Below are 47949 nucleotides of genomic sequence, written 5' to 3'. Positions count from 1 at the left end.
GAGCCCACGCCAGAGCCCACGCCAGAGCCCACGCCAGAGCCCACGCCAGAGCCCACGCCAGAGCCCACGCCAGAGCCCACGCCAGAGCCCACGCCTACCCCGACCACCGAGCCGACGCCCACGCCGGAACCGACGCCCACCCCGGGTCCCGAGTCGCCGGACTGCTCCGCGGTGGAGCCGGCTCCGGCGGACGGGACAGCCGCGAGCGAGCCGGCCCCGGCTGAGGGGACGACGCCGACCGCGACGGTCCCGACCTGCGCCGCCCCGTGCCCGGCCCAGCCGCCGGAGCCCGCGGTCGTGCCCCCGGCGACCGACTCCGCGGCTCCAGCAGCCGCCACCTGCCCCCCGGTCGAGCCGGCACCCGCCCCCTGACGGGCGGCCCCCGAGGGCGACGCCCCCAGGCTCCGTGCGCGCCCGTGGCGCACCCGGTGCGCGGCGCGCCGCGGTCCGGACGAGGATGAGGCGTGCCCATCGACGTCACCCGGACCTACGCCGCCGACCCCGACCGCGTGCTCGCCGTCCTCACCGACGAGGCCTTCCTCCGGGAGGTGGCCCGCGAGCTGGACGCTCAGGTACAGGAGGTGGCGACCGGCACGGACGGGCCGGTCACGACCACGCGGGTGCGCCTGTCGGCGCCGACGACCGGCATCCCGCCCGTCTTCGCCCGGTTCGTCGGCGCCACGGTGCCGGTCGCGCAGGTCACCACCTGGACGCCGGACGGCGACGGCGGCCACCGCGGCGACCTCGACCTGCGCGCGGAGATCATGGGCCGCGCCGCGCTGGTGACCTGCGAGCGGCGGCTCACGCCGGCCGACGGCGGCACGCGGGCCACGGTGACCGGCGACGCGCGCGTCGACGCGCCGCTGATCGGCCGGCAGGCCGAGGGCGCCGTGCGCGACCTGGTCACCCAGGTGGTGCTGCGCCTCGAGCACGAGGTGCTGCTGCGCCGCCTCGCCTCGGCCTGACCGGGCGCGACCCCCGGATCAGGGCGCGACCGGACCCCAGCGGGCGACGTCGCCGCCGCCCTCGTCGGTGAGCAGGTACCCGGCCGCGCCCTGCGGGTCGCTCGCGCGGTGCTCCTCGACGGTGCGCACCGCCTCGTCCTCGGCGGTCCTGGCGTCGGCGGCGTCCCACTCGCGGAGCACGGAGCCGTCCGCGGTGGTCAGGCGGTATCGGGTCACGACCGGACGCTAGGGCGCCGGGGTGAGTCCGGCCAGCGCGCGGACCAGCACGTCACGGGTGTCGGCGGGGTCGACGACGTCGTCGACCTCGAACGCCGACGCGACGTTGAGCGCCCTGCCCTGCGCGTAGGACCCCGCGACCAGCTCGGCGAAGCGGGCCGCCCGCGCCTCCGGGTCCAGCGCCTCGAGCTCCCGCCTGTGCCCCAGCCGGACGGCACCCTCCATGCTCATGGGCCCGAACTCGCCGGTGGGCCAGGAGAGCGTGAGCACCGGCGCGCGCAGGTCACCGCCGAGCATGGCCATCGCGCCGAGCCCGTAGGCCTTGCGCAGCACCACCGCCAGCAGCGGCACCGGCAGCTGCGCACCGGCGACGTAGAGCCCGCCGAAGCGGCGCACGGTGCCGGTGCGCTCCGAGTCCGGGCCGACCATGAACCCCGGGGTGTCCACCAGCGAGACCACCGGCAGCCGGGCCGACGAGCACAGCCGCAGGAACGCCGCGGCCTTGTCCGCCGCCTCGCCGTCGATCGCCCCGCCGAGGTGCCGCGGGTCGTTGGCCACGAACCCGACCGGCCGCCCGTCGAGCCGGGCGAGCGCGGTGACGATCCCGCGCCCGAACCCCGGCCGCAGCTCCAGCACGCTGCCGGCGTCGGCCAGCGTGGTGACCACCGGCCGCACGTCGTAGCTGCGCACCCGGTCGGCCGGCAGCGCCGTCCGCAGGGCCCGCTGGTCGGCGGGCTCCCCCGGCCGCACCCGCCCGGTCAGCAGCCCGACCGCCTGCCGGGCGGCGGCGACGGCCGCGGCGTCGTCGGGCACCACGACGTCGACCACGCCGGTGGCCGCGTGCACCGCCGTCGGCCCGACGTCCTCCGGTGCGACGACGCCCAGCCCGCCGGCCTCGATCATCGCCGGCCCGCCCATGCCGATGCTGCTGTCCTCGGTGGCGACCACGACGTCGCAGCAGCCCACCAGGGCGGCGTTGCCGGCGAAGCAGTACCCGGAGACGACCGCGACCGTGGGCACCCGCCCGGCCAGCCGCGCCATCGTGGTGAAGGTGGGGACGTCGAGCCACGAGAAGCCGGCGACGTCGGTGTCGCCGGGCCGCCCCCCGCCGCCCTCCGCGACGAGCACCACCGGCAGCCCCCGCTCGGCCGCCAGCTCGAGCAGCCGGTCGGTCTTGCGGTGGTTGGTGTGGCCCTGGGTCCCGGCCAGCACGGTGTAGTCGTAGGCGAGGACCGCGCAGGCGACGCCGTCGACCTCGCCGATGCCGGTGACCATGCCGTCGGCCGGCGTCCGCGCGACCAGCTCCGCCAGCGACCGCCGCGCGCGCTGCGCGGCGATGCCCAGCTGGCCGTACTCGACGAAGGTGCCCTCGTCGACCAGCGCGGCCACCGTCTCCCGCGCGGTCAGCCGCCCGGCCGCGTGCCGGCGGGCGACCACCTCGGGCCGGGCCCCGTCGAGGGTGGCGGCGCGCCGCTCGCGCAGCTCGGCCAGCTCCGGGCGGACGGCGTCGGGGTCGGTCCCGTCGGGTCCGGTGGCCTCGTCGCCGACCTCCCCGGGGACGACGCCGCCGAGCACCGTCCCCGCGGTCACCACGTCACCGGCCCGCACCCGCAGCCCGGTGACCACACCGCCGGCGGGGGCCGGGACGACGTGCTCCATCTTCATCGCCTCGAGCACCACGAGCGTCGCGCCGGCGGCCACGGCGTCGCCCTCGGCGACGGCGACCTCGACCACCGCCCCCAACAGCGGCGCGGTCACCGGCAGCACGCCGTCCACGGCCTCCGGCGCGACGGCCGGGCGGTCGGGCACGAGGTCGGCGAGGCGGGCGTCGACCAGGTCGGTGGTGGCCCGCCCGGCGGCCGGCTCGGGCAGCGCGAGCAGCGCGGTGAGCAGGTCGCGGTTGGTGGCGACGCCGGCGACGTCGAGCTCGGCCAGCGCCCGCGCCGTCCCGGCCAGCGCCCGCGGCAGGTCGCGGTCGTGCACGACCACCTTGGCCAGCAGCGGGTCGTAGCGCGGGCTGACCTCGCCGCCGGGCTCGGCGGCGGTGTCCACGCGCACGCCGCGGCCGGTGGGCGGGACGAAGCGCCCCAGCACCCCGGCGGCCGGCTGCACGGTGCCGTCGGGCAGCAGCGTCTCGGCGTTGACCCGCGCCTGGACGGCGACCCCGCGCGCGGGCGGCGGGTGACCAGCTCCAGCTCGGCCAGCGTCGCGCCCCCGGCCAGCCGGAGCGCCACCTCGACGAGGTCCAGGCCGGTGACCTCCTCGGTGACCGTGTGCTCGACCTGCAGCCGCGGGTTGACCTCGAGGAAGGCCACCTCCCCGCCGCGGACGAGGAACTCCACGGTCGCCAGCCCGCGGTAGGACGCCGAGCCGCACAGCGCGGTGGCGTGCGCGGCGAGCCGGGCGCGCAGCGCGTCGTCCAGCGCGGGCGCGGGGGCGATCTCCACCAGCTTCTGCCGGCGCCGCTGCAGCGAGCAGTCGCGGTCGCCGAGCGCGACCACCGCCGCGCCGTCGCCGGCCACCTGGACCTCGACGTGCCGCGCCCCCGTCAGCAGCCGCTCGAGGTAGACGGCGTCGTTCCCGAAGGCCGTCCGCGCCTCCGACCGGCAGCGCTCGAGGACCGCGGGCAGGTCGGCGACGTCGTGGACGGGGCGCACGCCCCGCCCGCCGCCGCCGGCCAGTGCCTTGACCATCGCCGGACCGCCGCCGAGGAAGGCCGCCGCGTCCTCCGGGCCCGGGTCGGCACCGGTGGCGGCGAGCACCGGGACGCCCCGCTCCACCGCTCGGGCGCGCGCGGCCGTCTTGTCGCCGAACAGCGCCAGGACCGCGGGGTCGGGCCCGACGAACGTGATCCCGGCGTCGGCGCAGGCCCGGGCGAGGTCGGGGCTCTCGGCGAGGAACCCCCACCCGGGGTGCAGCGCGTCGGCGCCGGCCTGCCGGGCCGCGCCCACCACCGCCGCGACGTCGAGGTAGGCCGCCGGACCGGTGCCGGGCAGCCGGACCCAGGAGTCGGCCCGCCGCACGTGCAGCGCGCCGGCGTCGTCGTCGGGGGCGACGGTGGCCAGGCCGAGGGCCGCGGCGGTGCGCAGCACGCGGACGGCGACGTCACCGCGGTTGGCGACCAGCAGCCGGGGAGGGCTCACGGTCGCCGGAGTCTAGGGAGCGGGCCGGGTCGGGCCGGGGCAGGCTGTCGGGCATGACGACGCCGCAGCAGCCCGACCCGGGGACCCCGCAGCCGCGCGACATCGCCCTGGAGATGGAGACCGAGGAGACGGCCGCCGACCTCGAGGCGAAGAGCGACCCGGAGGAGCCCGCGAACCCGGCCTGACGCCGGCCGGTCCCGACCGGGGCCGGCCGGCGCCGATGCCCGGACCGATGCGGATCCGTCACCGCCGGCAGGGCCCGACTTGGGGGCGACGCCCAGGGTCCGGGCGTACTGTCCCGCCCATGACCGCCGAAGCGGGTACCGGACGGCTGGTCGCTGGGCGCTACGTCGTGGACGGCGTCCTGGGCCGCGGTGGCATGGGCGTGGTCTGGAGCGCCACCGACCAGGTCCTCGGCCGCAGCGTGGCGCTCAAGGAGGTCGACTTCCCGACCCACCTGAGCACCGAGGAGCGCGACGCGCTGCGCCGCCGCACCCTGCGCGAGGCCCGGGTCGCGGCCCGGCTGGAGCACCCGTGCGCCACCACGGTGTACGACGTGGTCGAGGAGGACGGCCGGCCCTGGCTGGTCATGGAGCGTGTCGACGCGCGCAGCCTGCAGGAGGTCGTGCACCGGCACGGGCCGCTGCCCTGGGCGACCGTCGCGCGCATCGGCCTCGACGTGCTCGGTGCCCTCGAGGCCGCCCACACCGCCGGCATCGTGCACCGCGACGTCAAGCCGGCCAACGTGCTCGTCGGGCGGGACTGCACCGCGCACCTCACCGACTTCGGCATCGCGGTGACCACCGACGACCCGTCGATCACCACCACCGGGGCGATCATCGGCTCGCCGTCCTACATGGCCCCCGAGCGGGCCCGCGGCGAGGACGCCGGCCGGGCCGCCGACCTGTGGTCGCTGGGCGCCACGCTCTACACCGCCGTCGAGGGCCGGCTGGCCTTCGAGCGGGGCGAGCCGATGGCCACCCTGTACGCGGTCGTCACCGAGGAGCCCGCGCCGATGGAGCGCGCCGGGCCGCTGGAGCCGGTGCTGCGGGGGCTGCTCACCAAGGACCCCGCCGCCCGGATGGACGTGCCCGCCGCCCGCGCCGCGCTGGAGCGGGCCCTGTCCGGCAGTCCCCTGGGGACGACGTGGACCCCGCCGGACACCGACGACGGCCCCGCCCGGGAGGACGGCGCGACGCTCGGCGGCGGCGTGGAGCGCTTCGACGCCGACGACCTGCGGGCGCTGGCCTCGCTGCTGGGCACCGTGGCGCGCGACGCCCGCGACCAGGCCCGGCACCTCGCCGAGCGGCACCGCGAGCGCAAGGAGCGCCGCGCCGCCCGCACCGCCGCTCCCCCGCCCCGGCCGGCACCGCCACCCCCGACCCCGCCGGCGCCGCGGGCGCAGGCCCCGGCCCGCGCCCGCGGCCGGCGCCTGCGGTTCAAGCGCCGCTGGGTCGTCGTCCCCGTCGTGCTCGTGGTGCTCGCCGTGCTGGGCGCGCTGGCGGGGGTGGCCGCGCTGCTGGCCGCCGCCCTCGGCGTCCTCTGACCTCCCGGGCGCAGCCGGTCCCGAAGGGTCAGCGGCGGGCGGTCAGCCGCGCGGGGTCGAGCCGCTCGTCGGCGACGTAGTACAGCGTCGCACCCTCGGGGACCGGGGTGTCCCAGCGCGGGCTCACGACGAGGCCGTCGCCGGTGCGCAGGGCGAGCAGGGTGGCGCCGAACTCGCGGCCGAACTCGGTCTGCCAGTCGCCGTAGCTGCGCCGCGCCGGGCCGGCCGGCACCTGCAGCGAGTAGGTGTTGCCGTGCCCGCCGGCGGTCATCAGCTCGTTGTAGACCTGGGTCAGCCCCGGGTCGGCCGCCTCCTCCGACAGCAGGAACGGCATGTGCCACTGCACCACCTGCACGCCGGGGTTGACGTAGCGCAGGCTCTCGCGGCGGCCGAGGTCGCGCACCGCGGCGACCAGGTGCACCCGCGGGTTGGCGTGGTCGACGGCGACCGCGATGGCCAGCGTCTCGTTGTCGTCGCGGCCGTCGACGACGACCGTGCGCGCGCGGTCGACGCCGGCGCGCGCCATCACCTCGGCGTGCGTGAGGTCGCCGCGGACGAACGACACCTGCTGCTGCTCGGGCATCGGGTTGACCGGCACGTCGTCGTGGGCGCACAGCGCGATCCGGGTGCCCGGCTCCACGCACAGCTCGGCGACGATCCGCTCGGTCCGCCCGGGCGTGTAGCCCAGGACGACGACGTGGTCCCGGAGGTCCAGGGCCACCACTCCTCTCAGCCGCCTGCCCCGCACCGTCTGCAGGGCGGTGGCCAGCTCGGTGAACAGCAGCGTCAGCGTGACGATGCCGCCGACGATCACGTAGGCGCCGACGACGTGGCCGGCGGCGGACACCGGGAAGAAGTCGCCGTAGCCGACCGTGGCGGCGGTGACGACGAAGTACCACCAGTAGTTGCCCGGGGCGACGATCTCGCTGCCGGCCGGCTCCGCCAGCGCCATCAGCCCCCAGCTGGTCAGGAAGACCAGCACGGCCACGGCCAGCGGCAGCCGCCAGCCGCTCAGCCGGACGCGGACGGTGCGCAGCAGCCGGAGCAGGAAGAACGGCAACGCGGGACCCCTCGACGCACCGGGCGGACACCGCAACCTACCGCCGCCGGCCCGCCCCGGGCGTCCCCCGCGAGCGGGACGGGTAACGCTGCGGCATGCGCAGCAGCGACCTCCTCCAGTACGCCTACGCCCAGGTCGGCGAGCACCTCCGCGACGCCGTCGACGGCCTGTCCCCCGAGCAGCTGGCGCAGCGGGCCGGCCCCGACGCCAACCCCGTCGGCTGGCTGGTCTGGCACGCGCTGCGGGTGCAGGACGACCACCTCGCCGAGGTCGCCGGCAGCGGGCAGGTGTGGACCGCGCAGGGCTTCGCCGGGCGGTTCGCCCTGCTGGTCGACGACGCCGCGACCGGCTACGGGATGAGCAGCGCGGAGGTGGCCGCCGTCCGGGTGCCGTCGGCCGGACTGCTGGTCGAGTACCTCGACGCGGTGCTCGCCCGCAGCCGGGAGTTCCTCGGCGGCCTGTCCGACGACGACCTCGACCGCGTCGTCGACGAGCGGTGGGACCCGCCGGTCACCCTCGGCGTCCGGCTGGTCAGCGTCCTCGACGACGACCTGCAGCACGCCGGCCAGGCGGCCTACGCCCGGGGGCTGCTCGGCGGCTGAGGCAGGTGCGCCGGCAGCAGCCGCGCGGCGAGCTCGGTGAGCACCGGCGCGGGCTCGGCCAGGCAGCGGGCGACGTCGGGCTCGACGTCGACCAGCGCGCCGGCACCGGCGAACCCGGCCGCCCGCAGCTCGGCGTCGGTCAGCTGCACCCGCCCGGCCAGCCCCACGCACGGGACGCCGGCCGCGCGGGCCCGGGCGAGGACGACGGCGGGCGCCTTGCCGCGCAGCGTCTGGGCGTCGAGGCTGCCCTCACCCGTGACCACCAGGTCGGCCCCGGCCAGCGCCGCGTCCAGCCCGACGAGGTCGGCGACCAGCTCCGCGCCGGAGGACACCGAGGAGGTGAGGACGGCGGCGATCCCGGCCGTGGTGCCGCCGGCCGCGCCCATGGCCGCGATCCCCTCCAGCTCGACGCCGAGGTCGCGCCGGACGACGGCGGCGAAGCGGGCCAGCGCGGCGTCGAGCTCGGCGACCTGCTCGGGCGTGGCGCCCTTCTGCGGCCCGTACACCGCGGCGGCGCCGGCCGGGCCGGTCAGCGGGTTGTCGACGTCGGTGGCCACCTGCACCTCGACGTCGCGCAGGCGGGGGTCGGCCGAGCCGGCGTCGACGCGGTCGAGGCGGGCCAGGCCCGCGCCGCCGGGCGGGACGTCGGCGCCGTCGGCGTCGAGCAGCCGGACACCGAGGGCCTGGAGCAGGCCGGCGCCGCCGTCGGTGGTGGCGCTGCCGCCGAGGCCGACGACGACGCGGGTGGCGCCCTCGTCGAGGGCGGCCAGCAGCAGCTCCCCGACGCCGCGGGTGGTGGCCGTGGTCGGGGCGAGCTCGTCGAGCAGCCCCAGCCCGGCGGCCGCGGCCATCTCGACCACCGCCGTCGTCCCGTCGACGGCGAACTCCGCCTCGACCGGGCGGCCGTCGGGGCCGGTCACCGTCACCGTCCGCGCGCTGTAGCCGGCGCGCAGGGCGGCGGCCACGGTGCCCTCCCCGCCGTCGGCCATCGGGCGCAGCAGCACCTCGGCGTCGGGGCGCTCGCGGAGCAGGCCGCGGGCGACCGCCTCAGCGGCGTCCGCGGCAGCCAGGGAGCCCTTGAAGGAGTCGGGGGCGATCACGATCCGCACGACCGGCAGCATGCCGCACCCGCGCGTAGCGTCGGATCGTGACCGAGCCGTCGTCGCCCGACTTCTACGCCCTGGAGGACCTGCTCACCCCCGAGGAGGTCGCCGTCCGCGACCGGGTGCGCAAGTGGTGCGACACCGAGGTGCTGCCGCGGATCAACGACTACTGGGAGCGGGCGGAGTTCCCCTTCGAGCTGGTGCCCGGCTTCGCGGAGCTGGGCATCGCCGGCGGCACCGTGCAGGGCTACGGCTCCCCCGGCATGAGCGCCGTCGCCGCCGGTCTGGTCGCCGCCGAGCTCGCCCGCGCCGACGGCAGCGTCGGCACCTTCAACGGCGTGCACAGCTTCCTGGCGATGCAGTCGATCGCCATGCTGGGCTCGGAGGAGCAGAAGGAGCGCTACCTCCCGGCGATGGCCCGGATGGAGAAGATCGGCGCGTTCGGCCTGACCGAGCCGCGGCACGGCTCGGACGCCGTCGCCCTGGAGACCCGCGCCCGCCGCGACGGCGACGTCTTCGTCCTCGACGGCCAGAAGAAGTGGATCGGCAACGGCACGATCGCCGACCACGTGATCATCTGGGCGCGCGACGAGGAGGGTGCCGTCGGCGGGTACGTCGTCGACAAGGGCACCCCCGGGTTCACCGCGACGGTGATGACCGGCAAGACGGCGCTGCGGGCGGTGTGGCAGGCCGAGATCACCCTCGAGGGCGCCCGCGTCCCGGCCGAGAACAAGCTGGCGAACTGCCGGTCGTTCAAGGACGTCTCGACCGTGCTCGACCGCACCCGCTACACCGTGGCCTGGCGGGCGCTCGGGGTGGCCACGTCGGCCTACGAGCTGGCCCTGGCGCACTGCCTGCAGCGCGAGCAGTTCGGCCAGCCGATCGCCGGCTACCAGCTGGTGCAGGAGAAGCTCGCGACGATGCTCGCCGAGATCACGACCATGCAGCTGATGTGCTGGCGGCTCTCCAGCCTGGCCGACGCCGGCCGGATGACGGCGGCGATGGCGTCGCTGGCCAAGCGGCACTGCTGCGCGACCGCCCGGCGGATCGTGGCCGACGCCCGCGACCTCTTCGGCGGTGACGGCATCCTGCTCGAGCACCACATCGCCCGGCACCACGCCGACATCGAGGCGATCTACACCTTCGAGGGCACCGACCACGTGCAGGCGCTCATCATCGGCCGGGAGATCACCGGCCACTCGGCGATCAGCGGCCGGCGCCGCTGACCCGCCGTGCTCCCCCGCCGGTGCCGGTCAGCCGGCGCGGCGCAGTGACGGCGTCTGCCCGAGCCCGCTGAGCCGCCGGCAGTCGGGGCAGGCGGTGCGGCCGGTCCCCACGCGCTCCCACTGCTGGGAACCCCACACCTGCACGATGGCCCCGCAGACGGCCAGCTCCACCTCCCCGTCGAGCTCGCTGGTCGGACGATGGGCCTCGACGGCGTGCCAGGGGCGGCTCTCTCCGGCCGGGCGGTCCTGGGACCACCGGTCGGGCCGGGCGAACCCGACCGCGTACGCATCCACGACCCAGGTGTGCCCCGGGTCACAGCCGGTCAAAACACCTGATCAGGTGGCCCGGGCGCCGCTCCCCGCGGGCGTTCCCCGTGCCCCCGGGGTCCGGCAGCACCACCGGTGGACGAGGAACACCCCCGGAGGTGACCACCTCCAGGCACCGTCACCGCCCTCCCGGCGTTACCGTCGGGAGGCAGCACGTCGGGAGGAGCAGGGACGGTGGAACCAGTCAGCCTGGTGGTCGGTGCGGTCCTGCTGGCCGCCGGCTTCGTGGCCGGGCGGATCGGCCGCCGGCGCCCCCCCGCCGGGCCGCCGCCCCTCCCGACGCCGGTGTGCGGCTGCGGCCACACGCTCAGCCAGCACGACACCGCGACCAACACGTGCTACGCCGAGCTGCGCCGCGACTCCTACGACAAGCGCGGCCGCTGGGCCGGCCACACCTGGGTGCCCTGCACCTGCCGGCAGTACGTCGGCCCGCGGCCGATCGACGAGGTCTTCGTCCCCCGCGTCCTCCCGCCGGCGGAGTGAGGCGTCGTCAGACGAGGTCGGTGAGCGCGCGGACGAGCGCGCCCACCCGCCCGGCGCCCAGCTCGGCCGCCAGCGCGGACTCGTGCGCAACCACCAGCGCCTCGAGCCGGTCCAGCCGCAGCCGCCCGCCCGGGGACAGGTGCACCAGCACCCGCCGGCCGTCGCCGGGGTCGGGCAGCCGGTAGGCCAGGGCGGCGTCGACCAGGCCGTCGACCAGGCGGGTCGCGGTCGGCGGGGGCAGGCACAGCACCGCGCCGAGCTCGCTCATCGAGCGGCCGGGACCGGAGGCCAGCGCGCGCATCACCCGGTAGGTGTCGAGGGTCGCGCCGTCCTCGGCCAGCGCCGCGGTCACGCCCCGCGCCACCCGCCGGGAGACCAGGGTGAGCAGCTCCACCAGCGAGGGGGGACACGTCGTGCCGTCCACCCCCGCGGCCTGCTGCTCGACCGACATGAGCGCACCATACTCAGTCCGTGCCGCGCTGGACCGTCCCGATGGACGCGTGGGAGGCCGCCGTCACCGGCCGCGCCCCGGGCGTCGTCCGGGTGGGGCTGGCGGTGCCGCTGTCGGGCCCGCTGGCGATGACCGCGCCCTCGGCACTGGGGCTGGCCACCCTGGCCGCCGGCGAGCTCACCGAGGCCGGCGGGGTCCGCGGCCGTGCGGTCGAGCTGGTCACCGTGGACGCCGGGCGCCGTCCCGCCGAGGTGGGTGCCGACGTCGCCGCGCTGCAGGCCGCGGGCGCGCTGGACGTCGTCGTCGGCTTCTCCACCAGCGACGTCTCCCACGCCGTCGCCCGCGTCCTCGCCGGCCGCACCCCCTACGTCTTCACCCCGCCGCACGAGGGCGGCCGCGTCACCCGCGGGGCGCTGCGCATCGGCTCCTCGCCGCTGGCCCAGCACGCCGCCGCGCTCGCCTGGCTGGTCCGGCACCGGCGCGCGCGGCGCTGGGTGCTGCTGGGCACCGACTACGTGTGGCCGCAGGCGGTGCACCGCGCCGCCCGCGCCGTGCTGCGCGACCTCGGTGCCGACGTCGTCGGCGAGCTGCTGGTCCCCTTCGGCCCGGCCGACCCCGGCCCCGCGCTGGACCTGGTGCGCCGGAGCGGTGCCGACGCCGTCCTGCTCAGCCTGGTCGGCCGCGACCTGGTGACCTTCAACCGCGCGTTCGGCCGTGCGGGCCTCGGCCGCCGCGTCGTGCGCCTGTCCGGGGCGCTGGAGGAGAACGGCCTCTACGCGATCGGCGGGGACGACACCGGCGAGCTCTACGCCTGCATGCCCTCCTTCGCCGCCGCCGCCGCCGCCGCGGCCGACGCCACCGACGAGGGCCAGCTCGCTCTGCAGGAGCGGCTGGCCGCGCACGCCGGGCCGGACGCGCCGGTCGTGTGCGCCTACGCCCGGGGCGTCCACGACGGCATCCGCGCCGCGGCCGGCCTGCTCGACGACCGGACGGCGACCCGGCCCCGGCCGCCGCGGGTCCGGCTGGCCCGCGCCGACGGGCTGGTCTTCCGGGAGGTCGGTCCCCCGGCCTGACCCCGGTGTTTCCGCTTGGAAGGATCTCGGCCTACCCTCCCCGCGTCCGGCGAGCGAGCCGGCCGAGAGGAGGAGTCGTGAGCGACCCCCGCACCACCCAGTCCTCGCCCGCCACCGGGAGCTCCGGTGCCGGCGCGGTCCCCGCGGCCGGCGCCGCCGGCGTCGAGGAGTTCGGCTACCGCCAGGAGCTCAAGCGCTCGCTGAGCTTCACCGACCTGCTGGTCTACGGCCTGGTCTTCATGGTCCCGATCGCGCCGTTCGGCATCTTCGGCGGCGTCTTCCAGGCCAGCGGCGGCATGGTCGCCCTCGCCTACGCGATCGGCGGCCTGGCCATGGCCTTCACCGCCGCGTCGTACTCCCAGATGTCGCGGGCCTTCCCGATGGCCGGCTCGGTCTACACCTACGCCGGGCGCGGCATCGCCCAGCCGGTCGGCTTCATCGCCGGCTGGATGATCCTGCTCGACTACGTGCTCGTCCCCGCGCTGCTCTACCTCATCGCCGCCATCGCGATGAACTCGATCATCCCCTCGGTGCCGGTGCTGGTCTGGCTGATCGGCTTCGTCGTCCTCAACACCGTGGTCAACTACTTCGGCATCGAGTTCACCGCGCGGGTCAACAAGATCATGCTCGTCGGCGAGCTGATCGTGCTCGCGGTCTTCCTGGTCATCGGGGTCGTCGCGCTGGCCTCCGGCGAGGGCCGCGGCTTCGACTTCTCACCGATCTACAACGCGGACACGTTCTCGCTGGGGCTGGTCTTCGGGGCCGTGTCGGTCGCGGTGCTGAGCTTCCTGGGCTTCGACGGCATCTCCACCCTCGCCGAGGAGAACCGCGACTCGGCCCGCTCGATCGGCAAGGCGATGATCGCCGCGCTGGCACTGGCCGGGACGCTGTTCATCGTGCAGACCTGGGTCGCCGCGCTGCTCGTGCCCGACCCGGACACCCTCATCGCCGAGGGCGACGCGGCCGGCACCGCCTTCTACGACGCCGCCGCGGTGGCCGGCGGCGCCTGGCTGAGCACGCTCACCGCGGTGGCGACGGCGGTCGCCTGGGGCTTCGCCAACTCCCTCGTCGCCCAGGCGGCCACCTCGCGGCTGCTGTTCGCGATGGCCCGCGACCGGCAGCTGCCCGGCTTCCTCCGGCAGGTGCACCCGACCCGCCGGGTGCCGGTCAACGCGACGCTGCTGGTGGCGGCCGTCTCCCTCGTGCTCGGCTGGTACATGACCACCCGCGAGGACGGCATCACGCTGCTGTCCACGCTGGTGAACTTCGGCGCCCTCTCCGCGTTCCTGCTGCTGCACGTGTCCGTCGTCGTCCACTACGTGGTGCGGCGGAAGAGCCGGAACTGGTGGCTGCACCTCGCGGTGCCCGTCCTGGGGTTCGCGATCCTGGTCTACGTGGTCATCAACGCCCAGGTGACCGCCCAGCGGCTGGGCTTCGTCTGGCTGCTCGTGGGCCTCGGGCTGATGGCGTTCCTCGTCGCCACCGGCCGGAAGCCGGAGATCCGGGCGGAGGAGCGACTGTGACGGCGTCCCTCGAGGTCGTCGCGCTGGAGCCGACGCCCGACCAGTGGCGCTGGTCCTTCGGCGGCGGCGAGCCGCTGCTGACCGTCGCGCCGGGCACGGTGGTCGAGCTGACGACCGAGGACTGCTACGCCGGCAAGGTGCGCAGCGTGGACGACCTGCCGAGCGTCGTGTGCCGGTTCCCGTACCTCAACCCGGTGACGGGGCCGATCGCCGTCGAGGGCGCCGAGCCCGGCGACACCCTCGCCGTGCACCTGGTCGACATCGCGCCGGCGCGCGACTGGGCGGTGTCGAGCACCTTCCCGCACTTCGGCGCGCTCACCACCACGCACAGCACGGCGATGCTGCACGACCCGCTCGAGGAGCTGGTGTGGCTCTACGAGGTCGACCGCGAGCGCGGCACCTGCCTCTTCCGCCCGCGCCGCGGCGGCCCGGAGGTCGAGCTCCCGCTCGACCCGATGCACGGCACGATCGGCGTCGCCCCGGCGTCCGGCGAGGTGTTCGCCAGCATCACGCCCGGCGCGCACGGCGGGAACATGGACACCCCCGAGATGCGCGCCGGCACGACGGCGTACTTCGGCGTCAACGTGCCCGGCGGTCAGCTGTCGATCGGTGACGGGCACTGCCGGCAGGGCGAGGGCGAGGTCTGCGGGACCGCGGTCGAGTCGGCGATGCGCACCGTGGTCGTCGTCGACCTGGTGAAGGGCGGCGGCCCCGCGTGGCCGCGGCTGGAGACCGACGAGTTCCTCGCCTCGACCGGCTCGGTGCGACCGCTGGAGGACGCCTACCGGGTCAGCCAGCACGACCTGGTGACCTGGGCGGCGGAGCTCACCGGCTGGGACCGCCTCGACGCCCTGCAGCTGGTCAGCCAGGCCGGCCTGGCGCCGGCGGGCAACGTGGTCGACACCAACTACACGATGCTGGCCAAGCTGGCCAAGCGGTACCTGCCGGGTGCCGTCGCCGCCGACGGAGTCCACCAGCGGTTGCGGGAGACCGCTGCCGCCTACCTCGCGCAGCGCTGACCTGCGGTGCGTCCCGGCGCCCCGCAGCGGGCGCCGGGACGCACCCTCCGGCGGTAGCGTGCCGCGGGTGGAGGCCGCGGAGTGGGTCGGGGGGCCGCCGGTGCGCGACTCCGACGCCGTCGCCGCGCTCATCCCGATGGTCCGGCGCATCGTCGCCGCCCGCGTCGCGGACGTCACCGCCGCCGAGGACCTGGTCCAGGAGACCCTCGCCCGCGTGCTCGCCGCCTCCGGACGGGTCGAGCCCGGCATGCTCGAGCCCTACGCCATCGCCACCGCGCGCAACGTCGTCGCGACCGCCTGGCGGGAACAGGACCGGCAGCGGCGCAACCAGCACCGCGTGGTCGACCTCACCGCGCCGGACCTCCCCGAGGGCGGGCTGCTCGCCGAGGAGGAGCGGTCCGCCGTCGCGGCGGCGCTGGCCCGGCTCTCCGAGCGGGACCGCCAGGCGCTGATCGCCCACGAGGTGTCGGGCCGGGACACCCGGTCGCTGGCCGCCGAGCTCGGCTCCACCGCCGGCGCCGTCGCCGCGCAGCTGCACCGCGCGCGGGCCCGGCTGCGGGTGGAGTACCTGCTCGCCCGCGACCGCACCGAGCCCCCGACCGACCGCTGCCGTCCGGTCCTGTTCGCCCTGTCCAGCGGCGACCGCCGCCGGCAGCGCGAGGTCGACGCCGGGCGGCACCTGCTGGAGTGCGACGTCTGCGCGGCGCTCGGCCAGCCGCTGCTCGAGCGGGCCCCGCAGCGCGACGACGAGGTCCGCATCCCGATCGGGGGCGACGCCGACGTCGTCGCGGCCCGGCAGGCCGCCCGGGAGCTGGCCGGCCGGCTCGACTGCTTCTCCCCCACCGACCTGACGCTGCTCGCCACGGCCGTGTCCGAGGTGACCCGCAACATCGTCAAGTTCGCGGGCTCCGGCGAGGTGGTGGTGGAGGTGCTCGACGAGCCCCGCCGCGGCGTCCAGGTGACCGCCCGGGACGCCGGCCCCGGCATCCCCGACGTCGAGCGGGCGCTGCAGGACGGCTACAGCACCTACGCCGGCCTGGGCCTCGGCCTGCCCGGCGCCCGGCGGCTGATGGACGAGTTCGCGATCGCCTCCGAGGTGGGGCGGGGCACGACGGTGACGATGACGAGATGGTGTGGTGACCGATGAGCAGCACCCAGGGAACGGCTCCGACGACGGCGACCGCCGGGTTCGACGGCCCCGGCGAGGACCAGCTGCTCCCCCAGCTCGTCGCGCACCTGCGCGAGCACCGCGCGCGGCTCCGGCACGAGTGGTCCGACCGCATCCAGCAGGCCGGGCTGCTGCACGCCATGACGCCGCAGGAGATGGCGGCCGAGACGACGTCGGTGTACGACAACTACGTCGAGGTGCTCGAGACCGGCAGCGTCGAGGCGCTGCAGCGCTACGCCCGCGACCTCTCCGAGCGGATCATCCCCCGCGGGGTGGAGACCCACGAGGTCGTCGGCATCGTGCTGCTGCTGCGCGACGTGCTGGCCCGGTCGCTGTTCGAGAAGTACCAGCGCGACTTCGGCCTGCTCAACCGCGTGCTCGACGCCTACGAGCCGGCGGCCAACCGCATCGCCAACACCGTCGCGGTCAGCTTCGTCGAGGAACGCGAGCGGGTCATCCGGCAGCAGCAGGACGCGCTGCGCGAGCTGTCCACCCCGGTCCTGCCGGTGCGCGAGCGGCTGCTCATCCTGCCGATCATCGGCGTCCTGGACAGGGAGCGGGCGCGCCAGCTCACCGAGCAGCTCCTCACCGGCATCCGCACCCACCGCGCCCGGGTGGTGGTCGTCGACATCACCGGCGTCCCCGAGGTCGACGAGTCGGTGGCCAACCACCTCGTGCAGACCGTCGACGCCTCCCGTCTCATGGGTGCCAGCGTCATCATCACCGGCCTGTCGCCGAAGATCGCCCAGACGCTGGTGACCATCGGCGTCGACCTCAGCAAGATGGACACGATCGGCGACCTGCAGGGTGGGCTCGAGGAGGCCGAGCGCCTCCTCGGCTACCGGACCGCCAGGGACGACGGGACGGCGGTCCCGTGACCGGGCCCCGGCTGGTCTCGATCCTGCGGCAGGGGTCCTACCTGATCGCCTCGATCCACACCGCTCTCGACGACACCGAGATGACCGCCTTCCAGCACGACCTCGTCGAGCGCATCGGCCGCGACCGCGCGCGCGGGGTGGTCATCGACGTCGCCGCGCTCGACGTGCTGGACTCCTTCGCCAGCTGGACCCTGCGCACGATCGGCGAGGTCGCCCGGCTCCGCGGCGCGGTGACCGTGGTGGTCGGCATCCAGCCGGAGGTGGCCTTCGCGATGGTGGCGCTGGGGATGGACACCGGGTCGGTGCGCACCGCGCTCGACCTCGAGGAGGGACTGGCCTTCCTCGACCGCGTCGTCGGCCCCCGCCGGCCGGCGACCGCGACCCGGGGCGGGCCGGCGTGACCGGTGTGGAGGGCTTCGCCCGCGACTACCGCGTCGCCTTCCTGACCCACCTCGCCCGGCGGTCGGAGACCTCGCTGAACCGCGGCTACGAGCTCGGCCGGGCCGCGGTCACGCAGGGGCTGGGCATCCTCGAGGTCGTGCACGTGCACCACGAGGTGCTGCTCGGGGTCCTGCGCGGGACCCCCGCCGGCGAGCTGCCCGACGTCGCCGCCGCGGCGTCGGAGCTCCTCTGCGAGGTGCTGGCCACGTCGGACATGGCCCAGCGGACGCTGCTGCGCCCGCGCTGAGGGCGGGGCCCCTCCGCCGGCGCCGGGGACGGTCACCGACGGAGGGGCGAGGTGTCCCGGTCGGGGACGGCGACGGGGGCGGCACCGTCCCCGGCCGGGGGTCCCAGGAGGTGCGGCCGGACGACCGCACCGGGTGGGTCAGTTCTGCTCGAAGGTCACCGGGGCACCGTTGTTCTCGCACACGGTGCGGGCGGCTCCACTGCGGTCCACGGCGCGCCCGAGGACCGCCACCGGCCCGACGTTGACGCCACAGATGTTGGCGGCGACCTGGGCGGCCAGCGCGACGTTGACGTCCTCGAGGATCGTGACGTCGCCGACGTTGACGTTCACCAGGCCGTCCTGGACCGGCTGGGCGCTGGCCGTGCCGGCGACGCCGGTGACGAGCGCGGTGGTGGCGGCCAGGCAGAAGGCGGAGCGCTTGAGCGTGCTGGTCACGGGGACCTCCTCCGGGGGTGGCCCGGTGCGGCGCCGTCGCCGCGTGGGCCGTGCACGCATGAAGACCCCTCCGGGCGCCCGGCACGACGCGGAGTCCGCGCGGAGGGAGCCGGGATCGGGTGACGGATTCCGCGTCATGCGGAGGGTCCCTGCGCGTCCGGCCGGGTATGCGGCCCAGGCACCACTGCCTGCCGCCGGAGGAACCCGTGCCCTGGTCTCCCGACCGCCGCCTGCTCGCCGCGACCGAGCCGGTGCGCGCGGCGGCCAGCGCCGGCGCGCTGGCGCTCGCCTACCCCCTCCTGCGCGGCGCCCCACGGGGCGAGCCGCACGGCGTGCTGGTGCTGCCCGGGCTGCTGGCCTCCGACGCGTCCACGATGACCCTGCGCCGCTGGCTGCGCGGACTGGGGTACCCGGTCGTCGGCTGGGAGCTCGGCCGCAACCGCGGTCCGACGAAGGAGGTCACCGACGAGCTGCCGCGGCTGGTGCGGCGGCTGGCCGATCAGCACGGCGGGCCGGTGAGCATCGTCGGGCAGAGCCTGGGCGGCATCTACGCGCGGCGGCTGGCGCTGCGCGTGCCCGGGCAGGTGCGGCAGGTGATCAGCCTGGGCTCGCCGTTCGGCCTCTCCGGCGGGCCCGCCGACGACAGCCCCGGCGCCCGCGCCTACGCCCGCCAGCGACACCTGCAGGCCGTGCCGCGCGGGCGGGGCGGGCTCGGCGACGGCCTGCCGGTGCCGAGCACGGCGGTCTGGTCGCGGTGGGACGGCGTGGTCGACTGGCGGGCCTGCCGGCAGGCGAGCGGGCCGACCGCGGAGAACGTCGGCGTGCTGGCCAGCCACCTCGGCATGGGCCACGACCCCGCGGTGCTGTGGCTGGTGGCCGACCGCCTCGCGCAGACCCGGGAGGGCTGGCAGCCGTTCCGCCCGCCCGCCCGGCTCCGCGCGCTCTACGCCGCCGAGCCCGACGACGCCTGAGCGCGCCGCGCCCGCAGCACGGCGTCGGCCACGTGCACCGACCCGTGATCGTGCGCCCCGCCCTCGTGCGACCTGGCCTCCCGGGGGCGCGACTCGGCGACCTCGACCTCCCACTCCTCCGGGTCGAGGACGGCGGCCAGCTGCGCGCCGGTGGCGTACCACTCGGGCAGGCCCGGCCGCTGCACGCCGCGGGCGAGGTCGCCGCCGTCGTGCATGGTCACCAGCAGCGTGCCGCCGGGTGCGACCGCCGCGGCCAGCCGGCGCAGCACGTCGTCCCGGGTGGCGGGCAGGAAGTGCAGGAACGACGCCGTCACCAGGTCCCAGCGCTCGTCGCCGGGCTCCCACGAGGAGACGTCGGCCTTGCGCGTCTCCAGCGGCACGCCGGCCGCCGCGGCCGCCGCGGCGGCCCGGTCCAGCGCCGTGCTCGAGAGGTCCAGCGCGGTGACCGTCCAGCCGCGCCGGGCCAGCCAGACGGCGTCGCCGCCCTCCCCGGCCCCGGCGTCCAGCGCGCGGCCCGGGGTCAGGTCGGCGGCCTCGGTGGCCAGCACGTCGTTGACCCGGCCGCTCCACGCGCCGTGCGCGTGCGCGCGGTAGCGCTCCTCCCACCACCGCTCGCCGTACTCCGGGTCGGTCTGCGCGCGGACCACCTCCACCGCGCGCCGGGTGTCCTCGGCGACGAGGTCGGCGTTGATCGCGGCACCGGCCAGCAGCCCGGCGGCGGCCGCGCCCAGCACCTGCGCGCCCGGGTCGGCGACGTTGCCGGCCGCCCACACGCCGGGCACCGCGGTGGCGCCGCGCGCGTCGACCGGCACGTGCGAGCCGACGACCGCCTCGCCCATCCGGAACGGTGCGGGCTCCAGCCCGAGGCCCGTCAGCACGGCCGAGCGGGCGGTGAACCGCGGGGCGACGACGACGGCCGCGCGCGGCACGACCTCCCCGCTGGCCAGCCGGACGCCGGTCAGCCGGCCGCCGTCGGTCTCCAGGCCCACGACCTCGCCCGTCACCACGCGGACGCCGCGCGCGGCCAGCGCCTCGGCGACGTCGGCCGGCGGCGGCTCCGCCGTGTGCTGGAACAGCACGACGTCGGCGCTCCACTGCCGCCACAGCTGCGCCTGGTGCAGCGACATCGGACCCGTGGCGACGACGCCGATCGGCCGGTCGCGCACCTCCCAGCCGTGGCAGTACGGGCAGTGCAGGACGTCGGTCCCCCACAGCTCGCGCACCCCCGGGACGTCGGGCAGCTCGTCGGTGAGGCCGGTGGTGACCAGCAGCCGGCGCGCGCCGAGCACCCGGCCGCCGGCCAGCTCGACGGTGAAGGCACCGACCGCACCGCCGACCGCGGTGACCGAGCCGGACACCAGCACGCCGCCGTAGCCGGCCACCTCGGCCCGACCCGCGGCGAGCAGGTCACCGGGCGGCGTGCCGTCGCGGCCCAGGTAGTTGTGCATCTCGTGCGCCGGCGCGTTGCGCGGCGTCCCGTCGTCCACCACCGCCACCGAGCGGCGCGCCCGTCCCAGGGCGAGGGCGCCGGACAGACCGGCCGCTCCCCCGCCGACGACCACCACGTCATACGTCTCGTCCATGCCGACGACGGTGCACCCACCCGTGCCGGCCTGACAACATCCGTTGCTGGAACGGCAAACTGGACGGCGTGACCGACCTCGAGGGCGTGCTGGACGCCGTGGGCCCGCGACTGCGGGAGCTGCGGCGGCAGCGCGGCGCCACGCTGACCCAGCTGTCGGAGGACACCGGCATCTCCGTGTCCACGCTCTCGCGGCTGGAGTCGGGGCAGCGCCGGCCCACCCTGGAGCTGCTGCTGCCGCTGGCCCGCGCCCACCAGGTGCCGCTCGACGAGCTCGTCGACGCCCCAGAGACCGGCGACCCGCGGGTGCGGCTGCGGCCGGTCACCCGGCACGGGGCCACGTTCATCCCGCTCACCCGGCGCCCGGGCGGGCTGCAGGCGTACAAGCAGGTGCTGCCGTCGCGCTGGCCGGGCGGCGAACCGGAGCTGCGCAGCCACGAGGGCTACGAGTGGCTCTACGTGCTGTCGGGCCGGCTGCGGCTGCTGCTCGGCGACGCCGACGTCGTCCTCACGCCCGGCGAGGTCGCCGAGTTCGACACCCATGTCCCGCACTGGATGGGCAACCCCGACGACCGGCCGGCCGAGCTGCTGGCCCTCTACGGCCCGCAGGGCGAGCGGCTGCACGTGCGCGCCGCCCCCGCCGGCCGCTAGGGCGTCACGACCAGCCGCGTCCCGGCCGCGCCGGTGGCCTGCCGCTGCCAGGCCGCGGTGACGTCGGCCAGCGGCACGGTCTCGTGCGCGACGGCGATCCGGCCGGCAGTGGCGTGCGCCAGGACGGCGTCCAGGTCCTCCCGGCGCTGCCCGGGCGAGAGCGCGTTGTTGGTGTGGCCGAGCACCTCCGCCGAGCGGCCGCGCAGCACCGCCGAGGAGAACACCGCCTCGTCGCCGGACGTCCCGCCGAGGTTGACCAGCCGCCCGCCGGGCGCGAGCACCCGCGACGCCGCGGTCGCCGCCGTCCCGAACACCGGGTCGACGACGTCGGCGCTCCCCCCGCAGGCCCCGGCGAGCGCGGCGGCGAGCGCGTCGACGTCCCCGGTTAGCGGCACCACCGCGTCGGCGCCGGCGGCCCGGGCCCGGTCCTGCGCGGCGGCCGACCGGCACACCGCCACCACCCGCCCGGCGCCGAGCACGCGCGCCGCGCCGACCGCGACCTGGCCCACCGCGCCGCCGGCCCCCAGCACGAGCACGGTCTCCCCCGGCCGCAGCCGGCCGCGCCGGGTCAGGCAGGCCCACGCCGCGACCGCCGACGTCCCGAGTGCCGCGACGGCGGCGTCGGGGAGCCCGCCGGCCAGGGGCACCAGGTCGTCGTCGGCGACCGAGCACCGCTCGGCGAGGCCGCCGTCGCCGGGCGCCATCCCGGCCGACGTCGCGAACCACACCCGCGTGCCCGGCGGCACCGCCGCGGACTGCTCGACGACGCCGACGCCCTGCACGCCGGGGACGTAGGGCACCGCCGGCGTCCCGAGGTAGGACGTGCCCGAGGCGCAGAGCAGGTCCAGCGGGACGATCGGCGCGGCGGTGACCCGTACCAGGGTGCGGCCGGGACGGGCGACCGGATCAGGGTGCTCGTCGTGCCCGGGCGGCGTCCCGGGCGTGCGGACGACGGCGGCGCGCACGTCAGGTGCTGATGTCGGGGTAGGGCAGCGAGATGTGCTCCATCGCCTTCCCGTAGGCCTTCTGGTACTCCAGCGGCCCGTGGTCGCGCTCGAACACCGCGATGAACAGCGTCAGCGTGAGGAACGGGTGGGCGCCCATCTGGAACAGCGTCACGTGGTCGTGCTCGCGCAGCGCCCGCCGCTCGTCCTCGGTGAACTCCAGCCAGGTCGAGCGCTCGTCGGCGGTGCAGTTGAGGATGCGGTTGGCCATCTCGGCCTCCCACCACGCCACCGTGCCGGCGGGGTCCTCGCGGTAGCGCTCGACCAGCTCGGGGTCGCGGTCGACGGTGTAGAGGAACTTGTCGAGCAGGTACCTGCTCATGCCGGGGCCACCTCTCCGGGGACGCCGTTCGGGTACCAGGTGAAGTAGGCCTCCATCGTGTGGAACAGGTCGAGGGTGTCGACGTGGTCGGCCTTCGCGCCCTCGCCGGCGACGCCCATCATCAGCATGAAGTCCATGAACCCGTGGGTGGCGTTGCCCGGGGCGTGCAGGGAGTCCAGCGAGACCTCGGCGAGGCAGCCCTCGACGTCGCCGGAGGCGATCCACTCCACCGCCCTGCGGTCGAACTCCGGGTCGGGCCCGTGCTCGCCGAACTGGCGGGGGCCGCCGAGCTCCAGCGACAGGTGGCCGGTGCCGATGACGGCGACCCGCTTGTCCGACTCCCAGGACTCCACCATCTCCCGGATGGCCCTGCCCAGCGCCACGAACCGGCGTGGCTGCGGCAGCGGCGGGGCGAAGATGTTGGTGTAGACCGGCACGATCGGCAGGTCGGCCTGCGGGCGCAGCGTGATGATCGGGCACGTGATGCTGTGGTCGATCCGCAGCTCGTTGGAGAACGCCAGGTCGAAGTCGCGGTCGAGGCCGTCGCGCAGCAGGTGCGCGGCCAGGTCCTCCTCGCCGCGCAGCGTCATCCGCGGCAGGCCGAACTCGCGCTCCTCGTTGTAGAAGTTCGCGTCGAAGAACGGCGCCTTGCCCACCAGGAACTGCGGCATGTTGTCCAGCCACAGCTGGTGGAAGTGGTCGCTGCCGACCATCACCAGCACGTCGGGCTCGGCCCGGGTCAGCGTCTCCCGGAACCGCTCGATCTTGGCCACCCACTCGTCGGCGAACGGCGGCCGGTCGGCGCCGGTCGAGGTGCTCGCGCGGTAGTAGAAGGGGTGGTGGGTGGACGCGATGACCGCGGCCAGTTCAGCCATGCCGGCCTCCCAGTGGGTCGGGCTCGTACGGATCCGGGGCGACGGAGCGGTTGTGCAGGTCGACGGACAGGAAGACCTCGTCGGCGACCGGGGAGCGGATCTCCTCGGCGAGCTGGCCGATCAGCCCGGCGGTGCGCGCCAGCAGCGCGAAGCCGCGCAGCAGCTCGAGCGGCAGCCCGAGGTCGGCCAGGGCCGCCCCGCAGACGCCGGCGCCGTTGAGCGGCAGGGTCTTCCCGAGCACCTGCGGGTGCACCCGCCCGATGGCGGCGAACAGCTGCAGGTGGGGGCCGGTGAGCCCCTCCTCGGCGGCGATCTGGAACAGCCGGGGGGTGCGCGGGTCGCCGTCCTTGTGCACGTGGTGGCCCAGGCCCGGGACGAACCGGCCCGCGGCCCGCTGCGCGGTCACCGTCTGCAGGGCGAGCGCGTCGAAGCCGGCGTCGTCGGTGGGCAGCTCAACCGCGGCGGCGAGCACGCCGTGCAGGAAGCGGCCGCAGTCCTCGGTGACGCCGAGGAAGCGCGAGCCGCCGCCGAGCAGCCCGGCGGCCAGCGCGCCCTGCACCGAGTCCGGCGCCGACAGCCAGGTCAGCCGGGTGACGATCGCGGTCGGGGTGAACCCGTGGTCGGCGAGCGCGGCGAGCACCGCCTCGAACACCCGGGTCTCCCCCGGCGTGGGCCGGCGCTGCGTGGCCAGCCAGAACGCCAGCTCGCCGAAGCCCACGTTCCCCATGACGTCGCGGGCGAGGTCGGTGCCGAGCAGCGTGATCGACTCCCGGCTCGAGGCGCCCAGCGCCGTCGGGTAGCCGTGCTCGGCGGTCACGGGGTCTCCCTCCCCTCGGCCAGCCAGCGGCGGATCTCCTCGCCGTGCTCGTCGAGGGAGGGCGGCGGCAGCCGGTACTGCGCGGCGGTGTCGGAGAAGGTGATCGGGTTGCGGATCGAGGGCATCCCCGCCGCGCCCTCCCCGGCGGTGACGACCGGGTCCAGGCCCACCTCCTCGGCGAAGGCGACGCCCTGGTCGATCGTGTTGATCGGCCCGCACGGGACGCCCGCGCCGATGATGTCCCGGAACCACTCCATCTTGGTGCGGGTGCGCAGCCGCTCGACCAGCAGGGGGCGCAGCTGCCCGCGGTTGGCGGTGCGGTCCTCGTTGCGCAGGAACCGCGGGTCGTCGGCCAGCTCCGGTACGCCGAGCACCTCGCACAGCTTCCGGAACTGGCCGTCGTTGCCGGCGGTGACGACCAGGTCGCCGTCGGCGCAGGGCAGCGGCTCGTAGGGGAACAGGCTGGGGTGGCTGTTGCCCATCCGGAACGGGACGACGTCGCCGGCCACGTACGCCGAGGTCTGGTTCACCAGCCCCGACAGCGCACTGGAGAGCAGGTCGACCTCCACGTGCTGGCCGCGGCCGGTGGACTGCCGCAGGTTGAGCGCCGACAGGACGCCGATCGTGGCGTGCAGCCCGGCCATGACGTCGAAGACCGCGACCCCGGCCCGGTAGGGGTCGCCGTCGGGGTCGCCGGTGAGGCTCATCAGGCCGGAGATGGCCTGCACGATGAGGTCGTAGCCGGGCAGCGACCGCCCGCCGGGCCCGCTGCCGAAGCCGCTGATGGAGGCGTAGACGACGCCCGGGTTGGTCGCGGCGACCGACCCGTAGTCCAGGCTGAAGCGGGCCAGGCCGCCGGGCTTGAAGTTCTCCACCAGCACGTCGGCGCGGCGGGCCAGCTCGCGGGCCGCGGCCAGGTCGCCGTCGTCCCTCAGGTCGAGGGCGACCGAGCGCTTGTTGCGGTTGACGCCCAGGTAGTAGGTGGAGACGCCGTCCCGGACCGGGGGCTGCCACGTGCGGGTGTCGTCCCCGCCCGGGCCCTCGACCTTGACCACCTCGGCGCCGAGGTCGGCCAGCAGCATGGTGGCGTAGGGCCCGGCCAGGATCCGCGAGAAGTCGGCCACCAGCAGCCCCGCGAGCGGTCCGCCCGGTGGCGGGGCGCCGACTCCGGCCGGTCCTGGCGTCATCGTAGCTCCTCGCCCTCGGTCGCACGCGGACAGCCGTCCGCCGTCGGGGCCGATCCTCGGTACGGTCGCCGGACGCTGTCAACTGCACCGCCGGCGGCTTGACAGGTGGCGCAGGTCACGCGCAGGGTGGCGCCGTCCGAGCACTGTGTCCGTCCAGCGGACGCACGTCCGCACCTGTTCGAGGAGACCGCATGACCCAGCCCGCGTCCCCCGCCCCGCAGGCCGGGCGCCCCGTCGTCCTGCGCGGCGGCACGGTGCTGACGATGGACGACGCCGGCACCGTGCTGCGCGACGCCGACGTGCTGGTCGTCGGCGACCGGATCGCGGCCGTCGGGCCGGCACTGGAGGTCCCCGAGGGCACCGCGGAGGTCGACGCGACCGACGGCGTGGTGCTGCCCGGGATGATCGACACCCACCGGCACATGTGGCAGACGGCGATGCGCGGCTACGGCGCCGACTGGTCGCTCACCCAGTACTTCGTCTGGTACTACCTCGAGCACGGCCGCCGCTTCCGGCCCGAGGACGTCGCTGCCGGCAACCGGCTGGCCGCCGTCGAAGCGCTCGACTCCGGGGTCACCACCGTCGTCGACTGGTCGCACGGGCTGCAGACGGTCGACCACGCCGAGGCCGCGGTCGACGCGCTGCAGTCGGTGCCCGGCCGGTACGTGCTCGCCTACGGCAACATCCAGGCCGCCCCGTGGGAGTGGACCGCCGACCCGGCCGTGCAGGCCTTCCTCGAGCGCCGCCGCACCGGCGCCGGCGACCTGCTCGGCTTCCAGCTCGCCTTCGACGTCACCGGCGACCCGGCCTTCCCGGAGAAGGCGGCCTTCGAGGTGGCCCGCGAGCTCGGCCTGCCGGTGACCACGCACGCCGGCGTCTGGGGGGCCACCGACGACGAGGGCATCCGGCTCATGCACGAGCACGGCTTCGCGACGCCGGGGACGGTCTACGTGCACGCCGCCTCCCTCTCCCCCGACAGCTACCACCGCATCGCCGCCACCGGCGGGTCGATCTCGGTGTCCACGGAGTCCGAGCAGAGCGCCGGGCAGGGCTACCCGCCCACCTGGCAGGTGCGCGCGCACGGCATCCCGGTGTCGCTGTCGATGGACACCAGCGTGTGGTGGAGCGGCGACCTCTTCTCCGCGATGCGCACGACGCTGGGCGCCGACCGCTCCCGCGAGCACTTCGAGGCCCACCTCAAGGGCGAGACGGTCACGCAGCTGGCACTCCGGGCGCAGCACGTCGTCGAGTGGGCCACCCGGGGCGGGGCGACGGCGCTGGGCCGCGACGACCTCGGCCGGCTGGCGCCGGGCGCCAAGGCCGACGTCGTGCTGCTCAAGAACGAGGCCTCGCCGGTGTCGTTCCCGCTGCTCAACCCCTACGGCCACGTCGCCTTCCAGGCCCAGCGCGGCGACGTGCACACCGTGCTGGTCGACGGCCGGGTGGTGAAGTCCGACCACCGGCTGGTCGGCGTCGACCTGGCGGCGGTGCGCCGCGAGGTGGAGGCGACCGTGGAGCACCTGCGCGCCGAGATGGGCGAGGAGGTCTGGCAGTCCGGCATGGACCCGGAGCTGCCCTCGAACGAGGTGCTCGACAACCCCTACCAGTACACCGACTACCGGTCGGACAGCACGCACGCCGCGCGCGAGGCGGCCTTCGGGCGACACCTGGCCGGGGAGCACTGAGCGCCCTGCCGGGGTACGGGAGGAGCGGGCACGGGACGAGGGGGAGGCGTCGTGGCCGGACGGGGTGAGGGACCGGACTTCGTCGAGGCGCTGGCCCGCGGGCTCGACGTGCTGACCTGCTTCGGGGCCGACCGGCCGGCGATGTCGCTGAGCGAGGTCGCCGCGGCGGCGGGACTGGCCCGTCCGACGGCGCGGCGGCTGCTGCTCACGCTGGAGGAGCTGGGCCACGTCCGCTCGGCCGGCGGCCTCTTCTCGCTGACCCCGCGCGTGCTGTCCCTGGGCATGGCCTACGTCGGGTCGCTCGGACTCTGGGACGTCGCCCGGCCGCACCTGGAGGCGCTGGTCGCGCAGACCGGCGAGTCGTCGTCCATGGCGCAGCTCGACGGGTCCGACATCGTCTACGTCGCGCGGGCGTCGGTGCCCAAGCTGATCGCCCTGCGGGTGGAGATCGGCACCCGGTTCCCCGCCGTCCAGACCTCCCAGGGCAAGGTGCTGCTCGCCGCGCTGCCGCCGGAGCAGCTGGCGGCCACGCTCGCCGAGCCCAGCCGCTCGGGGCTGCCGCCGGCGGTCGGCCGCACGCCGGAGCAGCTGCGCGAGGAGCTCACCGAGGTGCGCGCCCGTGGGTGGGCGCTGGCCGACGAGGAGCTCGCGCCCGGCATCCGCTCGGTCGCCGTCCCGGTGCGCGACGGGGAGGGTGCGGTGCGCGCGGCGATGAACGTGACGGTGCACGCCGCCGAGACCTCCACCGAGCGGCTGCTGGCCGAGCACCTCCCCCGGCTGCTGTGCGCCGCGGGCGAGGTGAGCGCCGACTGGGCGCGGTGGCAGTCGCGGCCGCACGTGCAGGTGGACCGGTCGCGCTCTGCTGGGTGAGCCACGGCTGGACGAGACACGGCCGGATGAGACACGGCCGGATCGGGTACCGCGGGCCCATGAGCGGGAAGTCGGCGGAGGACTACGCCAGGGACTACACGGACCCGGAGCTGCGCGAGCGGCTCAAGGAGGAGATCAAGGCCGGGGACCGGGGCGGGAGGCCCGGCCAGTGGTCGGCGCGCAAGAGCCAGCTGCTCACCCACGAGTACGAGGCGGCCGGCGGCGGCTACCGGCACGAGGGCGAGCGCACGGAGAGCCAGCAGCACCTGCAGGAGTGGGGCGCGCAGGACTGGCACACCGCCGAGGGCAGCGACCGCGCCCGCGGCGCCGACGGCACGAAGCGCTACCTGCCCGACGCCGCCTGGCAGCTGCTCTCCGAGGAGGAGAAGGAGGCCACCGACACGAGGAAGAAGGGCTCCGCGCAGCAGCACGTGGCCAACACCGACGCGGCGAAGGAGGCCCGCAAGGCCGCCGAGCTGGTCGACGTCACGGCGAACGAGGCCCGCGAGCGGGTGGGCCGGCTGCACGGGGACTCGCAGCTCGACCGCGCCGAGCGGGCCGAGCGCGACCTCGGCAAGGGCCGCAAGACGGTGCTCGAGGCGATCGAGAGACAGCGCGACCGCGACTGACCCGCACGATCAGGTGGGCTGATCGTGCGGCGTCCGCGCTCGGCGTGGGCGGTGAGCCCGGACGCACCACGGTGAGCCCGGACGCCCGACCCGCCGTGCAGGACGTGTGCGTCCGTGCGCGTCGGGCCCTCAGAGCAATCTTTCCCACCGCGGTAGCATCCGGGTGTGAAGCTGAGCATCAGCCTGTCCGAGGAGGACGTCGCGCTCCTCGATGCCTACGCCCGGGAGGCGGGGCTGCCGTCACGATCGGCGGTGGTGCAGCGAGCTGTCCGGTTGCTCCGTCACCCGGACCTGGAGGACGACTACGCCACGGCCTGGGACGAGTGGCGCTCCTCGGGCCAGGAGGCCGAGTGGGAGGGGACGACGGCTGACGGCCTCGACGATGCTCCGCGGTGAGATCCGCCTGGTCGATCTGGAACCCATCCGCGGCAATGAGGCGGGCAAGCGCCGTCCCGCCGTCGTGGTGAGCAACGACCGGGCCAACGCCACGGCCGCCCGTCTCGGGCGAGGGGTGGTGACCGTGGTGCCGGTCACCAGCAACACCGCGCGGACGTTCCCCTTCCAGACCCTGCTGCCGGCGGCCGAGACCGGGCTGCGGGTCGACAGCAAGGCCCAGGCCGAGCAGGTCCGTGCCGTCGCGGTCGAGCGGGTCGGCCCCGTGCTCGGTCGTGTCCCCGCCGGCACGATGGCCGCGCTCGACGACGCGTTGCGCCTGCACCTGCAGCTCTGAGGCCCGAGCGTGCACGTCCTCGGGAGTGCACGGTCAGTGGGCGGTGCGGGCGGCGGCGGTCTCGGCCACCAGGCGGTCGAGCAGGTCGGCCGGCAGCGCGGCCCCGAAGTCGGTGGCGAACCGGCGCATCGGCATCGAGCCGATCATCTGCAGCACCATCGCCTGGTCCCCGGGCGAGGCGGCGTCCGCGGGCAGGCTCGCGGTCAGCGCCTCGGCCAGCGCCGGCCCGGCGGCCGGGTGGGTGAACCACTCGGCGACCGAGGAGTCCATGGTCAGCACCGGCACCAGGTCGTCGCCGGCCAGGGCCACGGTCTGCTCGAGGAGCACCGTCTCCGCGTCGGCGCAGACCTGCACCGCGTACTCGCCGGGCGCGACCACCCAGCCGGACTCGACGACGTCCCAGTAGGCGAACGCCCGCCGGCCGAGGTCTAGCGTCACCTGCCGGCTCTCCCCCGGCCCGAGCGCCACCTTGGTGAACGCGCGCAGCTCCCGCAGCGGGCGGCGCACCGGCCCGGCCGCCGTCGACACGTACACCTGGACGACGTGCGCCCCGGCCCGGTCGCCGGTGTTCGCCACGGTCACCGACACGGACGCCGTGTCGTCGCCGGTGACCTCGACGCGCAGGTCCGATGTCGCGAAGGTGGTGTACGACAGCCCGTGCCCGAACGGGTACCGCGCCGGCCGCCCCTGGGTGAGCAGCCCGCGGTACCCGACGAGCACGCCCTCGCCGTAGACCACCCGGCCCTGCTCGCCGGGGAAGGACAGCGAGCTCGGGGAGTCCGCCGGCCGCACCGGCACCGTCTCGGCGAGACGACCCGAGGGGTTGGCGACGCCGTAGAGCAGGTCGGCCAGCGCACCGCCGCCCGCCTGGCCGAGCAGCGCGCCGTCCAGCACCGCGTCGACGTCGTCGTGCCAGCCCTCCAGGGACACGACCCCGCCGTGGGAGAGGACGACGACCGTCCGCGGGGCCGCGGCGGCGACCGCGCGGACCACCTCCACCTGGGGGGCGGGCAGGTCGATCGTCGTCCGGTCGAAGCCCTCGGACTCCTCGGCGTCCCCCAGGCCGACGAACACCACCGCCACCTCGGCGGCGCGGGCCAGCGCCACGGCCTCGTCCCGCAGCGCGGCGGCATCGCGATCCTCCGGGCCGGGGCCGTCGACGGGGAAGCCGGCGGCGAAGGGGACGTCGCCCCCGGCCAGCGCCCGCACCGCGTCGAGGGCGGCCTCCACCCGGGTGGCGTTGACGTTCGAGCTGCCGCCGCCCTGGAAGCGCGGGGTGCGGGCGAACTCGCCGACGACGGCGACCCGGGTGCCCGGGGCCAGCGGCAGCGTCCCCCGCTCGTTGCGCAGCAGCACCGCGCACTGCGCGGCCAGCTCCCGGGCGAGCGCGTGGTGGGCGTCGGCGTCGAACCCGTCGGCCGGCTCGCCGGCGTAGCGGGCCAGGGCGGCCACCCGGGCGGCGCTGGTGTCGACGAGCGCCGGGTCGAGCTCCCCGGCCCGCACCGCCTCGACCACCCGCCGGTTGCCGGCGCCGGAGTCGCCGGGCATCTGCAGGTCCAGCCCCGCGGCCAGGGCGGCGGCGCGGTCGTCGACGGCGCCCCAGTCGGAGACGACGACGCCGGCGAAGCCCCACTGCTCGCGCAGCACCTCGGTGAGCAGCCACCGGTTCTGGCTCGCGTAGACGCCGTTGACCTTGTTGTAGGCGCACATCACCGTGGCCGGCGCCGCCTCGGTGACCACCCGCTCGAAGGCGGGCAGGTAGATCTCGCGCAGCGTCCGCTCGTCGACCTCCGCGCTGATCCGCATGCGCTCGGTCTCCTGGTTGTTGGCCGCGAAGTGCTTGACCGAGGCGCCGGCGCCCTGCGCCTGCTGCCCGCGGACGTGCGCCGCGCCGAGGACGCCCGACAGCAGCGGGTCCTCCGAGTAGTACTCGAAGTTCCGCCCGCCGAGCGGGGAGCGCTTGATGTTCACGCCCGGCCCGAGGACGACGTGCACGCCGAGCGCCCGCGCCTCCCGGCCGATCGCCGCCCCGGTGCGCTCGGCGACCGACGGGTCCCAGCTGTTGCCCACCGCCACCGCGGGCGGGAAGCAGGTCGCCGGGAGGTTGCGGGTGATGCCGAGCGTGCCGAGGTCGCCCTCCTGGCGGCGGACGCCGTGCGGGCCGTCGGTGAGCACGACCGAGGGCAGCCCGACCTCCTCGACCGGCGGGGTCGACCAGAAGTCCTGACCGGAGAGCAGGGCCGCCTTCCGCTCGAGAGGGAGGCCCTGGAGGTCGGGGTGGTCGGTCACGGGAGCTCCTGGGGGCCGCGGGCGACGAGCAGGTCACCTGATCCCAGCGCGTCCTCCCTGGCCGTGCACGGTGAGGGAGGACGCGCTGCGGTGCGGGAGGACGCGCGGGGTGAGGCCGGGTGGTCAGGGCAGGTGCCCCCGGTCGGGTCGGTGCCGGCGAGCGCACCGGAGCTCGCCCGGCCGGCCCACCTCGGCCGCTCCGCTCAGGCGGGCAGCCGCGGGTCGACGTGGACCTTGGGTCCCGCGCCGCTGCCCCGGGGGCGCCCGCCGGCGAGCACGGCGCCGACCTCCGCGAGGCCGACGGTCGCGCAGACCAGCGGCCGGGGGTCGACCGCACCGGTCCGGTAGGCGGCGATCGTCGGAGCCAGCCCCGGGGACGCCGAGAGGACCCCGACCGCCGTGACGTCCTTGAGCAGCAGCGTCCGGGTGTCGATCGTGCTCGGCGTACCGGCGATGCCGATGCAGACGACGCGGCCGGCGGGCTCCACCAGGTCGAGGGCCAGGGCCGGGGACCCGGGGGCGGTCGAGGCGTCGACGACGGCGTCGAACGGCAGGTCCGGGAGGGTGTCGCGGGTCCACGCGTCGGCGAAGCCGAGACCGCGGGCGAAGTCGAGCGAGGCCGGGGTGACGCCGAGCAGGTGCACCTCGGCGCCTCGCGCCCGCAGGAACATCGCCGTCAGCAGGCCGATCGTCCCGGGCCCGATCACCAGCGCGCGGTCGCCGGAGGCCACCGCGGCCGCCTGCGCCGCGCGCCAGGCGTTGCCCCCCGGCTCGACGAGCGCGCCGAGCACCGGGTCGACGGAGTCGGGCAGCTCGTGCAGCGACTCCGCCGGGACGGCGAGCTGCTCGGCCAGCGCGCCGGGGCGGTCACCCCGGATGCCCACCTCCTGCCGGTCCTCGCACACGTGCTGCTGCCCGCGCCGGCACCGGCGGCAGACCCGGTCGCCGAGCATCGTGTCCCCCGTGACGCGCCGGCCGAGCCAGGCCGGATCGACCCCGTCGCCCACCGCGGTGACCCGGCCGCACCACTCGTGGCCGGGCCGCAGCGGGTACGAGGAGTGCCCCGTCTCCAGGTAGGACAGCTCGCCGGTGAACAGCTCGACGTCGGTGCCGCAGACGCCGACCCGCTCCACGTCGACGACCACCTCGCCCGGGACGGCGGTCGGGGCGGGCACCTCCTCCACCGCGCACCTCCCCGGCCCGGAGAGCACGACCGCGCGCACCGTCCTCGACACAGCGCCAGGATGGCGGGCGTGACCCTGCGCAGCGCGGCGTGGTACTCCGGCGACGTCCGCAACGCCTACATCCACCGCGCGTGGATGCGCCGCGGCCTCCCGGACGACGCGTTCGGCCGCCCGCAGATCGCCATCGCCAACACCGCCTCCGACCTGGTGCCCTGCAACCGGCACCTCTCCGAGGTCGCGGCCGCCGTGCGCGACGGCGTCCACGCCGCCGGCGGCACCCCGCTGGAGCTGCCGGTGTTCGGCCTGGGCGAGACGCAGGTCCGGCCCACGGCGATGCTCTGGCGCAACCTGGCCGCGATGCAGATGGAGGAGGCGTTCCGGGCCAACCCGGTCGACGGGCTGGTCCTGCTCGGCGGGTGCGACAAGACGATCCCGTCGCTGCTCATGGCCGCCGCCTCGGTCGACCTGCCCGCCGTCGTCGTCCCGGGCGGGCCCATGCTGACCGGCACCTTCCGCGGGGTGCCGCTGGGCTGCGGCACCGACGTGTTCCGGCTGTCGGAGGAGGTCCGCGCCGGCACCCTGTCCGCCGAGGAGTTCGCCCGCTCGGAGTCGGCGATGATCCGCAGCCGCGGACACTGCAACACGATGGGCACCGCCTCGACCATGGCGCTCGTCGCCGAGGCGCTGGGCACCGTCGTGCCCGGGGTCGCCGGCACCCCCGCCGCGGACAGCCGCCTGCTGGAGGCCGCGCACGGGAGCGGTCGGCTGGCGGTGGAGATGGTGGCCGCCGACCGCCGGCCCTCGACGTTCCTCACCGCGGGGTCGTTCGCCAACGCCATCGTGGCGCTGGCCGCGATCGGCGGGTCGACGAACGCCGTCGTCCACCTGCTGGCCGTCGCCGGCCGGCTGGGGATCGACCTGACGCTCGACGACTTCGACCGCATCGGCTCGGGCGTGCCGGTGCTCGTCGACCTGCTCCCGGCCGGGCGGTTCCTCATGGAGGACCTCCACCGCGCCGGGGGCCTGCTCGCCGTGCTGGGCCAGGTCCGCGACCTGCTCGACCCGACCGCGCTCACCGTCACCGGCCGACCGCTGGTCGACGCCCTCGACGACGCCCCGATCTGGGACCCGGAGGTCATCCGGCCCCGCGGGGAGCCCCTGGTCGAGCACGGCGGCATCGCCGTCCTGCGCGGCAACCTCGCTCCCGACGGGGCGGTGGTCAAGCCGGCCGCGGCCTCACCGCACCTGATGCGGCACCGCGGCCGGGCAGTCGTCTTCGACTCGATCGAGGACTTCTCCGCCCGCGTCGACGACCCCGACCTCGACGTGGACGCCGACTCGGTGCTCGTCCTGCGCGGCTGCGGCCCGAAGGGCTACCCCGGCATGCCCGAGGTCTCCAACATGCCGCTGCCGAGGAAGCTGCTCGAGCAGGGGGTGCGCGACATGGTGCGGGTCTGCGACGGCCGGATGAGCGGCACCGCGTACGGCACCGTCGTCCTGCACGTGGCGCCGGAGGCCGCGGCCGGCGGGCCCCTGGCGCGGGTGCGCACCGGCGACGTCGTCTCGCTCGACGTCGCGGCGCGGCGGATCGACGTCGAGGTCCCGGACGACGAGCTGGCCGCCCGCGCGCCGAGCGAGGCGACCGTCGCCGGCTTCGCGGCCCCCCGGCGCGGCTGGGAGCGGCTCTACGTCGACCACGTGCTGCAGGCCGACACCGGCGCGGACCTGGACTTCCTCGTCGGCTCCAGCGGGTCGGCGGTCAGCCGGGAGTCCCACTGAGCCCGGTCAGGCGCCCACCCGGGTGACCACCGACGTGCCGAAGCGCGCCGCGGCCGCCCGCTTGTAGCCCGCCGGGAAGTCGGCCGAGGCACCGCGGTCGACCGCGGCGAGCCGCACCTGGGCGTCGGCGTCCCCGCCCAGCGCCGCGACGCACAGCTCGGGGGCGACGTTGGCGGCCGCCACCAGGGCGCCGGCGGCACCGATCGCGCCGCAGAGCCCGACCAGGGACGCCGCTCCCGTGTAGAGGTCACCGGCGAGGACGTCGCACTCGTGCAGCAGCCGGCCGGCGTCCCCCGAGGAGTCCTTGAGCCCGGACACCGGCAGGTCGGGCAGCAGGTCGACGGGGATGCCGGGCGCGGAGGCCCCGGGGAAGTGGTAGGCCAGCAGCGGGCCGGGAGCCGCCTCCGCGACCGCTGCGTAGTACGGCCGCGGGTCGGGGACGCCGGGCGGGGAGAGCGCCAGGACGGCGTCGGCGCCCGCGGCGAAGGCACGCCCGGTCAGCGCCGCCGCCTGCCGGCCGGTGGGTGCGCCGGTGCCGGCGAGCACGGGGACCTCCGCGGGCAGCGCCGCCCGCACCGCGCCGACGAGCGCGTCCCGCTCCTCGGCGGTGAGGGCGGCCGCCTCCCCCGTCGTCCCGGCGACGAGCACGCACCGCACGCCGAGGCCGGCCAGCTGCGCCGCCAGGTCGGCGGTGGCCGGGGCGTCCAGCGCGCCGTCCTCGCGGAAGAGGGTGACCAGGGCGACGCCGACGCCGGTGAACAGGGGCATGCCCGCATCCTGCTCCTGCGGACGCCCGCGGGCGCGCACCGGCGTCAGCTCCCCGGCCGGTCCTCCGGCTGCGGCTCGCCGGTCGCCGGCAGCGCGTCCGCGGCCTCCCGCCGGGGATCGTCGTCGGGCGGCCGGGGGTCCTCGACCTGCGGGTGCGGGTCGTCCCCGCGGTCGCGTGCGCGGCCGGCCCCGGGCAGACCCGACACCACCTGGTGCAGGTCGTCCATGAGCTCGAGCAGGGCGTGCAGGTCCGTCGGCACCCGCCCCAGGTCGGCGGAGCTCGGCAGGTGCCCCGACTCCAGTCCGCGCAGCACCCGCGGCACCTGGTCGGCGAGGGCGGCCAGGCCCGCGGTCCGGTCCTCCGTGAGCAGGGTGGGCAGCCGGTCGAGCAGCGCGGCCAGCGCGCGGGCCGCGTCGTCGGTCACCACGCCGTCGAGCCGGGCGAGCAGCGCCAGCGCGGCCGCCGCCTCCCCTCCCCCGAGGACCTCCTCGGTGCGGTCGAGGTGCTCGTCGGACAGCAGCCGGTCGAGGCGGCCGCTGATCCGGGCGAGGCGCCCGTCCTGCAGCACCCCGTCGGCGCGCTCCACCAGGCGCGGGACCCGGCCGTCGGCGAGCAGCGCGTCGAGCCGGCCGAGCAGCGGGAGCACCCGGTCGTCGGCCGCGAGGTCGAGCAGCGCGCGGACCCGCAGGTCGGCGGCGAGGTCCAGGGCCTGCTGCACCCGGTCGCCGGTGAGGATGCCCAGGGTCCGGTCGACCCGGTCGTCGGTCACGACGTCGAGCGCCTGCCCGAGCCGCTCGTCGACGGCGAGGTCGAGCGCCCGGCCGATCCGCTCGTCGGCGACCAGGTCGAGCAGCCGGCCGACCCGCTCGTCGGCGGCCAGGTGGAGGGCGACCCCGACGCGGTCGTCCGCGGCCAGCTCCAGCGCCCGCTCCGCGCGGGGGTCGGCCAGCAGGTCCAGCGCCCGCTGCAGGCGCTCGTCGGCCACCAGGTCCAGCGCCCGGTCCAGCCGGGTCAGCAGGTCGGCCGACGCCAGCCGGTCGAGCGCCTCGCCCAGCCGGGGGAGCCGGTCGGAGGACAGCAGCCCGTCGAGCGCGTCGAGGGCGCGCGGCACGACGTCGGCCCGCGCCCGCAGCGCGTCGGCCGCGCGGGTCACCGCGGCCACGCGGTCGGGGGCCAGCGCCGCCCCCAGCCGGTCGACCACCGCGCCCAGGGTCGAGAGCCGCTCCGGGGTCAGCACGGCGGCGACCCGGCGCAGCACGGCGGTGGCCGTGTCGAGGGCCTCGGGTGCCGCGGCCGCCGCCCGGGTCACCGCGGGACCGGTGCCGTCGAGCAGGGCGCGGGTCCGGCGCAGCACGTCGTCGGCCAGCGGGATGAGCCCCTCGGCGCGCGGCAGCGTCGCACCCAGGGTGCGGACGGAGTCGGCGATCGTCCGGGGCAGGTCGAGGAGGTCCGAGGGACCGGGCAGGCGCACGGGGCGCTCCCTACCCGCCGATCGCCCTCCGAGTCACCTCCGCGCGCGCAGCACCTGTCCCAGGGTCCGCGCCGGCCGCCCCAGCAGGTCGGGGACGGCGGTGCTGACGGCGGCCAGCTCGCCGGCCGCGATCGCGGTGTAGGTGGACACCCACGCGTCGACCTGCCAGCCCGGCGCGCCGTAGGACGCGCGGGAGGCGTAGGCCTCCTCGACGGTCTCCGGCACGTAGCGCACGGCCCGGCCGGTGACGTCGGTCAGCACCGCGGCCACCTCGCCCAGCGTCAGCGCCTCCGGGCCGGTGAGGTCGTAGCTGCGGCCGGCGTGCGCGGCGGGGTCGCGCAGCACGAGCGCGGCGACGTCGGCGATGTCGTCCTGGGCGACAAGGGCCGCCCGGCCCTCCCCCGCCGGGCCGCGGATCGCGCCGTCCTCCCCCACCAGCGCCGGGGCGAAGTCGGCGTAGAGCGAGTCGCGCAGGAAGGTCGCCGGCAGGCCCCGGGTGCGCACGTGCTCCTCGGTGGCGCCGTGGTCGCGGGCCAGGGTGAAGGTGGCCTCCGGTCCGGCACCGAGGAAGGACACGTAGACCAGGTGCTCCACGCCGGCGGCCACCGCCGCGTCGACGAAGGTCCGGTGCTGCCCGACCCGGTCGGCGCTCTCCGACGCCGACACCATGAGCACCGTCGAGGCGCCCTCCAGCGCGGCCCGGACGGCGGCGGCGTCGCCGTAGGGCGCACGCACGGCGGTGGCGCCGGGCAGCCGCGGCGCCCGGCCGGGGTCGCGCACCAGCAGCCGCTGCGCCACGCCGGCGTCGGCGAGCCGGCGGGCCACCCGCCCGCCGAGCCGCCCGGTCGAGCCGGTGATCGCGAGGGGCACGGTCGTCACGGGGGTCTCCTGACGGTCGGGGCCGGACCCGTCCGACAACCCCGGCACCCGGCGCGGCCTTCCCCGGGCGGCATCCCGCGAGCACCATGCGCCCGTGGACTACGCCCAGGCCCAGCAGGTCTTCCTCACCCCGCTCGAGGACGAGCGTCCCGCCGTGGGGCTCCCCGACACCCCCGGCCGGCGGCTGCGGGACGCCGCCGAGCCGCTCGCGACGATCAGCTGGTGGGGCAAGCCGGTCAACGACCGGCTCGCCGCCCTCGGCCTGGACTTCCTCACCGGCTACGTCCGGGGCCGCGCCGCACCGATGGGCGAGCCGTCCGCGCCGGTCGTCGTCGCCGCGTTCGGCGTCTTCGAGCCCGGCGCGCTCACCGCCTGGTACGAGCAGGCCCGCGCCACCGCCGGCCGCGACGCCGTGCTCGCCGCCCGGGAGGAGGGCGTGGCGGTGTCGCTGCGCGAGCTGCTGCCCGGCGCCGACGTCCGCGGTGCGGTCGAGCTGCTGCGCCGCGCGGTCGACGCCGCCGCGCCGCACGTCGTGGGCCGCCCGCTGTTCGCCGGCCAGCTCTCGCTGCCCTGGCCGGCCGACCCGCTCGCGCAGCTGTGGCACGCGGCGACGCTGCTGCGCGAGTTCCGCGGCGACGCCCACCAGGCCGCCAACGTGGCCGCCGGCCTCACCGCCGTCCAGATGAACCTGGTGACCGAGTACTGGGTCGGCTGGGAGCACGGCGCCTACGCCGGCACCCGCGGCTGGTCACCGGAGGCGATGGCCGCGGCCGACGCCGACCTCGAGCGCCGCGGGCTGCTCGCCGACGGGCGGCTCACCCCCGAGGGACGGCGGCTGCGCGACGACGTCGAGGCGCGCACCGAGGCCGCCACCGAGCCGGTCCTCGCCGCGCTCGGGTCGGACCTGCCGGACCTGACCCGGCAGCTCGACGAGTGGTCCGCGGCCGTGGTGGCCGGCGGCGCCGCGCCACCCGACGTCTACAAGCGGATCAGCGGCTGAGGAAGGACCCCGTGCCCCCCACGACTCGCACGCTCGTCGCGGGCCCCTGCACGGGAGCCGCCCCGAGCGCTGGCCGGCCGGTCAGGACAGGCGCGCCTCCGCGGCGTCCCAGGCGGCGGCCGATCCCGAGGGCCGGTACTCCACCAGCGCCTGCGTGCCGCGCAGCAGCCGCCGCATCTCGCCCAGCCCGCCGTCGAGGCCGCCGAGGGCGCGGGCCTGCACCAGCGCGTTGCCCAGCGCCGCGGCCTCCACCGGCCCGGCGAGCACCGGCAGGCCACAGGCGTCGGCGGTGAGCTGGCACAGCAGCGCGTTGCGTGTTCCCCCGCCCACCACGTGGACGACGTCGACCTCGCGGCCGGAGAGCTCGACCGCCCGCCGCACGGTCCGCCGGTAGGCCAGCGCCAGGCTGTCGACGATGCAGCGCACCGTCTCGGCCTGGCCCTGCGGCGGTGCCTGGCCGGTGGCCGCGCAGGCCAGCGCGATCCGGCTCGGCACGTCGCCGGGCGGCAGGAAGCGCGGGTCGTCGACGTCGACCACCGCGGTGAACGCCGGCACCCGGGCCGCCGCGGCGAGCAGCTCGGGCAGGTCGGCCGGCAGGCCCGCCGCCGCCCAGGTGCGCAGCGACTCCTGCAGCAGCCACAGCCCCATGACGTTGTGCAGGTAGCGCACCGTGCCGTCGACGCCGAGCTCGTTGGTGAACCCCGCGTCCCGGCTCGCCGCGGTGAGCACCGGCTTCTCCAGCTCCACGCCCACCAGCGACCACGTGCCGCAGGAGACGTAGGCGAACCGGTCGCCCTCCGCCGGGACGCCGACGACCGCCGAGGCCGTGTCGTGCGACCCCACCGCGAGCACCGGCACCTCGCCCAGGCCGGTCTCCGCACGCACCTCGGCGGTCAGCCGGCCGATCTCCCCGCCCGGCTGCACCAGGTCGGGGAGCAGGTCGCGCGGGAGGTCGAGCCGGTCGAGCAGACCGGTGGCCCACTGCCGCGTCGTCGCGTCGAGCAGCCCGGTCGTGGAGGCGTTGGTGACCTCCGCGCCGCGCGCCCCGGTGAGCCAGTAGGCCAGCAGGTCGGGCACCAGCAGCGCCTGCCGGGCGGCGGCGAACCGCGCCGTCCCGCGCATCGCGGCGAGCTGGAAGACCGTGTTGAACGGCAGGTGCTGCAGGCCGTTGACGGCGTAGAGCTCGTCGGGCGGGACGAGCGCGTGCACCGCCGACACCGCGGTCTCGTGCCGGCGGTCGCGGTAGTGCACCGGGTTGCCCAGCAGCGCGCCGTCGGCGTCGAGCAGGCCGACGTCGACCGCCCAGCTGTCGATGCCGATGCCGTCGACCGCACCGCCGTCGGCCTCCCGGCCGGCGGCGCGCAGCCCGTCGAGCACCCCGGCGTAGAGGCCGAGGACGTCCCAGTGCAGCGTGCCGGCGGTGCGCACCGGCCGGTTGGGGAAGCGGTGCACCTCGGTGAGGTCCAGCTGCCCGGGGCCGACCCGCGCGGCCATCACCCGGCCGCTGGAGGCGCCCAGGTCGACGGCCGCGAGGGTCAGCGGGCGGGTCATCGCAGGAAGGCCGCGGCCACGCCGGAGTCGACCGGGACGTGCAGGCCGGTCGTCCGGGTGAGGTCGCCACCGGTGAGGGCGAAGACGGCGTCGGCGACGTGGTCGGGCAGCACCTCGCGCTTGAGCAGGGTGCGCTGGGCGTAGAACTGCCCGAGCTCCTCCTCCGGCACCCCGTAGACCGCGGCGCGCTTGGCGCCCCAGCCGCCGGCGAAGATGCCCGACCCGCGGACGACGCCGTCGGGGTTGATGCCGTTGACCCGGATCTGGTGCTCGCCGAGCTCGGCGGCCAGCAGCCGCACCTGGTGCGCCTGGTCGGCCTTGGTCGAGGAGTAGGCGATGTTGCTCGGGCCGGCGAAGACCGCGTTCTTGGAGGAGATGTAGACGACGTCGCCGCCCATGCCCTGCTCGATCATGATCCGGGCGGCCTCGCGCGAGACCAGGAAGCTGCCCTTGGCCATGACGTCGTGCTGCAGGTCCCAGTCCTGCTCGGTGGTCTCCAGCAGCGGCTTGGAGATCGACAGGCCGGCGTTGTTGATCACCAGGTCCACGCCGCCGAAGGCCAGGCAGGCCTCGCGGAAGGCGGCGGCCACGGCCTCCGCGTCGGAGACGTCGGCGGCCACGCCGATCGCGACGTCGGCCGACCCGATCTCCTCTGCGGCGGCCTGCGCCTTGGCGAGGTCGAGGTCGGCGACGACGACGCAGGCGCCCTCGCGGGCCACCCGCTCGGCGATGGCCTTGCCGATGCCGCTGGCCGCGCCGGTGACCAGGGCGACCCGGGTGGCCAGCGGCTTGGGCCTCGGCATCCGCTGGAGCTTGGCCTCCTCCAGCGCCCAGTACTCGATGCGGAACTTCTCGCTCTCGTCGATCGGCGCGTAGGTGGAGACCGCCTCGGCGCCGCGCATCACGTTGATCGCGTTGACGTAGAACTCGCCGGCCACCCGCGCGGTCTGCTTGTTGGCGCCGAAGCTGAACATGCCGACGCCGGGCACCAGCACGATCGCCGGGTCGGCGCCGCGCATCGCCGGGCTGTCGGGGGTGGCGTGCCGCTGGTAGTAGGCCGCGTACTCGGCGCGGTACTCCTCGTGCAGCTCCCTCAACCGGTCGACGACGTCCTCGACCGGCGCGGACGCCGGCAGGTCGACCACCAGCGGCCGCACCTTGGTGCGCAGGAAGTGGTCGGGGCAGGAGGTGCCCAGCGCGGCCAGGCGCGCCAGCTCCTCCCGCGCCAGGAACTCCAGGACGCCGTCGGAGTCGGTGAAGTGCCCGACCTGCGGCTTGTCGGTGCTCGCCAGGCCGCGGATCACCGGGGCGAGCGCGGCGGCCTTGCGACGGCGCTGGTCGTGCGGCAGCGGCTCGAAGCCGGGGACGACGGCGCCGAACGGCTCAGCCTTCCCCTTCTCGGCGAGGAAGCGCTCCGCCGTCCGGATGATCTCCAGGCTGTTGGCCTCGGCCTCCTGGCTGGTGGCGCCCCACGCGGTGATGCCGTGGCCGCCGAGGACGCAGCCGATCGCCTGCGGGTTCTTGTCCTTGATCGCGGCGATGTCGAGGCCCAGCTGGAAGCCGGGACGGCGCCACGGCACCCAGACGACCCGGTCGCCGAAGCACTCGCGGGTCAGCGCCTCGCCGTCGGCCGCCGTGGCCAGGGCGATGCCGGAGTCGGGGTGCAGGTGGTCGACGTGCGCGGCGTCGACCAGGCCGTGCATGGCGGTGTCGATCGACGGCGCGGCGCCACCGCGGCCGTGCAGGCAGAAGTCGAACGCGGCGACCATCTCGTCCTCGCGCTCGACGCCCGGGTAGACGTCGGCCAGCGAGCGCAGCCGGTCCAGCCGCAGCACGGCCAGGCCGCTCTCGGTGAGGGTGCCGAGGTCGCCGCCGGAGCCCTTGACCCACAGCAGTTCGACCGGCGCGCCGGTGACCGGGTCGGTCCCGGTGCCCGTGGCGGAGGTGTTGCCGCCGGCGTAGTTGGTGTTGCGCGGGTCGGCGCCGAGCCGGTTCGACCGCGCGATGAGATCGCTGACCACGGGGTTGGTCACGGGAGTGGTTCCTTCCATCCATCGGTGACGTGCGGGAACGGCCTGGCCGCAGGGACACGCGGCGCGCGGAGCGTGTCGTGGGGGGCGGCCAGGTCCTTCAGGCGCCCCAGGAGGCCTGGGTGCCGCCGACGCGCTCGCGGGCGGTGCGCTCGGCGTGGCCCGAGCGGGCGTAGGCGGCGTAGGGGTCGGCGTCGAGCCCCTTCGACTCCCGTAGCTCGGCGAGCAGCGGGCGGACGTCGGTGGAGAAGGCGTCGGTCAGGGCGCCGTGCGCGGCCAGCACGTCACCGGACTGCTGGGCGGCGGTGAGCGCCTGGCGGTCGACCAGGAGCGCCTTGGCGGTGGCCTCCTGCACGTTGAGCACCGAGCGGATCTGGCCGGGGATCTTCGGCTCGATGTTGTGGCACTGGTCGAGCATGAAGTTGACGCCGGAGTCGGGCCGCAGCGCGTCGGCGGCCACGATCTCGTTCATGATCCGGAACAGCTGGAACGGGTCGGCCGACCCGACGATCAGGTCGTCGTCGCCGTAGTAGCGCGAGTTGAAGTCGAACGCCCCGAGGCGCCCGACGCGCAGCAGCTGCATGACGATGAACTCGATGTTGGTGCCCGGCGCGTGGTGACCGGTGTCGAGGACGACGGTGGCCTGCTCGCCGAGGGCCAGGCAGTGCAGCAGCGAGGTGCCCCAGTCGGGGATGTCCATCGCGTAGAAGTAGGGCTCGTAGAACTTGTACTCCAGCAGCAGCCGCATGCCGGGGTCGAGCAGCGCGTAGACCTGCTGCAGCGAGTCGGCGAGGCGGTCCTGCCGGGCGCGCAGGTCGTCCTGGCCGGCGTAGTTGGTGCCGTCGGGCAGCCACAGCTTCAGGTCGGTCGAGCCGGTGGCGCGCATGACGTCGACGCACTGCGCGTGGTGGGCGACCGCCTTGTCCCGCACGGCCTCGTCCGGGTGGGTGAGCGACCCGAGCCGGTAGTCGTCGTCCTGGAACAGGTTGGAGTTGATCGCGCCGATCGAGACGCCGAGGTCGGCGGCGTGCGCGGCGAGCTTGCCGAAGTCGTCGACGAGGTCCCACGGGACGTGCAGCGACACCCGCGGCGCGGCGCCGGTGAAGCGGTGCACCTGCGCGGCGTCCTCGATCTTCTCGAACGGGTCGCGGGCCACGCCGGGCTGGCCGAAGACCTTGAACCGGGTGCCGGAGTTGCCGAACGCCCACGAGGGCAGCTCGATGGTCTGCTCGGCCAGCGCGGCGAGCGCGGCGGCGCTGCGGTCGGGGGTCCGGGGGTCGGTCACGAGGGGTCTCCTGTTGGTGCGGTGGTGGACGCCCCGAGCGCCGTGAGCTGGGCGTCGAGGTCGAAGACGAGGTCGAGCTCGGCCTTGCCGCGGCCGTCGCCGGTCTCGAAGAAGGGCGCCATCTCGGCCTCCCAGCGGGCGCTCACCGAGGTGGCGTCCACGGCGGCCTGGGCGGCGGGGAGGTCGTCGGTCTCCACGACGCCGACGAGCAGGCCGTCGTCGCGGAGGTAGAGCTGGTAGTCGCGCCAGCCGGCGTCGCGCAGCGCGCGCAGCATGTCCGGCCAGACGGCCGCGTGCCGCTCGCGGTACTCGGCCAGCCGGTCGGGGCGGACCTGGAGGGTGAAGCAGGCGCGGGGCACGCGGGGCTCCTCGGGGGTGGTGCCCGGTCCCGCCACGGAGGCGGCGGGACCGGGCGGACGACTCAGAAGTCGAAGTCGTCGATGTTCTCGGCGTCGAACACGGTGGGCTCGCCGAGCACGACGACGCCGTCGGCGCCGACCTCGTACTCGCCGAGGTCACCGGCGGTGAAGGTCTCGCCCTCGGCACCGGTGATCTGGCCGGCGGCCAGGGCGGCGCCGGCGTAGGCGGCCAGGTAGCCCAGGTCCTCGGGGTTCCACAGCGCGAAGGCGGTGACGGTGCCGTCCTGCACGAACTCGCGCATCTGGTTCGGCGTCCCCAGCCCGGTCAGCGCGACCCGGCCCTTGTACTCCGAGCCCGACAGGTAGCGCGCCGCGGCCGAGATGCCCACGGTGGTCGGCGAGATGATGCCCTTGAGGTCGGGGTAGGTCTGCAGCAGGCCCTGCGTCTCCTGGAAGGACTTCTCGTCCTCGTCGTCGCCGTAGACCGTCGTCACGATCTCCATGTCCGGGTACTCCTGGGCGGCGTACTCCGTCATGAGCTCGATCCAGGTGTTCTGGTTCGTGGCGTTCGCCGTCGCCGACAGGATCGCCACCTGGCCCGCGCCGCCGATCTGCTCGGCCATCGTGTCGATCTGCGTCTGCGCGATGCCCTCGGCCGTGGCCTGGTTGATGAACAGGTCGCGGCACGCGGGGTCGGTGTCGGAGTCGAAGGTGACCACGCTGGCGCCGCCGCTGCGGGCCTGGTCCAGCGCGCTGCAGATGGCGTTGGGGTCGTTGGCCGAGGTCAGGATGACGTCGGCGCCCTGCTGGGTCAGCGTGTTGATGTAGCTGACCTGCGAGGAGGCACTGGCCTCCGACGGGCCGACCTGGCTGAACTCGCCCTCGATCTCGCCGACGGCCCGCTCCGAGCCGGTGGCGGCGACGTCGAAGTAGGGGTTGTTCAGCTGCTTGGGCAGGAAGGCGATCGCGAGGTCGGCGGGGATCTCGGCGTCCGGGTCGGCGGAGGCGCCGGCGGCGTCGTTGCCGCCGCTGCTCGCCTCCTCCTCGCCGCGGGTGGTGCCGCCGCAGGCGGCGGTCGTGAGCACCATGGCGGCCACCGCCAGGCCGGTCAGGCCACCGCGCACGCGGCGGCTGGTCAGGAACAGCGACATCGGGGTCCCTCTCTTCGGGTGGGTGGGGTGGTGCGGTGGTGCGGTCAGGAGGCCGGTCGGCGCCGGCGTCGTCCCTTGACGCGTGCGGCGACCTGCGGCGCGACGACGGCGGTGATCAGCAGCACGCCGGTGACGATGTTGAGGACGTCGGAGGGCACGTTGACCAGCTGCAGCGCGTTGCGCACCGAGCCGAGCAGCAGCGCGCCGGCGATGACGCCGAGCAGGCCGCCGCTGCCGCCGAAGATGGACACGCCGCCGAGCAGGATCGCCGCGATGACCTGCAGCTCCAGGCCCGTGGCGTTGTCGGCGCGGGCGCTGCCGTAGCGCAGCGTCCAGTAGACGCCGCCCAGGGCGCTGACGACGCCGGTGACGACGAACAGCCACAGCTTGGTGCGGGCGACGTCGATGCCGCTGAAGCGGGCGGCGTCCTCGCTGTTGCCCATCGCGTACAGCGCGCGGCCGACCGGGGTGGCGTGCAGGACGACGCCGGTGAGCACGACGAGCACCAGCAGCGGGACGACGACGGTCGGGATGCCGGTCGAGCCGATGGAGCTGATCGCCCACGTCGTCCAGGCGCGGGGGAAGTCGGCCACCGCCTGGTCGCCCAGGACGACGAAGGCCAGGCCGCGGTAGAGCGCCAGCGTGCCGATGGTGACCGCCAGGGAGGGCAGCCCGAGCCGGGTGACGAGGAACCCGTTCACCGCGCCGAGCACGCCGCCGAGCACGAGCACCAGCGGGACGATCGCCTCCAGCGGCAGCCCGGCCACCCACAGCTGGCCCATCACCGCGCTGCACAGGCCCACGGTGCTGGCCACCGACAGGTCGATCTCGCCGGTCACCACGATCAGGGTCAGCGGCAGCGCGATGAGCGCGATGACCACGACGTCGAGCAGCAGGAAGCCGGCGTTGCGGGTGCTGGCGAAGCCCTCGACCGAGAACGCGGCGACGACCAGGAACAGCACGAGGAACGTGGTGATGACGCTACCGGCGGGCAGGGTCCGGTCGCGGCGGGCGGGCGCGGCGGCCCCGGCCGGCGCGGGAGCGGTGTCAACGGTCACGGCGGGCGTTCCTCCCCCGGAGACGGGCGGCCAGGCGCAGCTGCAGCGCCCGGTCGAGGGCGATGGCGGCGAGGATCAGCGCGCCGACGGCGGCGTCGCGCCAGAACGGGTCCAGCCCCAGCTGCGGCAGCGCGGTGCCGATGGTGGTGAGCAGCAGCGCGCCGAGCGCGGCGCCGTAGACCGAGCCGCTGCCGCCGAAGATGGCCACCCCGCCGACGACCGCGGCGGCCACGACGAAGAGCTCCTGGCCGGTGCCGGCGGTGGTGTCCAGCGTCTGGAAGCGGGCGGCGTAGAGGACGCCGGCCAGGCCGGCGAGGGCGCCGTTGACGACGAAGGCGGTGAGCACCCGCCGGCCCACCGGGATGCCCGACAGCCGCGCGGCCTCGGGCGCCGAGCCGATGCCGTAGAGCTCACGGCCGCTGCGGAAGGTCCGCAGGTACCAGCCGACCAGCAGCACGACGGCGACGGCGACCAGGAAGAGCACCGGGACGCCGAGCAGCCGGGCACCGCCCAGGGCCTTGAACCCGCTGGGCAGGTCGGCGGCGTTGATCTGCAGCCGGTCGGCGCTGCTGGCCCACAGCGAGTCCAGGCCGCGGAAGGCGTAGAGCGTGCCGAGGGTGACGACCAGCGAGGGCACCCCGGCGGCCGCGACGACCAGGCCGTTGAGCAGGCCGCACACCGCGCCGACGGCCGTGCCGGCGAGCACCGCCACGACGACCGGCGTCCCCGGCGCGACGACGAGCAGCGTGCCGGTCGCGTAGGCCGACAGGCCCAGCACCGAGCCGACCGAGAGGTCGACGTTGCGGGTGACGATCACCATCGTCTGGCCCGCGGCGAGGACGGTGAGGATCGCGGCCGACAGCAGCAGGTCGCGGACGTTCTGGCCCGACAGGAACCGCGGGTTGGCGACCACCGTGACGAGCACCAGCAGCACCAGCGCGGCCAGGATGCCGAGCTCGCGCACCACGAACAGCCGGTGCACGAGGGCCGAGCCGCGGCGGCCGGTGCGCTCGGGGGCGGCCAGCTCCTCGGGCAGCGCGGCGGGCGGCTTCGCCACCGGGGCGCTCACCGGGCCGCCCCGGCGCTCGTGCCGCCCTGGCCGGTCGCGGCCAGCATCACGCTGTCCTCGTCGGCGCGGGCGCGCGGGATGTCGTCGACGAGGCGGCCCTCGGAGACGACGAGGACGCGGTCGGCCATGCCGAGCACCTCCGGCAGTTCGCTGGACACCATGACGACGGCCAGGCCCCCGGCCGCCAGCTCCGACAGCAGCCGGTGCACCTCGGACTTGGTGCCGACGTCGATGCCGCGGGTGGGCTCGTCGACGATCAGCACCCTCGGCTCGGTGGACAGCCACTTGGCCAGGACGACCTTCTGCTGGTTGCCGCCCGACAGCGTGGACACCGGGTCGGAGAGCCGCCCGGCCTTGACCTGCAGGCGCTTGGACCACTCCGCGGCCTGGGCGCGCTCGGCCCGGGAGCTGAGCAGGCCCCCCCTCGCCAGCTTCCAGCGCCGGGTGAGGGTGGCGTTGCGCTCCACGGAGAGCTCCATGACCAGGCCCTGCTGGCGGCGGTCCTCGGGGACCAGGGCGATGCCGGCGGCCATCGCCGCGGCCGGGTCGCCCTTCCGGAGCTCCTCGCCCGACACGCGGACGGAGCCCGCGTCGTAGGGGTCGACCCCGAAGACCGCGCGCACGATCTCGCTGCGGCCGGCGCCGACGAGGCCGGCGAGCGCGACGATCTCGCCGGCCCGCACGTCGAAGGAGACGTCGGCGAAGACGCCCCGGCGGGTCAGGCCGCGCACCTCGAGCACGACCTCGCCGGGCTCGACGTCGATCTTCGGGAACAGCGAGGAGACCTCGCGGCCGACCATCCGGCGGACCACCCGGTCGACGGTGAGGTCGCGGGCGGGGTCGGTG

48 protein-coding genes and 1 pseudogene (1 of these 49 running past the window's edge) are annotated in these 47949 nt (G+C 76.0%); 22 read left to right on the top strand and 27 right to left on the bottom strand.

Going from position 1 to position 47949, the window contains the following annotated elements:
* Nucleotides 1-464: 464 nt before the first annotated feature.
* Nucleotides 465-965, top strand: a complete 501-nt coding sequence (locus BMZ33_RS18690) for a DUF2505 domain-containing protein (RefSeq protein ID WP_091114406.1) — start codon at nucleotides 465-467, stop codon at nucleotides 963-965.
* A gap of 18 nt (nucleotides 966-983) precedes the next feature.
* Here BMZ33_RS18690 and BMZ33_RS18685 read toward each other — a convergent pair whose 3' ends face one another.
* The 3 genes and pseudogenes from BMZ33_RS18685 to BMZ33_RS24270 form a co-directional block, all read right to left on the bottom strand.
* Nucleotides 984-1181, bottom strand: coding sequence for a hypothetical protein (locus BMZ33_RS18685; protein WP_091114403.1), 198 nt, complete (start codon nucleotides 1179-1181; stop codon nucleotides 984-986).
* Nucleotides 1182-1190: 9 nt separating this feature from the next.
* Complete coding sequence (locus BMZ33_RS23515; RefSeq protein WP_244524302.1) at nucleotides 1191-3275, bottom strand: carboxyl transferase domain-containing protein; 2085 nt, start codon at nucleotides 3273-3275, stop codon at nucleotides 1191-1193.
* A 161-nt stretch (nucleotides 3276-3436) separates the two neighbouring features.
* Nucleotides 3437-4273, bottom strand: a pseudogene (locus BMZ33_RS24270) (ATP-binding protein); the annotation flags it as partial.
* A 104-nt stretch (nucleotides 4274-4377) separates the two neighbouring features.
* Between BMZ33_RS24270 and BMZ33_RS24550 the strand changes: the two are divergent.
* A complete protein-coding gene (locus BMZ33_RS24550; protein WP_280139239.1) occupies nucleotides 4378-4509 on the top strand; it encodes a hypothetical protein in 132 nt (43 codons plus the stop codon).
* Nucleotides 4510-4628: 119 nt separating this feature from the next.
* Nucleotides 4629-5870, top strand: a complete 1242-nt coding sequence (locus tag BMZ33_RS18675; protein ID WP_091114401.1) for a serine/threonine-protein kinase — start codon at nucleotides 4629-4631, stop codon at nucleotides 5868-5870.
* A gap of 28 nt (nucleotides 5871-5898) precedes the next feature.
* Here the strand turns inward: BMZ33_RS18675 and BMZ33_RS18670 are convergent, their stop codons facing one another.
* A complete protein-coding gene (locus BMZ33_RS18670) occupies nucleotides 5899-6930 on the bottom strand; it encodes an NAD-binding protein (RefSeq protein WP_091114397.1) in 1032 nt (343 codons plus the stop codon).
* Nucleotides 6931-7025: 95 nt separating this feature from the next.
* Here BMZ33_RS18670 and BMZ33_RS18665 point away from each other — a divergent pair, with 95 nt between their 5' ends.
* On the top strand, nucleotides 7026-7532 hold the full coding sequence (locus BMZ33_RS18665; protein WP_091114394.1) for a mycothiol transferase: 507 nt from the start codon (nucleotides 7026-7028) through the stop codon (nucleotides 7530-7532).
* Here BMZ33_RS18665 and BMZ33_RS18660 read toward each other — a convergent pair.
* A complete protein-coding gene (locus tag BMZ33_RS18660) occupies nucleotides 7505-8641 on the bottom strand; it encodes a glycerate kinase (RefSeq protein ID WP_169064548.1) in 1137 nt (378 codons plus the stop codon). The genes BMZ33_RS18665 and BMZ33_RS18660 overlap by 28 nt on opposite strands.
* A 38-nt stretch (nucleotides 8642-8679) precedes the next feature.
* Between BMZ33_RS18660 and BMZ33_RS18655 the strand changes: the two genes are divergently transcribed.
* Entirely contained in the window at nucleotides 8680-9861 is a 1182-nt protein-coding gene (locus BMZ33_RS18655; RefSeq protein ID WP_091114383.1) for an acyl-CoA dehydrogenase family protein, read from the top strand.
* Nucleotides 9862-9888: 27 nt separating this feature from the next.
* Here the strand turns inward: BMZ33_RS18655 and BMZ33_RS18650 are convergent, their stop codons facing one another.
* Nucleotides 9889-10155, bottom strand: a complete 267-nt coding sequence (locus tag BMZ33_RS18650) for a hypothetical protein (RefSeq protein WP_091114562.1) — start codon at nucleotides 10153-10155, stop codon at nucleotides 9889-9891.
* A 207-nt stretch (nucleotides 10156-10362) separates the two neighbouring features.
* Between BMZ33_RS18650 and BMZ33_RS18645 the strand changes: the two genes are divergently transcribed.
* The gene (locus BMZ33_RS18645; RefSeq protein WP_091114380.1) at nucleotides 10363-10671 is read left to right on the top strand and encodes a hypothetical protein; all 309 of its coding nucleotides are present in this window, start codon (nucleotides 10363-10365) and stop codon (nucleotides 10669-10671) included.
* A 7-nt stretch (nucleotides 10672-10678) separates the two neighbouring features.
* Here BMZ33_RS18645 and BMZ33_RS18640 read toward each other — a convergent pair whose 3' ends face one another.
* On the bottom strand, nucleotides 10679-11122 hold the full coding sequence (locus BMZ33_RS18640; RefSeq protein ID WP_091114377.1) for a MarR family winged helix-turn-helix transcriptional regulator: 444 nt from the start codon (nucleotides 11120-11122) through the stop codon (nucleotides 10679-10681).
* A 20-nt stretch (nucleotides 11123-11142) separates the two neighbouring features.
* On the opposite strand from BMZ33_RS18640, the gene BMZ33_RS18635 reads away from it, so the two are divergent.
* From BMZ33_RS18635 to BMZ33_RS18605, 7 genes are all read left to right on the top strand, one after another.
* Nucleotides 11143-12195 (top strand): ABC transporter substrate-binding protein, encoded by a 1053-nt coding sequence (locus BMZ33_RS18635; protein WP_169064547.1) that lies wholly within the window; start codon nucleotides 11143-11145, stop codon nucleotides 12193-12195.
* A 77-nt stretch (nucleotides 12196-12272) separates the two neighbouring features.
* Complete coding sequence (locus BMZ33_RS18630) at nucleotides 12273-13718, top strand: APC family permease (protein ID WP_091114374.1); 1446 nt, start codon at nucleotides 12273-12275, stop codon at nucleotides 13716-13718.
* On the top strand, nucleotides 13715-14737 hold the full coding sequence (locus BMZ33_RS18625; RefSeq protein WP_091114370.1) for an acetamidase/formamidase family protein: 1023 nt from the start codon (nucleotides 13715-13717) through the stop codon (nucleotides 14735-14737). The genes BMZ33_RS18630 and BMZ33_RS18625 overlap by 4 nt, the downstream gene beginning before the upstream one ends.
* 67 nt (nucleotides 14738-14804) lie before the next feature.
* Nucleotides 14805-15884 (top strand): sigma-70 family RNA polymerase sigma factor, encoded by a 1080-nt coding sequence (locus BMZ33_RS18620; protein ID WP_169064546.1) that lies wholly within the window; start codon nucleotides 14805-14807, stop codon nucleotides 15882-15884.
* Nucleotides 15881-16783 (top strand): STAS domain-containing protein, encoded by a 903-nt coding sequence (locus tag BMZ33_RS18615; protein ID WP_091114367.1) that lies wholly within the window; start codon nucleotides 15881-15883, stop codon nucleotides 16781-16783. Before BMZ33_RS18620 ends, BMZ33_RS18615 begins: the two co-directional genes overlap by 4 nt.
* Nucleotides 16780-17184, top strand: a complete 405-nt coding sequence (locus BMZ33_RS18610; protein ID WP_169064545.1) for an STAS domain-containing protein — start codon at nucleotides 16780-16782, stop codon at nucleotides 17182-17184. Before BMZ33_RS18615 ends, BMZ33_RS18610 begins: the two co-directional genes overlap by 4 nt.
* The gene (locus BMZ33_RS18605; RefSeq protein ID WP_091114364.1) at nucleotides 17181-17471 is read left to right on the top strand and encodes a phosphatase RsbU N-terminal domain-containing protein; all 291 of its coding nucleotides are present in this window, start codon (nucleotides 17181-17183) and stop codon (nucleotides 17469-17471) included. The genes BMZ33_RS18610 and BMZ33_RS18605 overlap by 4 nt, the downstream gene beginning before the upstream one ends.
* A 138-nt stretch (nucleotides 17472-17609) precedes the next feature.
* Here the strand turns inward: BMZ33_RS18605 and BMZ33_RS18600 are convergent, their stop codons facing one another.
* Entirely contained in the window at nucleotides 17610-17906 is a 297-nt protein-coding gene (locus tag BMZ33_RS18600) for a hypothetical protein (protein WP_091114361.1), read from the bottom strand.
* Between the two features lie 206 nt (nucleotides 17907-18112).
* Here BMZ33_RS18600 and BMZ33_RS18595 point away from each other — a divergent pair, with 206 nt between their 5' ends.
* Nucleotides 18113-18877, top strand: a complete 765-nt coding sequence (locus BMZ33_RS18595; RefSeq protein ID WP_091114358.1) for an esterase/lipase family protein — start codon at nucleotides 18113-18115, stop codon at nucleotides 18875-18877.
* On the opposite strand, the gene BMZ33_RS18590 is transcribed toward BMZ33_RS18595, so the two are convergent.
* Nucleotides 18850-20460 (bottom strand): bifunctional NAD(P)/FAD-dependent oxidoreductase/class I SAM-dependent methyltransferase, encoded by a 1611-nt coding sequence (locus BMZ33_RS18590; RefSeq protein ID WP_091114354.1) that lies wholly within the window; start codon nucleotides 20458-20460, stop codon nucleotides 18850-18852. The genes BMZ33_RS18595 and BMZ33_RS18590 overlap by 28 nt on opposite strands.
* Before the next feature lie 68 nt (nucleotides 20461-20528).
* On the opposite strand from BMZ33_RS18590, the gene BMZ33_RS18585 reads away from it, so the two are divergent.
* Nucleotides 20529-21110: a helix-turn-helix domain-containing protein gene (locus BMZ33_RS18585; protein WP_091114351.1), complete on the top strand. Its 582-nt coding sequence runs from the start codon at nucleotides 20529-20531 to the stop codon at nucleotides 21108-21110.
* On the opposite strand, the gene BMZ33_RS18580 is transcribed toward BMZ33_RS18585, so the two are convergent.
* From BMZ33_RS18580 to BMZ33_RS18560, 5 genes are read right to left on the bottom strand one after another with little or no spacing between them, the layout of a single operon-like run.
* A complete protein-coding gene (locus BMZ33_RS18580; protein ID WP_091114348.1) occupies nucleotides 21107-22075 on the bottom strand; it encodes a quinone oxidoreductase family protein in 969 nt (322 codons plus the stop codon). The genes BMZ33_RS18585 and BMZ33_RS18580 overlap by 4 nt on opposite strands.
* Nucleotide 22076: 1 nt before the next feature.
* Entirely contained in the window at nucleotides 22077-22436 is a 360-nt protein-coding gene (locus tag BMZ33_RS18575) for a hypothetical protein (RefSeq protein ID WP_091114344.1), read from the bottom strand.
* Nucleotides 22433-23311, bottom strand: coding sequence for a DODA-type extradiol aromatic ring-opening family dioxygenase (locus tag BMZ33_RS18570; RefSeq protein WP_091114340.1), 879 nt, complete (start codon nucleotides 23309-23311; stop codon nucleotides 22433-22435). The genes BMZ33_RS18575 and BMZ33_RS18570 overlap by 4 nt, the downstream gene beginning before the upstream one ends.
* Nucleotides 23304-24128: a citryl-CoA lyase gene (locus BMZ33_RS18565; protein WP_091114337.1), complete on the bottom strand. Its 825-nt coding sequence runs from the start codon at nucleotides 24126-24128 to the stop codon at nucleotides 23304-23306. Before BMZ33_RS18565 ends, BMZ33_RS18570 begins: the two co-directional genes overlap by 8 nt.
* Nucleotides 24125-25315: a CaiB/BaiF CoA transferase family protein gene (locus BMZ33_RS18560; protein WP_091114334.1), complete on the bottom strand. Its 1191-nt coding sequence runs from the start codon at nucleotides 25313-25315 to the stop codon at nucleotides 24125-24127. The genes BMZ33_RS18565 and BMZ33_RS18560 overlap by 4 nt, the downstream gene beginning before the upstream one ends.
* A gap of 191 nt (nucleotides 25316-25506) precedes the next feature.
* Between BMZ33_RS18560 and BMZ33_RS18555 the strand changes: the two genes are divergently transcribed.
* The 5 genes from BMZ33_RS18555 (at nucleotide 25507) to BMZ33_RS18535 (ending at nucleotide 29229) form a co-directional block, all read left to right on the top strand.
* Nucleotides 25507-27000 carry an amidohydrolase family protein gene (locus BMZ33_RS18555; RefSeq protein ID WP_091114330.1) on the top strand — a complete coding sequence of 498 codons (1494 nt, stop codon included), beginning with the start codon at nucleotides 25507-25509 and terminating at the stop codon, nucleotides 26998-27000.
* Between the two features lie 51 nt (nucleotides 27001-27051).
* Nucleotides 27052-27870, top strand: a complete 819-nt coding sequence (locus BMZ33_RS18550) for an IclR family transcriptional regulator domain-containing protein (protein WP_091114327.1) — start codon at nucleotides 27052-27054, stop codon at nucleotides 27868-27870.
* A 59-nt stretch (nucleotides 27871-27929) separates the two neighbouring features.
* The gene (locus BMZ33_RS18545; protein ID WP_091114323.1) at nucleotides 27930-28499 is read left to right on the top strand and encodes a hypothetical protein; all 570 of its coding nucleotides are present in this window, start codon (nucleotides 27930-27932) and stop codon (nucleotides 28497-28499) included.
* A 165-nt stretch (nucleotides 28500-28664) separates the two neighbouring features.
* Nucleotides 28665-28895 (top strand): ribbon-helix-helix domain-containing protein, encoded by a 231-nt coding sequence (locus BMZ33_RS18540; RefSeq protein ID WP_091114320.1) that lies wholly within the window; start codon nucleotides 28665-28667, stop codon nucleotides 28893-28895.
* Nucleotides 28882-29229, top strand: coding sequence for a type II toxin-antitoxin system PemK/MazF family toxin (locus BMZ33_RS18535; RefSeq protein WP_091114317.1), 348 nt, complete (start codon nucleotides 28882-28884; stop codon nucleotides 29227-29229). Before BMZ33_RS18540 ends, BMZ33_RS18535 begins: the two co-directional genes overlap by 14 nt.
* Before the next feature lie 33 nt (nucleotides 29230-29262).
* Here BMZ33_RS18535 and BMZ33_RS18530 read toward each other — a convergent pair whose 3' ends face one another.
* Nucleotides 29263-31518 carry a glycoside hydrolase family 3 C-terminal domain-containing protein gene (locus BMZ33_RS18530; RefSeq protein ID WP_091114313.1) on the bottom strand — a complete coding sequence of 752 codons (2256 nt, stop codon included), beginning with the start codon at nucleotides 31516-31518 and terminating at the stop codon, nucleotides 29263-29265.
* Nucleotides 31519-31721: 203 nt separating this feature from the next.
* The gene (locus tag BMZ33_RS18525) at nucleotides 31722-32753 is read right to left on the bottom strand and encodes a zinc-dependent alcohol dehydrogenase (RefSeq protein WP_091114310.1); all 1032 of its coding nucleotides are present in this window, start codon (nucleotides 32751-32753) and stop codon (nucleotides 31722-31724) included.
* 9 nt (nucleotides 32754-32762) lie between these two features.
* Here BMZ33_RS18525 and BMZ33_RS18520 point away from each other — a divergent pair, with 9 nt between their 5' ends.
* Nucleotides 32763-34481 carry a dihydroxy-acid dehydratase gene (locus BMZ33_RS18520; protein ID WP_211202907.1) on the top strand — a complete coding sequence of 573 codons (1719 nt, stop codon included), beginning with the start codon at nucleotides 32763-32765 and terminating at the stop codon, nucleotides 34479-34481.
* Between the two features lie 6 nt (nucleotides 34482-34487).
* Here BMZ33_RS18520 and BMZ33_RS18515 read toward each other — a convergent pair whose 3' ends face one another.
* From BMZ33_RS18515 to BMZ33_RS18505, 3 genes are read right to left on the bottom strand one after another with little or no spacing between them, the layout of a single operon-like run.
* Nucleotides 34488-35249 carry a dihydrodipicolinate synthase family protein gene (locus BMZ33_RS18515; RefSeq protein ID WP_091114302.1) on the bottom strand — a complete coding sequence of 254 codons (762 nt, stop codon included), beginning with the start codon at nucleotides 35247-35249 and terminating at the stop codon, nucleotides 34488-34490.
* A 44-nt stretch (nucleotides 35250-35293) separates the two neighbouring features.
* The gene (locus BMZ33_RS18510; protein WP_091114298.1) at nucleotides 35294-36721 is read right to left on the bottom strand and encodes a DUF445 domain-containing protein; all 1428 of its coding nucleotides are present in this window, start codon (nucleotides 36719-36721) and stop codon (nucleotides 35294-35296) included.
* Between the two features lie 33 nt (nucleotides 36722-36754).
* Nucleotides 36755-37600 (bottom strand): SDR family oxidoreductase, encoded by an 846-nt coding sequence (locus BMZ33_RS18505; protein ID WP_091114295.1) that lies wholly within the window; start codon nucleotides 37598-37600, stop codon nucleotides 36755-36757.
* Nucleotides 37601-37694: 94 nt separating this feature from the next.
* On the opposite strand from BMZ33_RS18505, the gene BMZ33_RS18500 reads away from it, so the two are divergent.
* The gene (locus BMZ33_RS18500; RefSeq protein ID WP_091114291.1) at nucleotides 37695-38600 is read left to right on the top strand and encodes an SCO6745 family protein; all 906 of its coding nucleotides are present in this window, start codon (nucleotides 37695-37697) and stop codon (nucleotides 38598-38600) included.
* A gap of 81 nt (nucleotides 38601-38681) precedes the next feature.
* On the opposite strand, the gene BMZ33_RS18495 is transcribed toward BMZ33_RS18500, so the two are convergent.
* From BMZ33_RS18495 to BMZ33_RS18460, 8 genes are all read right to left on the bottom strand, one after another.
* Nucleotides 38682-40151 (bottom strand): rhamnulokinase, encoded by a 1470-nt coding sequence (locus BMZ33_RS18495; protein ID WP_091114289.1) that lies wholly within the window; start codon nucleotides 40149-40151, stop codon nucleotides 38682-38684.
* Complete coding sequence (locus tag BMZ33_RS18490) at nucleotides 40148-42184, bottom strand: bifunctional aldolase/short-chain dehydrogenase (protein ID WP_169064544.1); 2037 nt, start codon at nucleotides 42182-42184, stop codon at nucleotides 40148-40150. Before BMZ33_RS18490 ends, BMZ33_RS18495 begins: the two co-directional genes overlap by 4 nt.
* A 97-nt stretch (nucleotides 42185-42281) precedes the next feature.
* Nucleotides 42282-43466 (bottom strand): L-rhamnose isomerase, encoded by a 1185-nt coding sequence (gene rhaI / locus BMZ33_RS18485; protein WP_091114283.1) that lies wholly within the window; start codon nucleotides 43464-43466, stop codon nucleotides 42282-42284.
* Complete coding sequence (locus tag BMZ33_RS18480) at nucleotides 43463-43825, bottom strand: L-rhamnose mutarotase (protein WP_091114279.1); 363 nt, start codon at nucleotides 43823-43825, stop codon at nucleotides 43463-43465. Before BMZ33_RS18480 ends, rhaI begins: the two co-directional genes overlap by 4 nt.
* 62 nt (nucleotides 43826-43887) lie before the next feature.
* The gene (gene rhaS / locus BMZ33_RS18475; RefSeq protein WP_091114276.1) at nucleotides 43888-44976 is read right to left on the bottom strand and encodes a rhamnose ABC transporter substrate-binding protein; all 1089 of its coding nucleotides are present in this window, start codon (nucleotides 44974-44976) and stop codon (nucleotides 43888-43890) included.
* Between the two features lie 44 nt (nucleotides 44977-45020).
* On the bottom strand, nucleotides 45021-46034 hold the full coding sequence (locus BMZ33_RS18470) for an ABC transporter permease (RefSeq protein WP_169064543.1): 1014 nt from the start codon (nucleotides 46032-46034) through the stop codon (nucleotides 45021-45023).
* Nucleotides 46024-47103 (bottom strand): ABC transporter permease, encoded by a 1080-nt coding sequence (locus BMZ33_RS18465; RefSeq protein WP_169064542.1) that lies wholly within the window; start codon nucleotides 47101-47103, stop codon nucleotides 46024-46026. Before BMZ33_RS18465 ends, BMZ33_RS18470 begins: the two co-directional genes overlap by 11 nt.
* Nucleotides 47100-47949 carry the 3' portion of a sugar ABC transporter ATP-binding protein gene (locus BMZ33_RS18460; protein WP_169064541.1) on the bottom strand. Its footprint extends 689 nt past the window's final position, so only the last 850 of its 1539 coding nucleotides appear in the window; the start codon falls outside the window, past its right edge; its stop codon occupies nucleotides 47100-47102. Before BMZ33_RS18460 ends, BMZ33_RS18465 begins: the two co-directional genes overlap by 4 nt.

Origin of the sequence: Geodermatophilus dictyosporus (assembly GCF_900115505.1) — a bacterium.
GTDB lineage: Bacteria > Actinomycetota > Actinomycetes > Mycobacteriales > Geodermatophilaceae > Geodermatophilus > Geodermatophilus dictyosporus.
Note: the sequence above shows the minus strand (reverse complement) of the source record. Positions and strands in the feature narration are given on the sequence as shown.

Bases quoted from the DNA above. Each gene is read 5' to 3' on its own strand.
- BMZ33_RS24550 (WP_280139239.1), top strand. From the start codon at position 4,378: ATGACGACGCCGCAGCAGCCCGACCCGGGGACCCCGCAGCCGCGCGAC.
- BMZ33_RS18675 (WP_091114401.1), top strand. From the start codon at position 4,629: ATGACCGCCGAAGCGGGTACCGGACGGCTGGTCGCTGGGCGCTACGTC.
- BMZ33_RS18665 (WP_091114394.1), top strand. From the start codon at position 7,026: ATGCGCAGCAGCGACCTCCTCCAGTACGCCTACGCCCAGGTCGGCGAG.
- BMZ33_RS18640 (WP_091114377.1), bottom strand. From the start codon at position 11,122: ATGTCGGTCGAGCAGCAGGCCGCGGGGGTGGACGGCACGACGTGTCCC.
- BMZ33_RS18615 (WP_091114367.1), top strand. From the start codon at position 15,881: ATGAGCAGCACCCAGGGAACGGCTCCGACGACGGCGACCGCCGGGTTC.
- BMZ33_RS18590 (WP_091114354.1), bottom strand. From the start codon at position 20,460: ATGGACGAGACGTATGACGTGGTGGTCGTCGGCGGGGGAGCGGCCGGT.
- BMZ33_RS18575 (WP_091114344.1), bottom strand. From the start codon at position 22,436: ATGAGCAGGTACCTGCTCGACAAGTTCCTCTACACCGTCGACCGCGAC.
- BMZ33_RS18570 (WP_091114340.1), bottom strand. From the start codon at position 23,311: ATGGCTGAACTGGCCGCGGTCATCGCGTCCACCCACCACCCCTTCTAC.
- BMZ33_RS18560 (WP_091114334.1), bottom strand. From the start codon at position 25,315: ATGACGCCAGGACCGGCCGGAGTCGGCGCCCCGCCACCGGGCGGACCG.
- BMZ33_RS18555 (WP_091114330.1), top strand. From the start codon at position 25,507: ATGACCCAGCCCGCGTCCCCCGCCCCGCAGGCCGGGCGCCCCGTCGTC.
- BMZ33_RS18545 (WP_091114323.1), top strand. From the start codon at position 27,930: ATGAGCGGGAAGTCGGCGGAGGACTACGCCAGGGACTACACGGACCCG.
- BMZ33_RS18535 (WP_091114317.1), top strand. From the start codon at position 28,882: ATGCTCCGCGGTGAGATCCGCCTGGTCGATCTGGAACCCATCCGCGGC.
- BMZ33_RS18520 (WP_211202907.1), top strand. From the start codon at position 32,763: ATGGCGGGCGTGACCCTGCGCAGCGCGGCGTGGTACTCCGGCGACGTC.
- BMZ33_RS18515 (WP_091114302.1), bottom strand. From the start codon at position 35,249: ATGCCCCTGTTCACCGGCGTCGGCGTCGCCCTGGTCACCCTCTTCCGC.
- BMZ33_RS18495 (WP_091114289.1), bottom strand. From the start codon at position 40,151: ATGACCCGCCCGCTGACCCTCGCGGCCGTCGACCTGGGCGCCTCCAGC.
- rhaS (WP_091114276.1), bottom strand. From the start codon at position 44,976: ATGTCGCTGTTCCTGACCAGCCGCCGCGTGCGCGGTGGCCTGACCGGC.